At 58.9% G+C, this 56510-nt stretch carries 51 protein-coding genes and 1 tRNA gene (1 of these 52 running past the window's edge); 19 read left to right on the forward strand and 33 right to left on the reverse strand.

What is annotated here, in order from left to right:
* The first annotated feature begins 125 nt into the window (after nucleotides 1-125).
* Nucleotides 126-1112 carry a DMT family transporter gene (locus DET50_RS15865; RefSeq protein ID WP_113863729.1) on the forward strand — a complete coding sequence of 329 codons (987 nt, stop codon included), beginning with the start codon at nucleotides 126-128 and terminating at the stop codon, nucleotides 1110-1112.
* Here DET50_RS15865 and DET50_RS15870 read toward each other — a convergent pair.
* Complete coding sequence (locus DET50_RS15870) at nucleotides 1048-1647, reverse strand: class I SAM-dependent methyltransferase (protein ID WP_113863730.1); 600 nt, start codon at nucleotides 1645-1647, stop codon at nucleotides 1048-1050. The genes DET50_RS15865 and DET50_RS15870 overlap by 65 nt on opposite strands.
* A 223-nt stretch (nucleotides 1648-1870) precedes the next feature.
* Between DET50_RS15870 and DET50_RS15875 the strand changes: the two genes are divergently transcribed.
* From DET50_RS15875 to DET50_RS15895, 5 genes are all read left to right on the forward strand, one after another.
* Nucleotides 1871-2218 (forward strand): nucleotide pyrophosphohydrolase, encoded by a 348-nt coding sequence (locus tag DET50_RS15875; RefSeq protein ID WP_113863731.1) that lies wholly within the window; start codon nucleotides 1871-1873, stop codon nucleotides 2216-2218.
* A gap of 12 nt (nucleotides 2219-2230) precedes the next feature.
* Nucleotides 2231-4612 carry a DNA/RNA helicase domain-containing protein gene (locus tag DET50_RS15880; RefSeq protein ID WP_113863732.1) on the forward strand — a complete coding sequence of 794 codons (2382 nt, stop codon included), beginning with the start codon at nucleotides 2231-2233 and terminating at the stop codon, nucleotides 4610-4612.
* A gap of 33 nt (nucleotides 4613-4645) precedes the next feature.
* Nucleotides 4646-5215 carry a 3'-5' exonuclease gene (locus DET50_RS15885; protein WP_258546148.1) on the forward strand — a complete coding sequence of 190 codons (570 nt, stop codon included), beginning with the start codon at nucleotides 4646-4648 and terminating at the stop codon, nucleotides 5213-5215.
* A gap of 122 nt (nucleotides 5216-5337) precedes the next feature.
* Entirely contained in the window at nucleotides 5338-5781 is a 444-nt protein-coding gene (locus tag DET50_RS15890) for a PAS domain S-box protein (RefSeq protein WP_113863734.1), read from the forward strand.
* A gap of 101 nt (nucleotides 5782-5882) precedes the next feature.
* The gene (locus DET50_RS15895; protein ID WP_113863786.1) at nucleotides 5883-7214 is read left to right on the forward strand and encodes an NADH:flavin oxidoreductase/NADH oxidase family protein; all 1332 of its coding nucleotides are present in this window, start codon (nucleotides 5883-5885) and stop codon (nucleotides 7212-7214) included.
* Nucleotides 7215-7287: 73 nt separating this feature from the next.
* On the opposite strand, the gene hepT is transcribed toward DET50_RS15895, so the two are convergent.
* The 6 genes from hepT to DET50_RS15925 all read right to left on the reverse strand — a co-directional run bounded on the left by hepT (nucleotide 7288) and on the right by DET50_RS15925 (nucleotide 14890).
* A complete protein-coding gene (gene hepT, locus DET50_RS15900) occupies nucleotides 7288-7704 on the reverse strand; it encodes a type VII toxin-antitoxin system HepT family RNase toxin (protein ID WP_113863735.1) in 417 nt (138 codons plus the stop codon).
* Nucleotides 7686-8099: a type VII toxin-antitoxin system MntA family adenylyltransferase antitoxin gene (gene mntA, locus DET50_RS15905; RefSeq protein WP_113863736.1), complete on the reverse strand. Its 414-nt coding sequence runs from the start codon at nucleotides 8097-8099 to the stop codon at nucleotides 7686-7688. The genes hepT and mntA overlap by 19 nt, the downstream gene beginning before the upstream one ends.
* A gap of 89 nt (nucleotides 8100-8188) precedes the next feature.
* Nucleotides 8189-9340: a Wadjet anti-phage system protein JetD domain-containing protein gene (locus tag DET50_RS15910; protein ID WP_113863737.1), complete on the reverse strand. Its 1152-nt coding sequence runs from the start codon at nucleotides 9338-9340 to the stop codon at nucleotides 8189-8191.
* A complete protein-coding gene (locus DET50_RS15915; RefSeq protein WP_113863738.1) occupies nucleotides 9324-12647 on the reverse strand; it encodes an ATP-binding protein in 3324 nt (1107 codons plus the stop codon). Before DET50_RS15915 ends, DET50_RS15910 begins: the two co-directional genes overlap by 17 nt.
* Nucleotides 12644-13387 (reverse strand): DUF4194 domain-containing protein, encoded by a 744-nt coding sequence (locus DET50_RS15920; RefSeq protein WP_113863739.1) that lies wholly within the window; start codon nucleotides 13385-13387, stop codon nucleotides 12644-12646. The genes DET50_RS15915 and DET50_RS15920 overlap by 4 nt, the downstream gene beginning before the upstream one ends.
* A 6-nt stretch (nucleotides 13388-13393) precedes the next feature.
* Nucleotides 13394-14890 (reverse strand): DUF3375 domain-containing protein, encoded by a 1497-nt coding sequence (locus tag DET50_RS15925; protein WP_113863740.1) that lies wholly within the window; start codon nucleotides 14888-14890, stop codon nucleotides 13394-13396.
* Nucleotides 14891-15096: 206 nt separating this feature from the next.
* Here DET50_RS15925 and sstT point away from each other — a divergent pair, with 206 nt between their 5' ends.
* Both sstT and DET50_RS15935 read left to right on the forward strand, forming a co-directional pair.
* Nucleotides 15097-16320 (forward strand): serine/threonine transporter SstT, encoded by a 1224-nt coding sequence (gene sstT / locus DET50_RS15930; RefSeq protein ID WP_113863741.1) that lies wholly within the window; start codon nucleotides 15097-15099, stop codon nucleotides 16318-16320.
* A 7-nt stretch (nucleotides 16321-16327) separates the two neighbouring features.
* A complete protein-coding gene (locus DET50_RS15935; RefSeq protein ID WP_113863742.1) occupies nucleotides 16328-16825 on the forward strand; it encodes a shikimate kinase in 498 nt (165 codons plus the stop codon).
* Between the two features lie 11 nt (nucleotides 16826-16836).
* On the opposite strand, the gene DET50_RS15940 is transcribed toward DET50_RS15935, so the two are convergent.
* Both DET50_RS15940 and DET50_RS15945 read right to left on the reverse strand, forming a co-directional pair.
* Nucleotides 16837-17583 carry an SDR family oxidoreductase gene (locus DET50_RS15940; protein WP_113863743.1) on the reverse strand — a complete coding sequence of 249 codons (747 nt, stop codon included), beginning with the start codon at nucleotides 17581-17583 and terminating at the stop codon, nucleotides 16837-16839.
* A 26-nt stretch (nucleotides 17584-17609) separates the two neighbouring features.
* Nucleotides 17610-18350 carry an NYN domain-containing protein gene (locus DET50_RS15945; RefSeq protein WP_092004197.1) on the reverse strand — a complete coding sequence of 247 codons (741 nt, stop codon included), beginning with the start codon at nucleotides 18348-18350 and terminating at the stop codon, nucleotides 17610-17612.
* 337 nt (nucleotides 18351-18687) lie between these two features.
* On the opposite strand from DET50_RS15945, the gene DET50_RS15950 reads away from it, so the two are divergent.
* Nucleotides 18688-19650, forward strand: a complete 963-nt coding sequence (locus tag DET50_RS15950; protein WP_147252226.1) for a hypothetical protein — start codon at nucleotides 18688-18690, stop codon at nucleotides 19648-19650.
* 582 nt (nucleotides 19651-20232) lie between these two features.
* Nucleotides 20233-20622: a fibronectin type III domain-containing protein gene (locus tag DET50_RS19680; RefSeq protein WP_258546149.1), complete on the forward strand. Its 390-nt coding sequence runs from the start codon at nucleotides 20233-20235 to the stop codon at nucleotides 20620-20622.
* Between the two features lie 35 nt (nucleotides 20623-20657).
* Here DET50_RS19680 and DET50_RS15965 read toward each other — a convergent pair whose 3' ends face one another.
* From DET50_RS15965 to DET50_RS15980, 4 genes are all read right to left on the reverse strand, one after another.
* Nucleotides 20658-22538, reverse strand: coding sequence for an ATP-binding protein (locus tag DET50_RS15965; protein WP_258546150.1), 1881 nt, complete (start codon nucleotides 22536-22538; stop codon nucleotides 20658-20660).
* A 120-nt stretch (nucleotides 22539-22658) separates the two neighbouring features.
* Nucleotides 22659-23861, reverse strand: coding sequence for a FecR domain-containing protein (locus DET50_RS15970; RefSeq protein WP_113863746.1), 1203 nt, complete (start codon nucleotides 23859-23861; stop codon nucleotides 22659-22661).
* The gene (locus DET50_RS15975) at nucleotides 23854-24582 is read right to left on the reverse strand and encodes a response regulator transcription factor (protein ID WP_092004188.1); all 729 of its coding nucleotides are present in this window, start codon (nucleotides 24580-24582) and stop codon (nucleotides 23854-23856) included. The genes DET50_RS15970 and DET50_RS15975 overlap by 8 nt, the downstream gene beginning before the upstream one ends.
* A 62-nt stretch (nucleotides 24583-24644) precedes the next feature.
* Nucleotides 24645-26819 carry a DNA topoisomerase III gene (locus tag DET50_RS15980; RefSeq protein WP_113863747.1) on the reverse strand — a complete coding sequence of 725 codons (2175 nt, stop codon included), beginning with the start codon at nucleotides 26817-26819 and terminating at the stop codon, nucleotides 24645-24647.
* A 264-nt stretch (nucleotides 26820-27083) separates the two neighbouring features.
* Between DET50_RS15980 and DET50_RS15985 the strand changes: the two genes are divergently transcribed.
* Nucleotides 27084-27440 carry a BolA family protein gene (locus DET50_RS15985; RefSeq protein ID WP_113863748.1) on the forward strand — a complete coding sequence of 119 codons (357 nt, stop codon included), beginning with the start codon at nucleotides 27084-27086 and terminating at the stop codon, nucleotides 27438-27440.
* Nucleotides 27437-28060: an L-threonylcarbamoyladenylate synthase gene (locus DET50_RS15990; RefSeq protein WP_113863749.1), complete on the forward strand. Its 624-nt coding sequence runs from the start codon at nucleotides 27437-27439 to the stop codon at nucleotides 28058-28060. The genes DET50_RS15985 and DET50_RS15990 overlap by 4 nt, the downstream gene beginning before the upstream one ends.
* Before the next feature lie 34 nt (nucleotides 28061-28094).
* Here the strand turns inward: DET50_RS15990 and DET50_RS15995 are convergent, their stop codons facing one another.
* Together DET50_RS15995 and DET50_RS16000 are read right to left on the reverse strand one after the other, a co-directional pair.
* Complete coding sequence (locus DET50_RS15995; protein WP_113863750.1) at nucleotides 28095-28742, reverse strand: MBL fold metallo-hydrolase; 648 nt, start codon at nucleotides 28740-28742, stop codon at nucleotides 28095-28097.
* A 68-nt stretch (nucleotides 28743-28810) separates the two neighbouring features.
* Nucleotides 28811-30307, reverse strand: a complete 1497-nt coding sequence (locus DET50_RS16000) for a diguanylate cyclase domain-containing protein (protein ID WP_113863751.1) — start codon at nucleotides 30305-30307, stop codon at nucleotides 28811-28813.
* A 152-nt stretch (nucleotides 30308-30459) separates the two neighbouring features.
* Between DET50_RS16000 and DET50_RS16005 the strand changes: the two genes are divergently transcribed.
* The gene (locus tag DET50_RS16005; protein ID WP_113863752.1) at nucleotides 30460-31935 is read left to right on the forward strand and encodes a DUF3360 family protein; all 1476 of its coding nucleotides are present in this window, start codon (nucleotides 30460-30462) and stop codon (nucleotides 31933-31935) included.
* A gap of 50 nt (nucleotides 31936-31985) precedes the next feature.
* Complete coding sequence (locus DET50_RS16010) at nucleotides 31986-32648, forward strand: alpha/beta hydrolase (protein WP_113863753.1); 663 nt, start codon at nucleotides 31986-31988, stop codon at nucleotides 32646-32648.
* Between the two features lie 36 nt (nucleotides 32649-32684).
* Here DET50_RS16010 and DET50_RS16015 read toward each other — a convergent pair whose 3' ends face one another.
* The 5 genes from DET50_RS16015 to DET50_RS16035 form a co-directional block, all read right to left on the reverse strand.
* A complete protein-coding gene (locus DET50_RS16015; RefSeq protein WP_113863754.1) occupies nucleotides 32685-33245 on the reverse strand; it encodes a Tll0287-like domain-containing protein in 561 nt (186 codons plus the stop codon).
* Nucleotides 33246-33388: 143 nt separating this feature from the next.
* Nucleotides 33389-34108 (reverse strand): response regulator, encoded by a 720-nt coding sequence (locus tag DET50_RS16020; protein ID WP_113863755.1) that lies wholly within the window; start codon nucleotides 34106-34108, stop codon nucleotides 33389-33391.
* A complete protein-coding gene (locus DET50_RS16025) occupies nucleotides 34095-35627 on the reverse strand; it encodes a DUF4118 domain-containing protein (RefSeq protein WP_113863756.1) in 1533 nt (510 codons plus the stop codon). Before DET50_RS16025 ends, DET50_RS16020 begins: the two co-directional genes overlap by 14 nt.
* Nucleotides 35628-35634: 7 nt before the next feature.
* A complete protein-coding gene (locus DET50_RS16030; RefSeq protein ID WP_181800002.1) occupies nucleotides 35635-36996 on the reverse strand; it encodes a TrkH family potassium uptake protein in 1362 nt (453 codons plus the stop codon).
* Complete coding sequence (locus DET50_RS16035) at nucleotides 36993-37646, reverse strand: potassium channel family protein (RefSeq protein WP_113863757.1); 654 nt, start codon at nucleotides 37644-37646, stop codon at nucleotides 36993-36995. The genes DET50_RS16030 and DET50_RS16035 overlap by 4 nt, the downstream gene beginning before the upstream one ends.
* Before the next feature lie 276 nt (nucleotides 37647-37922).
* Between DET50_RS16035 and DET50_RS16040 the strand changes: the two genes are divergently transcribed.
* Nucleotides 37923-39377 (forward strand): TrkH family potassium uptake protein, encoded by a 1455-nt coding sequence (locus DET50_RS16040; protein WP_113863758.1) that lies wholly within the window; start codon nucleotides 37923-37925, stop codon nucleotides 39375-39377.
* A 51-nt stretch (nucleotides 39378-39428) separates the two neighbouring features.
* On the opposite strand, the gene DET50_RS16045 is transcribed toward DET50_RS16040, so the two are convergent.
* Nucleotides 39429-39505: transfer RNA gene (locus DET50_RS16045), tRNA-Arg, on the reverse strand.
* An 87-nt stretch (nucleotides 39506-39592) separates the two neighbouring features.
* On the opposite strand from DET50_RS16045, the gene DET50_RS16050 reads away from it, so the two are divergent.
* Both DET50_RS16050 and DET50_RS16055 read left to right on the forward strand, forming a co-directional pair.
* Nucleotides 39593-40300: a TIGR04283 family arsenosugar biosynthesis glycosyltransferase gene (locus DET50_RS16050; RefSeq protein WP_113863759.1), complete on the forward strand. Its 708-nt coding sequence runs from the start codon at nucleotides 39593-39595 to the stop codon at nucleotides 40298-40300.
* A complete protein-coding gene (locus DET50_RS16055; RefSeq protein ID WP_113863789.1) occupies nucleotides 40287-40919 on the forward strand; it encodes a TIGR04282 family arsenosugar biosynthesis glycosyltransferase in 633 nt (210 codons plus the stop codon). The genes DET50_RS16050 and DET50_RS16055 overlap by 14 nt, the downstream gene beginning before the upstream one ends.
* Nucleotides 40920-40924: 5 nt before the next feature.
* Here the strand turns inward: DET50_RS16055 and DET50_RS16060 are convergent, their stop codons facing one another.
* Both DET50_RS16060 and DET50_RS16065 read right to left on the reverse strand, forming a co-directional pair.
* Complete coding sequence (locus DET50_RS16060; protein ID WP_113863760.1) at nucleotides 40925-43762, reverse strand: insulinase family protein; 2838 nt, start codon at nucleotides 43760-43762, stop codon at nucleotides 40925-40927.
* Between the two features lie 31 nt (nucleotides 43763-43793).
* Nucleotides 43794-44093 (reverse strand): hypothetical protein, encoded by a 300-nt coding sequence (locus DET50_RS16065; RefSeq protein WP_092004079.1) that lies wholly within the window; start codon nucleotides 44091-44093, stop codon nucleotides 43794-43796.
* A gap of 382 nt (nucleotides 44094-44475) precedes the next feature.
* On the opposite strand from DET50_RS16065, the gene DET50_RS16070 reads away from it, so the two are divergent.
* Nucleotides 44476-46461, forward strand: a complete 1986-nt coding sequence (locus DET50_RS16070) for an SDR family oxidoreductase (protein ID WP_113863761.1) — start codon at nucleotides 44476-44478, stop codon at nucleotides 46459-46461.
* Between the two features lie 57 nt (nucleotides 46462-46518).
* On the opposite strand, the gene rnt is transcribed toward DET50_RS16070, so the two are convergent.
* The 3 genes from rnt to DET50_RS16085 all read right to left on the reverse strand — a co-directional run bounded on the left by rnt (nucleotide 46519) and on the right by DET50_RS16085 (nucleotide 49264).
* Nucleotides 46519-47175: a ribonuclease T gene (gene rnt / locus DET50_RS16075; protein ID WP_113863762.1), complete on the reverse strand. Its 657-nt coding sequence runs from the start codon at nucleotides 47173-47175 to the stop codon at nucleotides 46519-46521.
* 43 nt (nucleotides 47176-47218) lie between these two features.
* A complete protein-coding gene (gene pyrC, locus DET50_RS16080) occupies nucleotides 47219-48250 on the reverse strand; it encodes a dihydroorotase (RefSeq protein ID WP_113863763.1) in 1032 nt (343 codons plus the stop codon).
* A gap of 87 nt (nucleotides 48251-48337) precedes the next feature.
* Nucleotides 48338-49264, reverse strand: a complete 927-nt coding sequence (locus tag DET50_RS16085; protein WP_113863764.1) for a histone deacetylase family protein — start codon at nucleotides 49262-49264, stop codon at nucleotides 48338-48340.
* 210 nt (nucleotides 49265-49474) lie between these two features.
* Between DET50_RS16085 and DET50_RS16090 the strand changes: the two genes are divergently transcribed.
* Nucleotides 49475-52228 (forward strand): bifunctional acetate--CoA ligase family protein/GNAT family N-acetyltransferase, encoded by a 2754-nt coding sequence (locus DET50_RS16090; protein WP_113863765.1) that lies wholly within the window; start codon nucleotides 49475-49477, stop codon nucleotides 52226-52228.
* 151 nt (nucleotides 52229-52379) lie between these two features.
* Here DET50_RS16090 and rdgC read toward each other — a convergent pair whose 3' ends face one another.
* The 7 genes from rdgC to ubiG form a co-directional block, all read right to left on the reverse strand.
* Nucleotides 52380-53306 (reverse strand): recombination-associated protein RdgC, encoded by a 927-nt coding sequence (gene rdgC, locus DET50_RS16095; RefSeq protein WP_113863766.1) that lies wholly within the window; start codon nucleotides 53304-53306, stop codon nucleotides 52380-52382.
* Between the two features lie 101 nt (nucleotides 53307-53407).
* A complete protein-coding gene (locus DET50_RS16100) occupies nucleotides 53408-53608 on the reverse strand; it encodes a DUF2788 domain-containing protein (RefSeq protein ID WP_113863767.1) in 201 nt (66 codons plus the stop codon).
* 23 nt (nucleotides 53609-53631) lie between these two features.
* A complete protein-coding gene (gene yaaA / locus DET50_RS16105; protein ID WP_113863768.1) occupies nucleotides 53632-54402 on the reverse strand; it encodes a peroxide stress protein YaaA in 771 nt (256 codons plus the stop codon).
* Between the two features lie 12 nt (nucleotides 54403-54414).
* Nucleotides 54415-54648: a glutaredoxin family protein gene (locus DET50_RS16110; protein WP_113863769.1), complete on the reverse strand. Its 234-nt coding sequence runs from the start codon at nucleotides 54646-54648 to the stop codon at nucleotides 54415-54417.
* Nucleotides 54648-55400, reverse strand: a complete 753-nt coding sequence (locus tag DET50_RS16115) for a YciK family oxidoreductase (RefSeq protein WP_113863770.1) — start codon at nucleotides 55398-55400, stop codon at nucleotides 54648-54650. Before DET50_RS16115 ends, DET50_RS16110 begins: the two co-directional genes overlap by 1 nt.
* A 61-nt stretch (nucleotides 55401-55461) precedes the next feature.
* Entirely contained in the window at nucleotides 55462-56127 is a 666-nt protein-coding gene (locus DET50_RS16120) for an HAD family hydrolase (protein WP_258546151.1), read from the reverse strand.
* Nucleotides 56117-56510 carry the 3' portion of a bifunctional 2-polyprenyl-6-hydroxyphenol methylase/3-demethylubiquinol 3-O-methyltransferase UbiG gene (ubiG, locus tag DET50_RS16125; RefSeq protein ID WP_113863772.1) on the reverse strand. The gene runs 323 nt beyond the window's last position, so 394 of the gene's 717 nt are visible here — the last part of the coding sequence; its start codon lies off the right edge, out of view — the gene reads right to left on this strand; its stop codon occupies nucleotides 56117-56119. The genes DET50_RS16120 and ubiG overlap by 11 nt, the downstream gene beginning before the upstream one ends.

The raw sequence follows: 56510 nt of genomic DNA on the forward strand, positions 1-56510 counted from the left end.
AGTAGGCTGAAGAGGATCAATCAGATAATCCGCTGAGAAAGATTTTCTTCTTTACATCTTTGGCATTTTATCAACCAGAAATTCCGGATACCCGATAAAGACCCATTGGTTGGTTGAGAGATCAAATGAATTCAGTGTCGGGATCTGGCGTCTTCCTTTTGTCCGCAGCGCTTTCAGCCATCTTCATGGGCACCATCGGCGCCATTTCATTTTACGCAGGCGCGGGTGCCGAGACCGTAACCTTCTATCGCCTCTTCATCGGCGCTCTCCTGGTGGCGGTGTACCTGCTGGCAACCCGGCAACACAGCAAGGTCCTCATTTGGCCCGGCGCGAAGGTACTCGTGACCGGTGCATTCCTCGCCGGATTCGTGATGTTCTACATCCTGGCGATGGGCTACACCAGTATGGCCAACGCCGTGATGGTGATGTACCTGGCGCCGGTTACGGCCTCCGTGATTGCACATTTCTTCCTGGGTGAACGCCTCACCACAGCGAGCGTCGGCTTGATTGGTCTCGCCTTGCTGGGTTTCGCCATGATGATGGAGTTCAACTTCAACCTGAGTGGCCGAGCCGAGGAAGCGATTGGTCTGGCTTATGCGCTTTGCGCCATGCTGTGTTACGTGGCCTTTATGCTCACCAATCGTATGATCGACGACCGAATTCACGTGGTTACCCGAAGCGGGTATCAAATGCTTGCCGGAGCCCTGTGCATGTTGCCGCTTATGCTGCGCGAGGGTGAGGCAATAGCCGCGGCGCAATGGAGCTGGTTGATTGCCGCCGGCGTGATTCCCGGTTTCCTGGCCATCATGCTGGCCGTCATTGCCCTCAGATCCTTGCCGGCGGCCACCTTTGGTACCCTGGCTTATCTGGAGCCGATTACCGTTGTTGCACTTGCCTGGGTTCTGTTCGACCAGACCCTGAACGGTCTTCAACTGTCAGGGTGCGCGCTGATTATTCTTGCGGGTATCGCCCAGGCATTGTTGCTTAACAGGCGGCCTCTACCGGAAAGGGCTGTCCCAGTAACGTCTTTAGCAGGTTTCAGCGCAGCTATACCTTGCGCGCCACAAACTGCACCACCGCGCCAACACCGGTGTGAAACAGGCCCTCATTAATCTCCCTCTCAATCTCCCGGGCCAGGACAATCTCATCGCCGGCAAACACCTGCTCAAGCTCCGCCTGGCTGAACATCATCTCCGGATTACCGGGACCACCTGTGCCGCGGCCGATCTGATCCTCGGTATAGCCTTCCAGAATCAGATAGCCTCCAGGCTTCAGCGCTTGCCTTGCCATTTTCAAGGAGTGCTGCCGCACCTGGGGCGGAGTATGGGCAAAGATCATCACCACCGCTGCAAAGGTGTCCGGCTCGGGGGTATATGCTCCCAGATCCGCATGCACAGTCTGAATGTTCACACCGCGCCGCCCGGCCAGCTGTTCGGCCTTGTCCAGACCAACCCGTGACAGATCCACGCAGGTCACCTCATGCCCCAGATCGGCGAGGTGTACCGCATTGCGGCCTTCCCCCTCGGCCAGGCACAGAACGGGGCCGGATCGCTCGGCTAATTCGAGCTCCTGCCAGAGCTGAGCGAGAAAGGTGTTGGGTTCCTCGCCGTAGACATAGGCGTCCTGATTGAATCTTTCGTCCCACATGGTTTTTCCTGAGGTTTTCAGGTTGAGGTTGGCTTAAGGTTATAAAAGATTGACAATATCAAAATCAGTCGGTTATGGGCTTATTGATTAATGCTATAACCGCTTTAAACAGTTATGGTGGTGTTCCGAGATGCTGCGGAGGTAAGAATTCGCCAGTAGGCAGCTATCATTTTGAAAGTCACGATAGGCGTTCTGCTTTCGCTAAGGGGAGAGAATAAGAGTCATGGATTCACTCGAAGATTTGAGGAATGAACTCAAACAGTTCGCACAGGATCGGGACTGGCGTCAATTCCATTCCCCTAAAAATCTTGCCATGGCGCTCTGTGGCGAGATCGGGGAACTGGCAGAACAGTTCCAGTGGTTGCGTGAGGATGACTCAAGGAACCTGAGTGAAAAAAAGCTTGCCGCTGTTAAAGGAGAAATAGCTGATATTCAGTTGTATCTGATTCTGCTCGCTGACTCACTGGGAATCGATATAGTTCAAGTGTCGAATGAGAAAATTGCATTGAACGCCGAGAAGTATCCGGTAGAGAAGTCAAAGGGTCGGTCAGATAAATACAACGAGCTTTGAGGGGCCGGACCTGTGATAGTTTATTCTGCTTCCAAGGCTGAGTTTGTTGAGCACGTTAAATTTAACGCTATCGAGAAACTGATCGAAGAAGCCGTTTATAAGAAACTTAAGCGGCGAACGGGCAAGTCAGAAGTCCAGTCCTGGAAGAATTCACTCCAGTATATGTTCAATATACTAACTGATGAGAGCATTCCTGCGTCGGCCGGCGTTGCGGTTGAGTACAACATTCCTCTCACAAGCAGGCGAGTTGACTTCATACTCACGGGAAAAGATAGATCTCGGAATGACACGGCAATTATTGTTGAGTTGAAGCAGTGGAGCACAGCTCAGGTGACTGAGAAGGACGCCATCGTGAAGACTTATCTGAACGGTGGTATCCAAGAGACCAACCATCCCTCCTATCAAGCTTGGTCATATTCTGCATTGATTGAGGACTATAACGAGACGGTGCGGGATGAACACATTGGGTTGAGACCTTGTGCCTATCTGCACAACATGGAATGTGGGGCCGCCGTCAATGATTCCCGATATGCCGAGCACACCGACAGAGCCCCTGTTTTCATCAATAGTGATGCCAAAAAGCTCTCGGATTTTCTCAAGCGGTATATCAAGTACGGCGATACCGACGACATCATGTACAGGATTGAACATGGTGTTATCAAGCCATCCAAGACTCTTGCCGATAGCCTCGCATCCATGCTGCGAGGCAACCGGGAATTTATCCTGCTCGATGAGCAGAAGTTAGTTTATGAAACGGCTCTCGAGCTTTCCGAGAAAGGGCGTGAAAACCCAAAACAGACCCTGATTGTTAAAGGTGGTCCGGGTACTGGTAAATCAGTGGTAGCTGTAAACCTTCTAGTTGAGGCAACCAACAGAGAGATGCTGGCACAGTTCGTCAGTAAAAATGCGGCGCCGAGAGAGGTTTTTAAAACTCGCCTGACCGGAACCATGCGGAAAACTCATATCGATAACTTATTTCGTGGCTCCGGCGGATACACAGAGACCGAGAGCAATCGGTTTGACCTCTTGATTGTGGATGAGGCCCACCGACTGAACGAGAAATCCGGTCTTTACGGGAATTTGGGCGAGAACCAGATCAAGGAGTTAATAAAAAGTTCCAAGACCTCGATCTTTTTTATCGATGAAGATCAGCGAGTAACTCTTTCGGATATCGGAACGATAGGAGAGATTCGCGACTTCGCGCGCAAGCTGGGTTCGAAAGTGACTGTAATGGAGCTTTCCTCGCAGTTTCGTTGCAATGGCTCTGACGGCTACCTCGCATGGGTCGACCATGTGCTGCAAATCCGGCAAACGGCAAACGCAAATCTGGAAGGCATAGATTACGATTTCAGGGTATTTGATGATCCTAATCAGTTGAGGGAAGTAATAGAAAAGAAAAACAGGCGAGCCAACAAGGCGAGACTGGTTGCTGGATACTGTTGGGATTGGAATAGTAAAAAGAATCCCGAGGCATACGACATCGCTATTCCCGAGCATGGTTTCAAGGCGAGATGGAATCTCGATAAACATGGTAGTAAGTGGCTTATAGCGGAAGACTCCATCAGTGAAATCGGGTGTATTCATACCTGCCAGGGACTGGAACTGGAGTATGTCGGAGTCATACTGGGCGATGATTTCCTGATACGCGATGGGGTTGCTGTAACCAATGCTTCCAAGCGATCTAGATCCGACCGCTCTGTTCGTGGTTACAAAAAAATGCTCAAGGAGGATCGAGAGAGCGCCCTTGCTATTGCCGATATGATTATCAAAAACACGTATCGCACCCTTATGACTCGGGGTATGAAAGGGTGCTACATCTACTCGTCCGATCCGGAGACTCGGGAATATTTCCGTTCAGTCTCGAGATCATGGGTTGAGGAGAAAGACGACGAGATGTTGCTGCATGCCTTGCCTTACGACGTGGTGGATTATGAAGCAGCTAGGCCTTATGAGGGCTATGTGCCGCTTTACGATTTGCAGGCAGCAGCCGGCGATTTCAGCGAGTTCCAATATCCTGAAGAATCCCAATGGGTGCACCTCCCGGAGCATTTCCACACCAAAAAAGGTCAGTTCGTCGTTCAGGTTGTAGGTGAGTCGATGAACAAGCGAATTCCGAACGGCGCATGGTGTCTTTTTAGTGACAATCCAGGTGGAACTCGAAATGGCAAGATCGTTCTGGTTCAACATCGGGCCATCGAAGATCCCGATCATGGAGGGAGCTACACGGTTAAGCTCTACCGGAGTGAGAAGACCTTTGTGGATGGTGACTTGGTCAACCAGAGGGTCACTCTCTCGCCTGTAACAAGCTCCGTAGGCTATGCAGATCTTGTGTTTGATGCAGATGATTTGGACGATTTGCATGTAGTGGGGGAGTTTGTTGCGGTTTTGGCTTAAGGGGGCGATTTCCTGAATAACGCAATTTTGATTGTGGACCTTGAAGCTACCTGCTGGCAAAACAGCCTCACCCCCTCCGGTGAGCGCCAGAACATCCACAACATGGAAATCATCGAATTCGGCTGCGCCCTCGCAACGCGGGCCGGTGAACTTCTGGATGCTCGTTCTTTCCTGGTCCGGCCAGCTCGTAACCCGGTGCTGAGCGAGTTTTGCACTTCCTTGACCAGTATCTCCCAATCAATGGTCGATGAGGCCTCAATCTATCCGGATGTGGTAAGCGCACTAAATAACTGGCTAGGCACCCCAGAGGAATCGCTCATCTGGTGCAGTTGGGGAAACTACGATCGGCTGCATATCCTCGCCGAGAGTGAGAAACACGGCCTCCTGCCGTCCTTCATGGCGTACCCGCACCTGAACCTCAAACGAATCTGGCGGCTGAGTACGGGGCAGAAGAAAAAAAATGGTTTGTCGAATGCTCTGATTTACCACAACCTGGCATTCGAGGGGCGGCAGCATCGAGGCGTGGACGACGCCAGGAATATTGTTCGTTTATTGCCTGTCATGGACTGGTCGTTGGAGTCTGAACTGCTTACCCATCCCTAGACTTGAGCAGAGTCGGATCAGAAGCTTCATCGGGTCTCAGTGCGGTGCCGTATACGCTTTCGGTGAACTCGGTATAAGCACCTCTCGGCAATGAACGGAAAAATGTTTTGGAGATCCCCCGAATGGCATTCATGCGAAAAACAAAACAGGAGCTGGAAGCCGCTCTTGAGAAACTCGAGGCAGCGGAAGCCCGGATTCAGGAACTGGAAGCCAATGTCCGCGCTATCGAGCGCGTTGCCGGCGTGATGGTTCTGTCGCCGGATGGCCTCATCGAGAGCGTCAATGACATTGTCCTGGACGGGTTGGGGTATCAGCGTTATGACCTGATCGGTCAGCATCATCGGGTGCTGTGTGACGAGGAGTACACCAGAAGCGAAGACTACATACGATTCTGGCGCGAGCTTGTCACCGGCCATACCAGGCAGGGCCGCTTTGAGCGTGTCCATGCCAACGGCCACCGTATCTGGTTGGAAGCCTGTTACTCGCCAGTGATGAGTGACAAGGGGCTCTCCAGACGTGTCATTACCCTGGTGAGTGATATCAGTGAAGGATCACCAGGGTCCTGAGCCTCTTTGCCGCGGGTGCCGGCCTTCTCGGCCATTGTTTGCATACCTTTCTACGGACATGATCTGGATTCATGCGAACCATCAACAATCAGGATGATCCCATGCCCCCATCGCCCCTTGCCCAATCCCTGAAACTCCCCTGCGGCGCCGTTCTGCCCAATCGTCTCGCCAAGGCTGCCATGACCGAAGGCTTGTCCGACGACCACTTACACGCCACCCACCGGCACGAAACGCTCTATCGCCGCTGGTCCGATGGCGGAGCCGGCTTGCTGATCACGGGCAATGTGATGATCGATCACCGGGTACTGGAACGGCCGGGCAACGTGGCCATCGATCCGGCACCGGCGGAGGGTGAGCCTGAGGGTATGGCGGAGTTGCGCGCCTGGGCCAGGGCCGGCACCCGCAATGGTAATCACCTGTGGATGCAGATTTCTCACGCCGGTCGGCAGTCGCCGCGCTATGTGACTTCGCGGCCGATGGGGCCTTCAGCGGTCCAGCTGTCACTGATGGGCAACTATGCCCGACCGAAGGCGCTGAGCGAGCCGGAGATCCTCGATTTTATCCAGCGCTTTGCCAACGTCGCCCGGATTGCCAGGGAAGCGGGCTTCACCGGTGTTCAGGTGCATGGGGCCCATGGTTATCTGCTGTCGTCTTTCCTGTCTCCGGTCACCAACCAGCGGACGGATCGTTGGGGTGGGTCGCTGGAGAACCGGGCCCGTTTCCTGCTCGAGGTCGTTCGGGCGACTCGTGCGGCGGTGGGCCCGGAGTTCCCGGTGGCGGTCAAACTCAATTCCGACGATTTCCGGAAGGGTGGATTTACCCTTGATGAGTGTGTGAATGTGGTTCGCTGGCTCAATGAGGAGGGGATCGACTTGCTGGAGGTGTCGGGTGGCACCTACGAACAACCGCGATTGCTCGGATACAGCGGTGATGCGGAAACCGCGAGCGAAGGGCCGGCCATGCGGGAAAGCACCCGGAAGCGGGAGGCCTATTTCCTCGATTACGCCCAGAAAATTCGCGAAGTCTGTGATTGCCCGCTGATGGTCACCGGTGGGTTCCGGACCCGCGAGTTTATGGAAGAGGTGGTCGCCAATGGCGAGACGGATGTGATCGGCCTGGGTCGCCCGCTCTGTACGGACCCGGATACTCCCAAGGATCTGCTCGAAGGGCGCATCGAGAAGACGGTTTGCCATGAGGATCACATCAAGCTTGCACAGCGCGGTTTCTTCTCACCGGCCAGTCCGCTGATGCCGCTCAAAGTGATTAATGTGCTGGGTGGCCAGGCCTGGTACTACCAGCAGATTTTCCGGCTGGCAGACAATGAAGAGGCCGATCCGGAGCTGGGTATCCTCAAGGCTGTCGGCGCTTACCTGAAGGATGAACTCACCCGGGCCCGACGGGTGAAGAAAGCCCGCCGGCACCGGAGTCTCTGATTACCCTTATTACATCGCGATGGGTTCTAACTGCCTTGATAGAGGGGGCCTGCCAGTAACCTGATTGACGTTTCTAGGCCATTAAATCCGAGAACACCCTGGCAAACTCCCGAAAGTCGCCAAGATGGTTCCTGCAGATTGAATACACAATCTCCCAGTTCACATCGTCGTAATTGTGAACCATCACGTTTCGAAAACCGACTGACTTTCTCAATCGAACGGCAAGCTCGGGGTCGATAACGCCGGATTGGGCCAGGGCCTCGAAGGCTTGGCCCATCGTTTTCGGTGCCGTGGCTTCGGTGTGCTCTGCCAGCCAATGAGAAGCGATGTCCACACACATTTGCACCGCGCGCGTGAGGTTCAGAGAAATAATATCCTGGGCATCCAGGTCATCCAGCAGCGAATCCAGATTTTCGGGAAGTCGTGATTCCACACGTTGAATGCAGCGTCTGAGCGATTCCAGTTTCTGAGCTACGAGTTGTTCATCCATGCGCGCCGTCGTCCTTCGAGTATGCGTTTCTGGTAGGGCACAAAGTCTTCATTTTCCATGATATTGCGGTAGATCAGATCTCCCCACTGGTGGCGCGTGCCGATTACCTGGATTCCGTTATGGACTATCTGATCCAGCAACGGCTGACCTGCTGTACGCAAATCCACAAGATCCACCGCACGGTTGAAGGCCAATGCGATCGCTTCGGTGATGGCGATGCGTTCATCCGAGGTGAGTTCTTTATCGGCTTGCACTCCAACATCGATATCGCTGTCCGGGCGTGCTTTGCCGCTAGCCATGGAACCAAACAGGACAGCAAGCCGGATTTGCGGAAATTTGGTCAGTAATTCTCTGAGTTTGAGAATGGCCGGATTTTCAGACGATTTGGATGTCATTTTGTTTGCCCGGTGAAGAGTCAATCAAAGTTTATCAGAAAGCCTGGTAGTAAGGGTCAGGTTGGCGACGCTCGAGGCTATCGCAACTATCAGGGAGATCCGACAGTCCAGTTAAGCACCGCTCTATGAACCATTTTTACTGGAAGGAACTCCTGTTCCAGCCGGCCGCGGTCCGACTGACGCAGCAGGTGGTAGAGGCCGGCTTCGCTCCCGGTCAGCTCTGGCGGGACGACAGCCGGTGCTGCCTGAGGTTCCTCAACAGCACTTTCGGCGGCAAACCTCTCAAAGGTCGCCCTGTCCATTAATAATGGTGTGAGCTGCGGGAGATGCTCCCTGGCGCGGCCAAGCATGGTCAGACCCCAGGTATCCATGTCACCCCAGTAAGCCACGGCTCGACTGGATAACCAGCTTGCCTGCAACCAGGACAGGTTCAGTCCCGAGCCTAGCACCGCGATAGTATCGGGCGTGGAGGGCAACTGGTGAAGGCAGCGCTCGTTTTCTACCAGGATCAGGCGCTGGCCTGGCAATGGGGTTCTTTGCAGTTCATACGCCCGGACCCGCATTTGTGAGAAGGGCAACAGTGAGCCATCCAGATCTGCGATCAGTAGCCAGTGGTGGCCCTCGTCTTCGGCGCCCAGGAAGGTTTCCAGTCCGGTCTCGCTGGCCCGGCCATCGAACAGGATATCCAGCATCAGGGTAACCAGCTGGCGGTTGCGCTCGAAGAATTTGCTGTCGCTACCGGCGACAGAAAGCGCCCTGAGGGGCTTGCCATCGGCGCAGCCCGGCTGGAGCTGAAGGGCAACTTCACCGCTCAGAATGACATCGCGCTCTGATTTATCCATAACCAAGCTTCGCCGGCGTACGATCAGTGAGTGAAAGCGCGGGTCCAGGGCAGATGCGAGGCGATTGAGCATGCTATATTCCCGCTTGATGTCACTGCTGCCGGTGGCCTGTACCCACTGGCTGGGGGACTCCAGCATCCAGTGGGTTGGTATGTTGATGGCCTCGCTGGTGCTTTGAAAGCGGACAGGCTGCCACTGGACTTGCCCGATCGTAACCTCCCGCCATTGCTGGAGGTGTTCGCGAACCTCTCCGACCTGATCCCTTACCACGGTGCCAGTGGGCTTTCCGATAGTAAGGGTCAATGGCCAGCTCTCCGGCCGGAGCAGGCGTTGCTCGCGCAGGTCTGCATTTTGCCATTGCCGGGTCAGGCGACTTGCCAGTTCATCCGGAGATTTCATGGGCTTTCCGGGCTATTTTTTCTGCGTGGGCTTCCAGCTCTTCCCAGCTCAGTGAAGTAAGGGTGGCGCGCAGGTCTTTGCGGTGCACCAGGATGGCCGAGCGGGTATGAGCCCGCAGCAGCCGCATCTCTTTGTTGGGTGTGACGAATAGTGGGTGCAGGCCAAATTCGTTGAGGGCCGAGATGATGCGACCGGCCACCGCGTGGGAGCTTTTGGAGAACGCTTCGTCCAGCACGATAGTGCCGAACAGGGGCTGGGTGGCGCCGTCCGGGCACAGGGCATAGCTCAGGGAGGCCGTGAGGATATAGCTGGCTATGATTTCTTTTTCGCCACCACTGCCGCCCTGGGAGCCGGTGCGGGTTTCGATCACCGTGCCGGACTCCCGGTCAAGAACCGAGACTTCGAACTGCAGTCTGTAGCGTGGGTCCAGCAAGGCTCGGGCACCTACGGTGCGTTTGTTGTCTGCGGCATCCCGCAGCAAGGCCACCATGTTCTGCAGGGCCTTGAAATGGCTTTCGCCCTGGTCGTCTTTCAGGGCGTCAGCGCGGAGCTGTCTCTGGGCCCGCTCCAGGGTCCGGAGGGATTCGTGGGTAACCCTCCGTGGCTCCAGGCGCAGGTAACGGCCCGGCTGGAAGTCGACCCGCCGCAGGGTGGCGTTCAGGTCGGATATACGTTCCTCAATGATGGCTACCTGGTTCTGGATATGGGCTAGCAACTGGGTGACCCCCTGATCCGATGACTGGTTCAGGTAACTGAGGAAACGCTCAAGTTTCTGGGGGAGGGCCTCTTCTTCCAGCACCCGCAGGCGTTCGAGGTATTCGGGAATGTCCCGGATATCGCTGCCGGTTTCCGTGAGCGCCCCGGTATCGATGGTGCGGGCTTCTCCCATCAGTCGGGTCAGGTTGAGTTCGTAACCCTGAATCTGTTTGCCCAGTTTGCCGATGGCCCTATCCAGCTGTTCGCGCTGGTCCCGCTCCAGGGCTTCCAGACGTTCGTACTGGTCTGCTCCCGGGGTGCGGAAGTGCGCAGCGGCCAGGGTTTGCTGGTCGTCTGTCAGGCCTTCGTCAATCCGGTCCAACAGTTCCGTGCAGCGTCGGGTGGCCTGGGTACGCTTCTCTTCCAGGAGCGCCAGAGTGGTTTCCTGCTGCGAGAGCTTTTTCCGGCTTTGCTCCAGTTTCTGGTGAACCGATTCAAACTCCCGCCGGGCTCTTTCCACATCCGAGTCCGGAGCGGTGAGCGCCTCCAGTCGGCTTTGAAGGGCATCCAGTTCCCGCTGTGCGCTGGGCAGGTCGATGGTGCTGAACTCGGTTTCGCCAAGGAGCTCGTAGAGCTTTACCTGGTCCTGGGTGTCTTTCAGCTTTCTACGGGCTGTTCCGAGTTGCTGCTCCAGGGTGTCCGCTTCCTGGCGGGTTTCTGTCAGCTCTTTGTTAAGGGCAGCGAGGCGGTCACGGTTGTTGAACCCGGTCATCCACCCCTTGTCGAGCCGCTGATTGTCCCGTTTTTCGAAATAGCCCTTCTTGCCTGACATGAGGCCTTGTTGCGTCATCCCTTGGGGTGTCTGACGCAGGGTCTCCGGCGAGTCCACGCAGTGCCGGTCGATTCCGGCCAGCAGGTGTTTCAGGGCTTCCCGGTGAGGATGGTCCTTGAAATTCAGCTTTCGGGTGAAACCGTCATCCATGAACCGGGCCGGGGCCTGGGGGGGCTGGGCCTCCAGCAGACGAACGTGAAGCCGGTTGTCACGGCTGTTTACCCTGTCCAGCGCAGATTGCATGGCCGCCGGGGGCACCAGCAGGCGCAAGCGGTGCCCGCCAATGGCCCGTTCGATCGCGCCGCGCCAGTCGCTTTCTTCGGCTTTGACTTCCACCAGTTCTGCCACGAAGGGCAGGCTGCCCTCATCCAGGTTCAGCGCGCGGGCCAGTTCGCTGCGGAACTCCTGGTAGCGGCCGTCTATGTTGGACCCCGGGCGGGCCTTGATGCGGTCGATTTCTTCACTGAGTTCGGTCAGCGTTTCATTGAGCTTGCCGTGACGGATACGCAGGTCCAGCAGGGATTTGTCCTGCGTGTCTGCGAGTTCGGACAATTCACGCAGTTTTGTCTCGCCGAGCTGGCGGTTCCGAGCCAGAGCCTCGGGCGCCAGTGTACTGTCCAGATCAAGCTTGCCAGTCAGGGTTTGATAATCCCTGGCGTGCCGCTCCCGTTCTTCCACCCAGCGCTTCTGCTGGGAAATCTGCTCTTTGAGTTGCTCAATGCTGGCGCCGCCGGCCTGCAGGTAGATATCTTTCAGGGTGTCGGCTTTGCTGTTCAGTTCCCGGACCGTCTCATCCAATGAGACGAGGGCTTCCCGCCCCTCTTCCAGTTGCTTTTCAAGTTCCTGTTTCCGGCTGTTCCAGAGCTCGTAACCGGTTTGTGCGAACCACACTGGCAGGATCGCTTTCAGGGCCAGTTGCTGGTCCAGCTCGGCTACGACGGCCTGGTGTTTTTCGTGGGTTTCCGCAATGGGCAAGAGCGACTGGTGTTGTTTGCGAGCGGTTTCCAGTTCGCTGTGGATGGCGGCCAGGTCGTCGAACTCACTGGCAACTTCAGCGGCTCGGTCGAATGCCGAGTGGTCGTCCAGCACCAGTTCCCGGAAGATTTCGTCAATGCTGTTGAGTTGTTTCAGGCCCGCGGCGCGGTTGAGCAGTGTAAAGGCATTTTCACCCACTTCGAAAAAACGACGTATCTGGGCCAAATAGGCTTTTTTACTGTCGTTGGTTTGCAAGCCGGGGTTATCCCTTGCGTGCTGTTTGAGCTCCCGGGCCCCGCCCTCATGGTGGATGGCCAGCCAGGTATCCAGGCTCTGGTCATCCCGCTCAGAGAACAGCCACAGGCGCTTAAGGTCGCTGGCGGCAGAGCTGCTGCCGTCTATCCAGAACAGCGCGCCAATGCGAATGGCCTTGTCACCGTTGGAGAAGCGGGCGCTCACAGCGGTAACGGTTTTGCCGGGACGGGCAATGTGGCTGTTGTCACCGCTGTTGTTACCGGCACCGGATACGCCCCGGATGTAGGAGATCAGGTCACGGTCGCTTTCATGGCCCCCGGTGGAGGCCAGGTTGTACCGCGGCTGATGGGTGAGCAAGGTCATCAGCGCATCCACCAGAGTCGTTTTGCCGCTGCCGGTGGGGCCGATGATAGCGGTGCCTTTGGGGTCGATTTCGGCGCAGTGCCGACCGCCGAAGGGTCCCCAGTTGTAAAGGTCCAGGTGGGTCAGAATATAGGCCGTAGGCGGAATAATTTCAGCGGCAAAGAGGTCGGTCTGGGATTGGCTCATAGATCCTCTCCGTCAGCTTCTTCCGGGGCGGATTGGCCGGCCACGCGCCGAAAATGGTGCAACAGGTTCTGCAGGTTCTCAGGGTTTGCCAGATGGGTGATGATCGGGCGGATGATAACCTGATCGTTGGCGTCAATGTCCGAGACGATGCCATGGTTTTTCAGGTTGTCGAGCAGGCTGCGTAGGCGTTTCTGGTCCCGGGTGTCGCTGCCGGTGTCGCCCAGGTACAGCTGTAGTTGAGGCAGTAATTCATCCAGTTCTACTGTAGCCTCAGCGGCTCCGAGCCCGGCTTCCTGTTCGTGGGCGATGAAGTGCTGTCGCAGTATGGCGACCAGCAGGGACTGTTCCATGGTCAGACGCTGGCGACGCACCAGGGGGTGGGACCATTCGTCATCCTTTTCTTCACCCTCTGTGAATAGCTGTTCAGAGACCACCAGAAAGGCCAACCCGCGCACGTCGTCCACCTTCAGGCGCAGGTCGAACGGCTCCAGGACCTCGTTTATGGCGGCGGTCTGGGTAATGGCAACCTGGTAGAGTTTGGGCTTCCGGTCCGCTTCAAGCAATCCGTATTTAAGCAGCTCCTGGGTGGTGGCTTTCACACTGCCGGGCGTGTAGTGGCCAGCCTCTGTCGGCGGCCTTTGCTGAACTGCATCGTCCGGGGCCTCTGACGATTGTTGCGGTTCTTCCGTAGCTTGTTCCTTTTCGGCCTGGCGTGTCAGGCGGTCAAAATAGTCAGACATGCGGCTTTACAGCTCCCAGTCGATGGATTCTGCGTCTTGTCGGGTCAGCGTCAGTTGCGGCACGTAGAAGCGCAGCCGCTGGCCATTGCTGTCGGTAATGTCGACGGCTTCCCGGTCTTCAGTGATCTCCACTTCCGCCTCACGGGCCATCGCCAGCCAGAGGGCGATGGTTTCCAGGTCGTGGGTGGGCGGCAAATGAGTGGCCAGGTCGCCAATGGTCATGGGGCGGTCGGTGACTTTCAGTAACTCCACCGTTTCCTCATAGAGGGCTTCCCTGTCGAGACCATCAAAAGCACGCCAGAAGTCTTCACCGACTTCGTCCAGATTAACGCTCTGGTCAGCCAGCTCCAGGCTTTGTTCCTGTTCTTCGGTGGCCGATTTGAATCTCAGCCGTTCAGCCAGCGGCAGGCTGGAAACCGCCACGGCAACCGGTGGTAGGGGTGTCTCGCTTTTGCGGACCCTGTGGCTGGACCAGTCAACGTTGAGCGCAGTGTTCAGTATGCTGTTGAGCAGTTCGCCAACCCTGTGGTTCTCGGCCGCCAGCCCGGTTTTGAGGAAGCCTTTGACATCTTTTTCGCTGCGGGCCCGTGCCCGGATAACGGCAGCGGATTCCTGAATCAGACGGATGACCAGCCAGCGTAATTCATCCTGTTGTTGCCGGGACAGGGCGTGGCGGGTCGCCGGATTTTTCAGGATAGTCCGCAGCCGGTGTTTCATGTTGTCCAGCTCGGTGGACCGGCTGAGTTGCTCGTTGAAGTTGTGGAAGACCTTGCCTTCGGCGGTTTCCAGCAGGGTATCGTGCCCATCCAGCAAGCGGTCAACAATTTCGCCCCGGTGATGCTGTTCGCTGACGATGGACTGGCGCAACTGCCGGTCAGCCTCCCGGTAGGAGTCCTCCACCCGGCGGAAGTCGGCCCGCAGGCTGGTGGCAAGGTTGTAGACTTCGCGGATGCCTTCTGCCGCTTCGGCACCTGCCAGCACTTTGAAGCGACCGGCTTCCACTTCCGCCAGCTCGTGCTCCAGATCTTTTATCTTGCGGCGTATATGGTCGGCACGGCTTTGGGCATTCGGGTTCAGACGGGTTTCCAGGTTTTCAATCTCCCGCTGCACCGTAGCCAGGCGTGAGGCCGTGGACGTCATGATTTTTTCATCCAGGCCCTCAACAAAGGCGAGGGCCTTTTGCAGGGCATCTGTGGCCATCAGGCGGCCGTCCCGCTCAACAATCAGCCCTTTGCGAATCCAGGCGCGCAGCTCTTTTCTGGCATCAGCCGCCGGGTCGTCAGTGGATAGCTCCAGGTCATCGCTGTTGGCATGCTCCCGCAGGATATCTGTCAGCATTTGTTGGGCATCCTCGAACAGGATTTCTTCCCGGTTCTGCTCCATTAACGCCTGCAGGCAGCTGAGCACCAGGGGGCCTCTGGTGGCTGAGAGCAGCTTCCATGCCGGATGCTGGTGTCGGGCGACCAGGTAGGCGCGGGTTCTCAGGTGGGTTTGTTCGTCCATGGGCAATCGGAAGTACCATCTGAAAAGGTTGGGCGAGAATGATAACCCCTATAGTAATCGTGGGGCGGTTCCCGCTACAACGGAATAGTCACCAGTACGCCCGAGCGGAACTTTGCAGGCTCCGGTTTCGGATTCCCCGTGTCTCGTTAATCTGGCATTTGTGGTAAATTCCGCCGCCCGTTCAATCCTTTCAACCGGAGCCTATGATGTCCAGCGGGCAAACCACGTTCTTCCGTCCCCTTCTGCAGTTGGGTCTGATTCCCCAGATCATGCTCGGCATCATTGCAGGGGTAGCACTGGCACTGCTTTCACCTGAAACCGCCAAATCATTTTCGCTACTCGGTCAGTTGTTTATTTCAGCACTCAAGGCCGTCGCGCCTATCCTTGTGTTTGTGCTGGTGGCAGCCGCTATCGCGGCCCATGAAAAAGGTCAGCCAACGCATATCCGCGGCGTACTGGTGCTATACGTTGTTGGTACGCTCATCGCTGCACTGGTCGCGGTTGTTGCCAGCTTTCTATTCCCGACGGAGCTGACGCTGGACCTGCCGGAAGTCAGTGGTGAGCCACCCGGGAGCATCATCGAAATCCTGAGAGACCTGTTGCTCAGCATGGTGGCCAACCCGGTAACTGCGTTAATGGAAGGCAACTTCATTGCCATTCTGGCCTGGGCTGTGGGGCTCGGGTTCATGCTTCGCCAGGCCAGTGATGCCACCAGCAAGGTGTTGAAAGACCTGTCAGACGCGATTTCCGATATTGTCCATATCGTGATTCGCTTTGCGCCTCTCGGTATTCTGGGGCTGGTCGCCAACACATTGGCCGAGACCGGCGTTGGCGCCTTGCGGGAGTATGGTCAGCTTCTGGGCGTAATCGTGGGTTGTATGCTGTTCGTGGCGCTGGTGACCAACCCGCTGATTGTTTTCCTGAAAACCCGCCAGAATCCTTTCCCGCTGGTTTTTGCCTGCCTTCGGGGCAGCGCCGTCACCGCCTTTTTTACCCGCAGTTCTGCCGCCAATATTCCGGTTAACATGGAGTTGTGCAAGCAATTGGAACTGGACCCGGATACCTACTCCATTTCTATTCCGCTGGGTGCGACCATCAACATGGCTGGCGCGGCCATCACCATTTCTGTGATCACCCTGGCTGCGGCGAATACGCTCGGCATCCCCGTGGATTTCGCTACAGCCATGTTGCTGTGCGTGGTGTCAGCGGTTGCAGCTTGCGGGGTGTCAGGCGTTGCGGGCGGGTCGTTGCTGTTGATTCCGCTGGCCACCAGCCTGTTCGGTATTTCAACGGAAGTGGCCATGCAGGTGGTGGCCATTGGCTTTGTGATCAGCGTGGTTCAGGATTCCACGGAAACCGCCCTGAACTCATCCACCGATGTTTTGTTCACCGCAGCCGCCTGTCGCGCCGCCGAGCGAAAAGCGGGGTAACCAGTCGATGGCTCGAAACCTGGTCTTTATCGGTATGCCCGGCAGCGGCAAAAGTACTGTTGGAGTGCTGGTCGCCAAGCGACTGGGGCTGGGCTTCGTGGATACCGACCTGCTCATCCAGCAGGAAGCGGGGCGCACACTGCAGGAGATCGTGGACCAGGACGGCTACCAGGCTCTACGGAAGATCGAGGAGCAGGTGTTGCTGAACCTGACCGTCGAGAACCACGTTATCAGTACCGGCGGCAGCGCGGTCTACAGTGATGTAGCCATGCGCCACCTGAAAACCAATGGAACCGTGGTTTTTCTGGATATCCCGCTGGACGTGGTGATCGAACGTATTGGCGACTACAGCCTGCGGGGCATTTCGCGCCGACCGGATCAGTCGCTGGCCGAGTTGTTTGACGAGCGTTTTGCGCTGTATTCCCGTTATGCCGATGTAACGGTGAAGGGGGCTGGCCTCACTCACGATGAGGTGTGTGAGGCGGTGCTTTCGGCGGTAAGTTAAGAAATCAGGAGCTACATCGCGCGTGCAAACAGCTTGAACGGCAGCGCCTTGATCACGTAGCTGAGCGGCGTCCACGGCCACCAGGGCACGTAGGCGCGGCGTTTTTCCTTGTCGATGGCGCTGACCAGGGCGGCGACACCGGTGTCAAGGTCGACCCGGAAGGGTGCATTCTTGGTGCTGCGGTTGATGTCGGTGAGGATGTAGCCGGGCATGATGTTGGTGACCCGGATGGGTGTGCCTTCGGTATCCAGCTGCAGGCCCTCGGCCAGGGAGGCCACGGCGGCTTTGGTGGCGGCGTAGACGTTCATGGCGCCCCGGAAGCCGCGTACGCCGCTGACGGAGGACATCAGCACCAGATGGCCCGCGTTCTGGGCCCGGAAGATCTCCATGGCGGCTTCGCATTGGGCGATGGCTGCCACAAAGTTGGTCTCTGCCGCCTGGCGGTTGGATTCGAAGTGGCCCTGGCCGATGCCGTGGCTGCTGGCCATGCCGGCGTTGACCACGATGCGGTCGAGGCTGCCCAGCTCTTCTTTGAAGCTCTGAAATACCTCCGGTACCCGGTCGTAATCGCACACATCCAGAGCCTGGATGACCACGCGGATGTTCGGGTAGCTTGTGGTCAGCTCTTGCTGGAGCGCCTCCAGATTCTCCACGCGCCGGGCACAGAGGGCCAGGTTGCAACCTTTGGCCGCCCAGGCCCGGGCCATGCCCATGCCCAGACCACTGCTGGCCCCGGTAATCAGGATGTTACGTCGCATTCTCCACTCCTATTATTGGCGCCGGCTTAGCCGGGGCTCTTTATGTAAACCACATTTTTATCGCCAACCCGGATCTCGAACAGCTCGCTGGCCTTGATCAGGTCGCTCAGTTTCTTGTAACCGTAGTTTACCGGGGAGAATGAGCTGTTGTTGGAGATGTATTGGCCCACCTTGCCAAGGTGCGCCCAGCCATCGTCATCGGCGGTTTGCTCAACGGCGGTGCGCAGGGTTCTGACAAGCACCGAGTCGCCCCGGAGCTGATTGCGGCCCCATTTCTTCTGGGTTCTGGCGGCCGGCTCTGTGCCGTTGTCACCTTCCTCTTCGTCCGCCTCGTCCCGGAGGTTCTCGGTATAGATGAACTGGGAACAGGCGTTCACGAAGGGCAGGGGTGTCTTCCGCTCGCCAAATCCGAACACGGGCAAGCCCGCTTCCAGAATGCGCATCACCAGCGGCGTGAAGTCGCTGTCACTAGTCATCAGCGCGAAGGCGTCCACGTTGCCGCTGTATAGCAGGTCCATCGCGTCGATGATCATCGAGGCATCGGTGGCGTTCTTGCCGGTGGTGTAGGCGAACTGCTGGATGGGGCGGATGGCATTGGGGTGGAGTTTCTCAATCCAGCCGCCCAGTTGCGGGCCATTCCAGTTGCCGTGGGCGTGCCGTATGTTCACGGCACCGTACTTGGCCAGTTCCTGGAGCACTCCCTCAATAGCTTGGTGGCTGACGTTGTCACAGTCGATCAGCAGGGCAATTCGGTAGTTGGAGCTCATCTTCCTTGAGGTTTCCTTTTGGTTGGGATCGGAATAGGCAAGTAAATCAATTAACTGATGTTGCCAATTTTTACAAAGTTGGCCTTCAACTTTGCACCAGAGTTGATCATTATTCCATTCATAACAGATGTAACTTTCTCAAAGCGACAACGGATGTCTGCTCTCCTGAATAACATCCCTCCTCAAAAACCGTCGCTGAAGTATCCCGAAGCCGGGAAATGTGCCGTGCGTTTTGCGCGTCACTGACCAGGGCGCACCCGATTTGCGTCTGCAAGGAACAACCAAAAAAATGAAAAAGGAGCTAGTGATGAGGTTCAATTCAAGGATTCTTCCTGGGGTGGCTATTGTAGCAACAGGAGTTCTCGCGGGATGTGGAGGAGGCGGCGGAGATGACGGCGGTTCCAAAACCACTGCTCTGCAACTTGACCCGGCCAACTATGGCGAGCAGCCGGCAGCAATTCGCAATATGAGTGACCTGGATGCGGCAACATCGATGTACCAGGATGTGTCCGAAATTCAGGCCTTTGTTTCGGATGTTGGCTACGCGCTGGGCTCCACTACGGTTTCTGCGGCGGCTACAACCACGGCAGCATCCGAATTGTGTTCGGTTGAGAACGGCAACCTCAAGGTGACAGAAGAGCTCGGCGAGACTGGGGAATACTATGAGTACCGTTTCGATAACTGTGTGGTTCCAAACTACACGCCCACCCTGCTGTTGGATGGCTACGTGGTCATGGATATCCAGGTTTCAAGCGATGTCAGCAAGATGGTGATGGCCGAGTCGTACAATATCTCCGGTAAGCTGGGCGCAGAGCAGATGCCCATTGGTATCGTCGGCAAGCAGACCATGACCGCCGTGATGCGGAGCGAGACTGACATGACGATCGATATCTCGACTCCGGCTCTGGAGTATCTGTATGGGGACCAGTACACGGCGCTTCGGGACTCCCGGATCTCCATGGCGCTGAAAGGCGATACGGTAAGCCTGAGCATGAATAGCCAGTTGGTCGGTTCGGCCCTTAATGGCTATCTGACGGTCACTACACCCACTGCAATTGTCGGAAATCAGTACACTGATTGCCCAAGCAGCGGCCACATGAAAGTAGAGGGTGACGGTGTTGTTGAAGTTCGGTACGGCAGCAACACTGCTACCGGTACTGGCACCGAGGTGTTGCTGAATGGCAGCCAGGTTGAATATTACGACGGTTGTCCGGTGGATATGCCGCTGCCATCCGGCGGTGTCACCGTGTTGGATCTCAACGGCAGCGCCGATAAAACGGTTGCCTTGCCAGCCCAGTAATTTGATCTGCCCTCAGCCACACTCCGCCCGGAGTGTGGCTGGCACTTTTACAAGACATAGCGCGTATCTTTCAAGATACGGAGCGCTTTAAGCCCAGCGCCGCACTGCCCGCGGGACTCAGTTATTCCAACGCCAGCCAACGACTCCTCTATCTGATTCGGGAGGCCTTTCGGAGACAACTCTCCGGAGTGGCTCTCAAGGACCGGACGGAAGAGGTGGTGATTGATTCAAAGAGCGAAAGTAAAAACTTCCTTACCAGGAGTTGACGCCTGAGGGAGGCTAATGGCGTCAGATCCCCGAACAGATCGATTGCCGGTAGAACTCGTCTGAACCTTACGATTTGGCAAGAAACTGCCCGCTCAGCCTTTCCAAATTTCTCAAACTTTCCCACGTAACTTCCTGCCACCCCGCAACCTTGCGATTTTTACTTACCTGAACCTGTCTAAAAATTGACAATTTCGTAACTGGCCGAGCGACATTCTTAATCACCATAATGCCGGCGTTTTGTAAAATTCTGTCAAATCGTCGAAAAAGTGGTGTGAGAGATATATGAAAAGCGTCATCAAAACGTCAGGGTCAGTAATGGCCGCAGCTTTTTTGGGCGCGTTGCTCACGGGCTGTGGTGGGGGTTCTTCCTCTTCGGAAACGTCTTCCCAGGGAGCGATTGGAGACGGTGGCAGTAAAACGGTTGATGGTAGCAAGGCGCTGCTGAGCTGGACTGCGCCTTCCACCCGTGTAAACGGTGACGGCATCTCCATGGGTGAGCTGGACAGCTATGTTATTCGTTACGGCCAGGATGCCGACAATCTCACCGAGCGGGTGGTGATTGGTGATGCCGCCGAGGATGCCACCATGTCTTACACCGTCGGTGGTCTGGGCCAGGGTACCTGGTATTTCTCCATCCAGGTTCAGGACACCAGTGGCCTGATGAGTGCTCCTTCTGCGGTTGTCAGCAAGACCATCCAGTCCTGATCCATCCGCATCGCCCGTGCCTGAAGTGTGCAGTCTCAGGCCAGCGGGTCGGCCATCGGTAGCTTCAGGGTGAACGAGGTTCCCTCTCCGGGAGTCGAAGCGACCGAAATCTCTCCCCGATGTTTTTCCACCACTGTCTTCACGAATGACAGTCCCAGCCCCGCGCCGTGAATGCCGGCCAGCTCGCTGCTTTTCTGGCGCATGAAGCGGTCAAACAGATAGGGCAATTCCTGCTGATCAATACCGGTGCCTTCATCCGTTACCGTCAGGCAGGCCTGGTGACCGGCACGGAATACCTGCACGTTGACGGTGGAGCCGGGTGGGCTGTACTGCACAGCGTTGGTCATCAGGTTGATCACGGCCCGCTCCAGCAGCTCGGCGTTGCCCCGCAGCCAGAGATCCTCGGTGCCTTGCAGGGAGAACTCGATGTGTTTCTCGGCAGCCTGTTCGCTGACGCTGTCCCGTGCGTTCTCGGCAATGGCCAGGAATTCGCACTCGTAGAAACGGGTCTCGGTCAGCTGTTCGGCGCGAGCCAGCTGCACGAACTCCTCGGCCAGGTTGTAGCTGCGCCGGGCCAGCTTGCCCAGCTGTTCGAGTTGTGCAGGTTCAATGTTGGAAGGATCCCGCTTCAACTGCTCAATCAGGGCGAGCTGGGACACCAACGGCGAGCGCACATCGTGGGAGATGAAGTCGATGGCCTCCCGGTGCTGGCGCTGTTGTTCCCGCAACTCGGAGATGTCCGAGATGTTGGCGATAATGCCGTGCTGGTCTGTGTCCGGCAGGGCGAACGGCGCAAAGTGAATCAGGAAGTCCTTGTCATGGATGCGCAGGTCCACTGTGCGGCTCTGTTGCATGGTCAGGGTTTCCGAGATGGTTTCATGCCAGGGCGGAATATCCCGGGGGTCGTGACCCTGCAGGAGGCGGGCCAGGGGCATGCCGTCCAGACTCGGCATGGGGTCGCCGAACCATTCCTCGATGTGGCCGTTGGCAAAGCGGATGGCACCCAGCTCGTCCGTCACGATAATGCCATCGGGCATGTGCTCGAAGCTGCGGCGGATGAACTGTTGCATCCGGTTCATGCGCTCGGTTGCTGTCCGCAGCCGTTCTATGCGCGCTGAAATGTTTTCCCGAATCTCGGAATGTTCGGCAATGGGAGGCGCTTCTTCCAGCCGCAGGCGCCTGAGGTAGCGCTGAATCGCCTCCCGGCCGAGGTCGTTGGGCATGGTAAAGCCCAGGGTGTACCGGGTGTCGCCCCGGTCAAGCCGGATCCAGCTTACCCGGGGCTGATGCAGCCACTGCCCGGTGGTCAGGGAGTCGGGGATATCCGCCATGGTGAGATTGCGGGCGGAGAGAATGCCCTGCCCGTCGGTCAGTAACCAGCCCTCCGGCTGGAACAGTACACGGAAGTAGTTCAGCAACTGGGCCGGATGGTTCCGGGAAGGTGCCTGCAGGTTGACCCTTGGGCTGGTGACGAGCCTGTCCAGCTGCTGGTTGAGAAAGCGGTTCGCCGTGGCCAGGCGAAGGCCGCTGGAGACCGGGAAGGCGATCAGGGGAATCAGTATGGCGTTCGCCACCGGTATCCACACCCCGGCGCCGAACAGCACTACCATGCCTAACGCGGTGGCGGACCCTGCGATGGCAATGCAGGTGAACAAGGTGCGGCTCGGGCGAATCCGGGGTAGCAGTACCGAAACCAGGATCAGGACAATCAGGCTCAATACAGCGCCCGCCCAGGCGGGAGCCTGCCGGATAAACAGGGCCTTGCTTTGTTCCGGGAAGGCCAGCTGGCTGCTGGAGAGCGCGGTTTCCAGTAGCCCCTGATCAAGAATCTTGGGCAGGACTGACAGTTGGATCAGCAGCAGTATCGCGAGCAGAATCAGGCCCAGGTTCCAGGGAGTCGTTCGGATGATTGGCAAGTCCCGGCTCATGCGCCCTGCTGTTGGTGTTGGTCGTTCAAGGTATTGTTCCAGAAAGCACTCTCAGCCGGACAAAATACCGTTTTCAGGGACGAGTTCCAAGGTTTGGATCGTATTGTTCTAGCCGCGATTGTCGCGGTCGGGAAGCGAGGTAACCTGTTCGCCGGAAACATCGCCCGAATTGCCAGGATTGGCGATGCGGTTGGGATAGACGGTGAGAGCCCGGGCTTCGGTCGCCGCCACCGACTTTCCGCCGGCTTCGGTCACTACGCGCCAGTAATACAGGCCCGGTTCAAGGGGCCGTGAGGGCAGGGCCTGGGTCTCGGGCGCCCACTCGCTGGTGGCAATAACGTTCCGGAAATTCCTGTCACTGGCGACCTCCACTCTGGCGATTTCGTTCTCGCCATTGAGCTGCCAGCGGAATTCGGGCATGTCGTCGTGGGCGCTGGCACCCGGGGCCGGGTAAGACAGCGTGGCCACCTGCGCCTGCAGACGGACTTCCATCGGAACGGTGGCGGGCATGCCTGCCAGGCCGCTGGCGTCCAGAGCTGCGATTTGGATCTGGTAGCCGCCGTTGTCCAGCAGGCCGACATCAAACCGGTTGCCGCTAACTTCACGACTGCCGATCCATTCGCCGCTGGCGGTCTCGAAGATGTCGAGCCGGTAGCCGGAGGCATCCTCGCCTTGCCAGGTCACTTCGAGTGGCAGCGTTGAGACCACCTCTGGCAGGGGGGTGATGTCGGGAGCATCCGGCAGCTGCCGGATGGTAACCCCGGTGTGACCATCGGTGCCGACGCTGGCCCGGTACCCGGCCGGAATCCGCTGGGCTTTGCCCGGAGCTCCGAAATCCACCATGCCCTCGGTAACCCGGACCAAAGTTGACTCGGCAGAAGCCTGAACGGTGAAGGTCGAGTGCTGCGTCAAGGCTACGGCGGTTGCCGTCTCGATGTATACGGGAAGGGGATTCCAGTCGCCGGAGTGTGCCCGGGCATGAACCTTTCCTTCGATCAGCCGTACCCGGGGTGAGCTTTCGGTTGCCAGTTCGACAATCTGCAGGCGTGTGCGCGGGAACAGGCGCAGCTCGACGTCTTCGTTCAGCTGGATCGTGGCAGTGCCCGCGCCGGATACAATTTCGTCGCCGGCCCGGAGGGAGGTTCCCCCGTCCAGCGGTACCGAGCGTTCGGACTGGCTGGGCAGAAGCTGCACGCTTGCCGTGGTGTAGGACACCCGGGTCGTTTCCGCCGCGCTGTAAGTCGCTGCCGTTGCCAGCGAAGCTGTCAAGGCAAGCAGTGTCAGGGTGCGGCGGAGCAGGGCGTCACTCATTGGCTGCCAGGGGTCTGTCCAGTTCGTCGTTGTCCAGGGCTTTCATGGACTCAAGGCGGTAGCCCCGCTGGTAGATCGTCTTGATCCGGAAGCCGTTCTCCGGGTTCAGGCCCAGGCGGCGGCGCAGACGGCTCATGTGAGTATCCACCGTGCGGGTGTTGATGTCACGGGCCAGGCCCCAGACGCGCTCAAGCAGCATTTCCCGGGTCAGCAGGCGGCCCTGGTTCTGGAACAGGAACAGGGTCAGGTCGAAGTCCTTGTCCGTGAGCGTCAGTTCCTCACCGTGCAGGGAGATGGAGCGCTGCTGTGTGTTGATCTCGAACGGGCCGTAAACCAGGACTTCTTTCTCGTTGTCCGGGTTGGTGCGGCGGGCCAGCGCGTTGATCCGGGCAGACAGCTCGGCGGCACGGGGAGGTTTGGCCAGGTAATCGTCGGCTCCGGCATCCAGCGCCCGAACGATGTCGGATTCGCTGTCGCGCTGGGTCAGAAAGATGACCGGGATAGGCCAGTTCAGCTGCGCCCGAACACTCTCCAGCACATCGATGCCCGTCATGTCGGGGATCTGCCAGTCCAGGATCAGCAGGTCGTAACTGCGGTGCAATACGGCACTCAGAAAGCTCTGGCCGGTCGGAAAGCTGTCGCAGTGGTGCCCGCGTTCGGCCAGGATATTCTGGACGTTCTGCGCCTGTTCGTGTTCGTCTTCAAGCAGAGCAATGCGCATGGTGATCTTCTCCCTTCGATATCAACCGATTATGGCAAAAAGCAAGGGTCGGTTCAGTATCGTTATGTATTATTGCGTAAACCCAATGCGGGCTTGCCGTTGTCATCGTCGACTGTTTGCCGGCAGCCCGGGAAATTGCTGCAGCCCCAGAACCAGCCTTTCTTGCCTTTGCGCCGCACCAGGGGCGAAAAGCAGTGGGGGCAGGGGATGGGCTTCTGGCCGGTGCCATCGGCCGGGGCGTTGTCCTCGATCGGTCGGGTGCCCTTGCAGTCCGGGTAGCGGGTGCAGGCGTGGAATCGGCCGAACTTGCCTTCCCGCTCCACCATCGGAGCGCGGCATTTGGGGCAGTGGATTGCCGGGCCGGCTCCTTCGGATTCCGGCTCCGGGCGGGCCTTGCCCTGGGGGCGGTTGGTAAGCGCCCGGATTTCCTGCGTGAGGGTATCGAGGAATTTGCGCGGGTCATCCTCGCCCCGGCGAATGCCCTCCAGCGTCGCTTCCCAGACTGCCGTGCGATCCGGTTTGCTGACGGATTCGGGGAGCGCCTCGATCAGGGTCTTGCCCTTGGCAGTGGCCCGGATGTGCCGCCCTTCCCGGAACAGGTAGTCGCGCTTGAACAGGGTTTCGATGATGGCCGCACGGGTGGCCTCGGTGCCCAGGCCATCGGTTTCCCGCAGGGTCTTGCGCAGCTCGGCATCGCTGACAAACCTGGCGATGTTGGTCATCGCCGAGAGCAGGGTGGCGTCGGTGAAATACTGTGGTGGCTGGGTCTTGCGCTCGGTGACCGTTGCCGCGTCACAGTGCACCGGTTCGTTTTTCTCCAGCCTTGGCAGCGGCGCTTTCTGGGGCTCTTGGCGCTGTTCCCGCAGTTTCAGTTCCAGGTTCTTCCAGCCCGGCTCCAGGATGGCGGTTTCCGTAGCCCGGAACCGGTGGTCTGCGACCCGGACGGTCAGCCGGCCTTCCCGGTGGATGGCATCCGGGGCGAACTGCATCAGGTAGAAGCGGCTGATCAGGCCGTAGATATTCTCTTCGGTCTGGGTCAACTTGCCGTTGGGCGAGGGCCGGTTGGTGGGGATGATCGCGTGGTGCGCATCCACCTGTTTGTCGTTCCAGGCCGCGCTCTTGCGGTCAAAGTCGGCTTGCTCGCAGTGGCTGGCAAGCGCTGGTGCCACCCGGGAGATGGCCTGCACTACCTGCTGGCGCTGGCCGAAATGTTCCTCCGGCAGGTAGCGGCAATCGGACCGGGGGTAGGTGATCAGCTGGTGCCGTTCGTACAGGTTCTGGGCGGTGTCCAGAACGTCTTTCGCACCCATGCGGAACAGGCGGCCAGCCTCGATCTGCAGGGCGGAGAGGGAGAGCGGCAATGGCGGCGCTTCGGGCCGGTCACGGAAGCGGGATTCGACGATGGTGCCCGGCCGGTCCTGGACGCTGGCGGCGATCCGCTCGGCCACCTCCCGGTCCATCAGGCGGTTTTCTTCGTCCAGGTAGTCCTGGAATTGCTCGTCCGGAAGCCAGCGGGCGTTGAAGGGTTTTGGGTCAACGCCTTCTTCGTGGGCCCGGAATTGACCTTCGATGCGGAAGTAGGGCTTGGGCTCGAAGTTCTCAATGGTGTTGTCCCGCTCCACCACCAGGCCGAGCACCGGGGTCTGCACCCGCCCCACGGAATAGACGCCCTGTTCGCCCTGTTGCTGGTAGCTAAGGGTGTAGAAGCGGGTGAGGTTGATGCCATAGAGCCAGTCGGCTCGTTGCCTTGCCAGGGCGGAGTGGGACAGGCGACGGAATTCGCGGTTGTCCCGGGTGCTGCGGATGGCCTTGGCGACGGCCGAGGGTGTGAGGTCGTTGATCAGTAGCCGCTGGATTGGCGCCTGGGTGCCCACGTAGCGCAGCACTTCGTCCACCAGCAGCTGGCCCTCGCGGTCGGGGTCGCCGGCATGGACGATGGTGTCGGCCTGGCGAATGAGGGATTCGAGGACTTTCAGTTGCTGGCGGACGCTGTCCTTGGGGGTTACTTCCCAGCGTTCGGGGATCAGAGGCAGGTCTTCGGCCCGCCATTTTTTCCACACCGGGTTGTAGCGTGCGGGTTCTGCCGGTTCCAGTAAGTGGCCGATACACCAGCTCACCGTGGCCGCGTCTTCGCCTTTGCCACAGCGGATCCAGCCCTGGCCTTTCTGGTGTGGGCCGGGGAGGGCGGCGGCGATGGCGCGGGCGAGGCTGGGTTTTTCGGCTATATAGAGGTGCATGGCTTTTGGTGTTTGCTGATTGGCGAGGGAATGTGGCTGTTTGGGGCGTTGGTGTCAAGGCTCTCGATTCGTGTAGTAGACTGTCGGTATTGGCGGGAGGCGGCTGTGGAGGCAGCTTTCCCAAAAGACGCCGTGAACCCATCCCTGGGGGCTTGGTGTTGCCATCCCTGGCAACACACACTTTTGGGAAAGCTGCCTCCACATCCGCTTCGGGCACCTTGCCAGTCGCCGTCATCTAATCAACGAAGTAATTGGAGTGCTTTGATGAAAGTACAGCAAGCCATTGAGTCAAAACTGAACGATGCATTCCAGGCAAGCATTCTTCAGGTGGAAAATGAAAGCCACATGCATAGCGTGCCGCCGAATTCGGAGACCCACTTCAAGGTGACCCTGGTGTCGCCGGCTTTTGAGGGCCAGATGAAGGTGAAGCGGCACCAGACCATCTACAAGGTGCTGGCGGACGAGCTGGCGGGGCCGGTGCATGCGCTGGCGCTGCATCTGTATACGCCGGAGGAGTGGGAGGCCAGTGGCCACGCCACACCGGATTCACCGAATTGTATGGGCGGGTCGAAGGGCGATCCGGCCATGGCGATGAAAACCGGTCAGGGAGAAGGTTCATGAGTCAGTTTTTCCAGATTCATCCGGAAACGCCCCAGAAGCGTCTGATCAATCAGGCGGTGGAGATCCTTCGCCGGGGTGGGGTGATCGTCTACCCTACGGATTCGGCTTATGCCGTTGGCTGCCATCTTGGTGACAAGCAGGCGGCGGATCGGATCAAGCGTATTCGTAAGCTGGACGACAAGCATAATTTCACCCTGGTGTGCCGGGATCTTTCGGACATCGGCGTTTACGCCAAGGTGGACAATACCCAGTACCGGTTGCTGAAGACGTTCACGCCCGGGCCCTACACGTTTATCCTGGACGCGACCACGGAGGTGCCGCGCCGGTTAATGCACCCGAAACGTCGCTCGATCGGGGTCCGGGTGCCGGACAACGCGATTGTACAGGAGCTGCTGGGTGAGCTGGGCGAGCCGATCATGAGCAGTACTCTGATCCTGCCCGGTGAAACCGAGCCCATGACCGATCCGGAGGAGATCCGGGATGTGCTGGGCCATGAGGTGGATCTGATTATTGACGGCGGTTTCTGTGGCATGGAAGCCACCACGGTGGTGAATTTCACCGGGGAGGTGCCGGAGGTGACCCGGGTAGGCAAGGGCGATCCCGAGCCGTTCCAGGTCTGATCCGGCGTCTTTTAGACGGATCGCGGGGCTGGTTTTAGCCCCGGTGATCGGAGACGAACGGGTTGGTGGCGCGTTCCTGGCCGAAGGTGGACATGGGGCCGTGGCCCGGGATGAATGAGACCTGGTCTCCGAGTGGGAACAGCTTTTCCCGGATGGACCGGATCAGGGTGTTGTGATCGCCCTTGGGGAAGTCCGTGCGGCCGATGGAGCCCTGGAACAGCACGTCGCCCACCAGTGCCAGCCCGGATGCCCGGTGGAAGAACACCACGTGCCCCGGTGTGTGTCCCGGGCAGTGCAGCACTTCCAGGGTCTGGTTGCCGACCGTCACTTCTTCACCATCTTCCAGCCAGCGATCCGGCGTGAATACTTCCGGCGCCGGGAAGCCGAACATCTGCGCCTGCTGGGGCAGGCCCTGGATCCAGAAATTGTCTTCCTTGTGGGGGCCTTCAATTGGCAGCCCAAGTTCCTTAGCCAGCTCCGCCGTGCCGCCGGCATGGTCGATGTGGGCGTGGGTCAGCAGGATTTTCTCCACGGTCACGCCTTCGTCCCTGACTGCCGCCCGGATGCGGTCCAGATCGCCACCGGGATCTACCACGGCAGCCTTGCCGGTTTCCTCGCACCAGATCAATGAGCAGTTTTGCTGGAACGGCGTGACGGGAATGATTCTGTATTTCAGGGACATACCTTTTCTCGGATGGTGTCGGAAATTGATGAAGGCCTTATGGTACCAGTTTCCGGTGGCATCAGGATTCAGGCAAAGCTGACCCCACCGCGCCCGGACGCCTTGGCCCGGTACATGGCGGCATCAGAGGCTTGCAGGAGTTCGGTCACGGTGGTGCCGTTGTCCGGATAGATGGCCACGCCCACGGAGGCGCCCACCTGCACGGCGTCATCTTCGATCCGGAACGGCTGGGCGGCCACGGTGATGATTTTCTGGGCGATCACTTCGGCATCATCGGTGTTGGCCAGGGGCGAGGTGATCACCAGGAATTCATCACCGCCGTGACGGCCGACGATATCTTCCTCCCGAATACACCCACCCAGCCGCTTGGCGATGACTTTGAGCAATTCATCCCCGGCCTGGTGGCCGTATCGGTCGTTGACCGGTTTGAAATGGTCCAGGTCGACAAACATCAGGGCAAACCGGCTGTTATTCCCTCTGGCGCGCTCGATGGCCTGCCCCAGAGAGTTGAGCAGGGCCGCCCGGTTTGGCAGGCCGGTCAGCAGGTCATAGTCGGCCTGCCGACGGATCTTGCGCTGCGCAAGCTGGAGCTCTTCATTGAATTTGGCAAGTTCGGACGCCTGGTGGGCCATTCGCCGCAAGACCGGTCTCAGGGATCGCCACACCAGCAAGCCAGCCAGCAGCGAAAGCACGAGGGTGACCAGAACGCTGAACACAATGTCCCGGATAACCGTGCCGAAGATCTCGTTGGTTTCGGCCCACACATGCACTTCCCAGTCATAGCCGGGCAGGGGGCGCAGGAAAGACATCACCCGGGTACCATCCTCCAGTGTGGCCCGGAAGGACTCTCCCTCTTCGCTGGTTTGCACTTGCAGCTGATCCGCCAGGCAGGGATCTGCCGCAGTCATGACAAACTTACCTGTGGCCTGATCAAAGGTGATTCGTTTGGTTCGTTCACTGTCGAGCAGGCAGATCTGTGAATTATCCGGGCCCTCGAAAAGCCCCCGGAGCGAATCCAGGCCGAACAACAGCAGGTCAAAACCCACTACTTGGCCCTCCGAGGTGATTGGGCTGGCGACATGGAGCAGGGGCGGGCTGGTTACTCCGCTGTCCTGTGGGTACGTCAGTATGTCGAGTTGCTCCCGCAGGGGTATCCGGGCAGGTAACCGGTCCGCCATCGGACCAATGCGAATCAGCTCGGTGCCAGCGGCGTCATAGCGAAGGATAGCCTGCAGGTTGGTCAGGCCTGCGGCGGCGTCCTCAAGGCGTGGCCGGGTAAAGTCCGTTAGCTCGGTCCTTGTGATGTCACCATCGCGGTATTGGGCCAGTTTTCGGGCCAGCTCCGAGCGGCTGGCGGTTTGTGCGGCCAGATTGCGGTGCTGGTCGAAAGCGGCCTGGATGCTGGTGGCCTCTGCATCGGCAAAGTTGGCAGCGGAGAGTTCGGCCCGGGAGTGGATCTGGTTGATCAGCGGCGTGGCCACAATGGTGGCGACCAGAATACCGGTGAGTACAACAGCGGCGACGGCCGTGATGATGATATGGCGTTTGTGTTCAGTGATATCCATCGATAGCCGTGCCGGGAAAACTGTTGCAATAAGTGACATATTATAACCAATTTTTCTATCCGCAAGGATGGTTAGCCAAAGGCCCAATGGAGAGTTGGTCTGGCCGCCCCTAGTATCCCGCCCTCAAAAATTTCAAGAACGCGTGAATATTCATGACTGACAATAACGCCAACGATAGTTATCTCTCCCGACGCAAACCCAGCTCCGAATTCTCTTCCCGCAGTGACTACCTGAACCATGAATTGCAGGTTATGGCGCCCCGGCGCTGGAAGCCCAATCTGCCGTTCCGTGACTACCACTTCGAGTGGGAAGACATGGTGCCGGCCATGGCAGCCACCATCGGCAAAGTGGTTATGGTGGCCGCGATTGTCGCCGCATTTGCCGGCCCCCTGGGGTTGTCCCGGGAGTTCATTACCGAGAACGTCCGTTTTGAGCTGGTCATTGCGGCACTGCTGTTCGTTATCCTGATTTCCGGCTTCCTCAATCCCACCAGTAATCTGGCTGGTACGCACGGGCCGCTGATTCCGATGATTCCCCTGGTCGTAGCCTCGGGTGGGCACCCGATGGCGCTGGGCATCATGATTGGCGTACTCGGCTTCCTGCTCGGCATATCCCGGGGCGGGAGTCTTCTGGCCCGGCTCACCAGCAACGGTGTTTGCGGTGGTTTGCTGCTCTATCTCGGGTTTATTGGCATCACCGGCCAGATTGATCGCCTGTTCACCTGGGCGGACGGTTTCGGTAAAGGTTACATCGCTTTTGTGGTGGTTGTGATTACCATCGTGATGTATGCGTGGCTGGAGCATGTGAAGATGCGCTGGCTGGCGATACCGCTGGGTTCGGCCATTGCAGCCGCCGTCGCGTTTGCCCTGGGCGCGCCCTTCGAGTTTGTGACCGAACCGGGCATTCCCAACATGAACCCGGGTTACTGGTGGGGTGAGACCTCCGGCTGGCAGCTGGGGCTGCCGGATTTTCACAGTTTCCTGGCGGTAGCGCCGTTCGCGGTCCTGGCGGTGGCCATGTGGTCCCCGGATTTCCTCGGCCACCAGGTGTTCCAGAAACTCAATTACCCGCCAAAAACCGAGCGGGTGCTGATGAACATCGATGACACCATGGTGTCTGCTTCGGCCCGGCAGATGGTGGGAACCGCCCTGGGTGGCGGTAACATTGCCTCGTCCTGGGGTACCTACATCGTGCCAGCGGCCATTGCCAAGCGCCCCATTGCCGCCGGCGCCGTGCTCACTGGTATCCTGTGTGCGGTAACCGCGCTCTGGGGCTATCCGATGGACCTGGCCGTGTGGCCGCCGGTACTGAGCGTAGCGCTGATGGTCGGGGTTTTCCTGCCCCTGCTGGAGGCCGGGATGCAGATGACCCGCAAGGGCAAGACCACGGAATCCGCCGGTATTGTTATCTTCTCGTCCGCCCTGGTGAACCCCGTGTTTGGCTGGTCCCTCACCGTGCTGCTGGACAACCTGGGCCTGATTGGCTGCAAGGAGCGGGGTAAGGAACTGGGCCATGTCGGGCGCTGGATCATTCCCGGGCTGGTATTCGTGGTGCTGTGTGCGGTCATGCTCGCCATAGGTATGTTCCCGGGCCTGCCGCCCATGCTGGAAACTTTCCGTGTAGACTGAGCCCTTGTTTACCCTGAGTGGTATCAAAGCATTCACCCGATGGAGAGAACATGAAAGCATTGCAGACCCTGCAAATCGAAACCGGCGACGACCCCCGTGTGGCTGTTATCTGGCTGCACGGCCTGGGCGCCAGTGGCCATGATTTCGAGCCGGTGGTACCCGAACTCGCGTTTGCCAGGGAGCAGGCTGTCCGGTTCATTTTCCCCCACGCACCGGAGCTGCCGGTGACCGTGAATGGCGGCATGGTGATGCCCGCCTGGTATGACATCCTGGCCATGGATATCGACCGGAAAGTGGACACGCCCCAGCTCAAGGCCTCTGCCGATGCCGTTGCCCAACTGATCGAGCAGGAGCTGGAAAAGGGCATCGCCAGTGAGAACATCCTGATTGGCGGCTTCTCCCAGGGTGGAGCGGTGGCCTATGAGCTGGCACTGAGCTATCCGCAAAAACTGGGCGGGCTGTTCGTGCTCTCTACCTATTTCGCCACCGCCGACAGCATCCAGCTGGCGGAAGCGAACCGCAACATCCCGGTGTTTGTCGGCCACGGCAGTTACGATCCGGTGGTTCCTGAGTCACTGGGGCGGTCCGCCACGGGTAAGCTGGAAGAGCTCGGGTTCGAGCCCGAGTACCGCAGCTACCCCATGGAGCACAGCCTGTGCCTGGAGGAAGTCCGGGATCTGGATCGGTTCTTCAGTCGCTGCCTGGGCAGCTAACGGCGAGGCTGCCAGCCGGCAGCCCGCGCCTTGGCCTTACTTCGTGGCTGGCTGATAGGTCACCACGAAGGCACCTCGAAGGTCACCCTCGGAAAAGCCCGTCGCCTGGTCATTCGGGTAAAGCTCGGCCAGTTTGGCTTTTACGTCCGGATCAATGTTTTTGCCATGACAGCCCAGGCACAGCTTCTGGGTGGGAATGGCGCTCATATACCGGAACGCCGGTTGCCCGGATGCCTCGGAGACCTGCCAGACTTCCACCGGCTGCTTGTCCATTGCCAGCAGTTGCAGCTTCTGCCAGTCGGTCGGAGCGTTATCCGGATTACGGACCTTCAGGCTGGTCCGGCTGATGGTCCATTCCTCGCTGCTGTTATCGGCGGCAATTTCAGGGGCGACGGTGTTGCAGACGCCGATACCGTTGGTGAGTCCGCCCTCCTTGATCGCGGCCTGAAGAGCCTGTTTCAGAGAACCGCCAAAGGCTTGTACCTTCGCGCGGGCCTCGGTAACCAGTTCATCCGGCGATTGCGTATGAGTCTCGGCCAGGACGGGCACGGAAAGCATCGATAACAGCGCAGCCGCCGTGATAATTTGTTTGGCCATTGAAAATCCTCCCTGTTGATGTGGCATAAGTATATAACATGATTTTAGCCCACAACTTGAGCCAGAGCAGGGGTGCGACGATTTGTCGTCGTGCACTGAGTGAAAACAGGAGGGTGATGTAAATCCTTTTTCAGGTTGAAACTTCATTTCCCAACAAACCGGTAACCCACTCCCGGTTCGGTCTGGATATAGTGCTGTTCGGTCGGGTCGTCCCCCAGTTTTTGCCGCAAACGGCCAACAACCACCCGCAGATAGTGGGTGTCCTCGGTATGGGTAGGCCCCCAGATCTCCCTGAGGAGCTGGGATTGGGTAACCAGGTGGTCAGCGTTGAGCATCAGGGCCCTTAGCACCGCAAACTCTTTGGGGGTAAGCCGAAGGGACTCTCCGTTGCGGGAAAGTTTCCGAAGTGTCAGGTCGATATGCAGTGTGCCGTCGTCAAATACGGACCGGTTTTTCTCAAGCCCGGCGGAAAGGCTTCCATTGGCACGAAGCTGGCTTCTGACCCGGGCAAGAAGCTCCTCGATACCGAATGGTTTGGTGACATAGTCATTCGCGCCCAGGTCCAATGCCTTGACCTTCTCCTGTTCTCTATCCCTTACCGACAGAATAATCACGGGGATCGTTGACCACATTCGCAGAGCGGCCAGGACGTCCGCACCGTCCATATCGGGCAGGCCAAGGTCGAGGATGACAAGGTCCGGCTTTTCCGTTTCACAGAGAGCGAGTCCCTGTTTCCCGCTATCCGCCTCGAGCAGGTCGTAGCCTTCGGTTTTCAGGCTGATCCTCAGGAAATGCCGGATCTGGGGTTCGTCATCAATGATCAATAGCCGGGGCGACCTCGACTCCTGATTAAAGCTCGTCATTAACCTGGTTCCTGGAATTGTGCGGCATAGGCGTTTGGGGCAAGGGCAGGCTGATTTCGATGGTGGCTCCTTGATTACCGGGCCCGTTCAAGGCACGGAGGCTGCCGCCGTGGGCGGCCACCATTCCCTGACATATCGCCAGGCCCAAACCGCTGCCATGGGGGCCTCGGTCTCCCTGGCCACCTGTGAAAAACATGTCGAATACCTTGCCCCGCTGGCTTTCCGGTATGCCTGGGCCCTGGTCTGATATGGAAATCATCACCTCACTTTCGGTGGCCCGGGCTGCAATCAGAATGGTTGAGTGCTCGGGTGCGAATTTTGTGGCGTTTTCCAGCACATTCACCAAGGCCTGCTCAATCAGGGCAGGGTGAACGAAAAGCAGGGGCAGGTCGTCGTCAATACGGCGATCAACTTGAAAACCTTCCAGTAGGCCACGGGTCCTGCGGAGGGCAGAGGACAGGAGGTCGGTCAGGGCGATCCAGTCCCGTTCGATTTTCAGTGAGCCATGCCCGAGTTTGGTCATGTCCAGGAGATTGCGGATGTATCGATCGAGCCTTTGGCCCTCGCTTACGATCGAATCCAGCAAACTCTTCCGATCCTCCGGACTCAGTCGTTCCAGCATGGATTGCAGGGTGCTGGCAGAGCCAATCATTGAGGCGAGGGGCGTTCTCAGGTCATGGGAAATGGAGGACAGCAGAGCCGAACGGAGGCGCTCGGTTTCCTCGGCGATTCGTGCTGCTGACAATCGGGCTGCCAACTCTGTCCTTAGCCAGGCCAGGCCCAACTGGTGCGTGTACGCATCAATAAACAGCTCACGGTAATTTTCGGCGGAGAGGGTGCGGACCTCTATTCCCAGGGCGGCGTAAATTCCACCGTCAGATTCGATTGGCTCAAAGCGCCATGGGCGATCCGAATGGATGCTGGTGAATGCACCGCTGGCCTTGCCGGTTTTCAGTGTTTGCTCGGCAGCGTGGTAATCCTCCGGCGCCGGTTTCTCTGCGCTTCCGGACTCTGCCAACACCCGGAGGGTATCGCTCTCCGGGTCCTTTGCCACGATCAGTACAGGCAGAGTCAGGTGGGTACTCAGGGTGCTGACGGCTTCGGCCTGAACTGTTTCGATATCGGGCGCAGAGGCCAGGCGGCGCGTGAATTCCAGCAGTGCGGTGGTCCGGTTATTCGATGCCCGGAGTTTCTCGATCTGCTGGCGCAGCCTGGCTGCGAGATTCCCGACGATCACTGCGGTGATCAGGAAAAACACCACGGTAAGCAGTTCATCCGAGTCCGTCATGTGGAGCGTCAGCCGGGGCTCGGTGAAAACAAAGTTATAAGTGAGAAAGCTGATAAAGGCAGTAAACAGGGCTGGCCGTATACCCGTTCGAGCTGCCACCCACAGGACTGCGGTCAGGAACACCAGAGAGAGGTTGCCCAGTGGCAGGATGTTCTGGAGGGCAAGGGAAATGGCCGTCGCTGCGGCGACACTCAGGATTCCCCTTGCATAATCGTTGTTCAGGTTGGCCATATGCCGGTTATCCCACAGGGAACTCGGTCGTGGCGTATTGCACGTGTGACTTTCTCCGGATTGTCAGGGTGTAGCCCAGGGTCAGGGGACCAAGACGCCCGATCAACATCACCGCCATGATGATCCACTGGCCGACGGTGCCCAGCTCGCCGGTGGTACCCCTGGAAAGCCCCACGGTTCCGAATGCGGAGACGGCCTCGAAGGCGATGTCGAGGAACTCGTCATTAACGGTGGCCGAAAGGGAAAATACCGCCAGGAAGATGATCGCCATGCCGAGGGTTGCTGTGGCCAGTGCCTTGAGGACGGTCTCCTGGCTGAGTGAACGCCGGAAAAACGATACCTTGAGATTACCCCGAAGGAAGGAGCGGGTAGCGGCCAGCAGGATGACGAACGTGGATATCTTGATGCCGCTGGATGTCGAGTTGGGGGCGCCGCCAATGAACATCAGTAACAGCATCAAGACACTTGTGCCTGCCGTCAGGGCGCCGATATCGAGGGTGTTGAAGCCGGCAGTTCTGGGCGTGGTGCCCTGAAACCAGGCTGCCAGGAGTTTGTCGGTAAAGCTGTCCAGTGCTCCGAGTGTCTCCGGGTTGGCAAACTCCAGCACCAGCACCGCCAGCGTTGCGATGATGTTCAGAACCAGCGTAGCCCCTAAAATGATCTTTACGTAGACCGAAAGCTTGCGCCAGGAGCGGTGCTCGACCAGCTCCATCATCACGATGTAGCCCAGACCGCCGGCGATGAACAGGGCGGTCACCGAAAGCGTGATCCCTGGATGGGTGACATACTCGGAGAGGCTGTCCGGTGACAGCGCGAACCCGGCATTATTGAAGGCTGAAATGGTGTAGAAAATCCCATGATATATACCTTCAGACCAGCCCAGTTCCGGCACAAAGAAGCTGCTCAGGATCACAATGCCAATCAGTTCCGCGGTTAGCGCGAACCCGGCGATCGACGCACCGGCTCTGCGAGCGGTATGCAGGGAAATCTCGTTAAAGGCCTCCTGGGCCACCAGCTGATGTTGTAGCTTGAGCTTGAAACCCAGGGCGAGGGCTGTCAGAACTGCAAAGGTCATCAGACCCAGACCGCCTAGCTGGATCAATGTGAGTATCACCAGTTGACCGAACAGCGTGAACTGGCTGCCGGTATCCACGACCACGAGGCCGGTCACTGTGACCGCCGAGGTGGCTGTAAAAGCTGCTTCCATCCAGGTAATCGGGCTCGTCGTCGCGACCGGCAGCTTGAGTAGTGCCGCGCCGAGACCGATCAGCACCAGAAAACTCTGCAGCAACAGTCTCGGCGGGTTGATCCGCCGCTGCTTGGCGGGCCCCGGCTTCTTGCCGACCAGGTCAAACAGACGAGCGGTCATAGGTTATTGACGAGTTTTCTGAGGTCCTCCAGCTGGCCACTGAGAACCAGTTTGTCACCGGCCAGGATAGTCCAGGTGTGGTCCGGGTTTGTATGTGCCTGCTTGTGCCGTTTGGCGACCAGGGGTTTGACGTCCAGCTCGCCAACCAGATCGCCGATGGTTTTATCGACGAGATCGTCCGTCGCGCGGAATTCCACCACAAAATAATCGTCATCCAGACTCAGGTAGTCGTGAACCATGGGGTAATTCAGTTCCTGGGAAATGCGAACGCCCATTTCGTATTCAGGGGCAATGATACGTGTCGCTCCGAGGCGCTCCAGAATCCGGTGGTGCTGATTGGTTAATGCCTTGGCCCAAACCTTTTCCACGCCAAGTTCCCGTAGCTGAAGGGTGGCCAGCATGGTGGCCTCGACGTTTCGGCCGATGGCAACCACGGCCACATCGTAACTGCCGGCATTCAGCTCGACCAGGCTGGATTCATCCGTTACGTCGGCAATGACGGCATGGGTTATCTCGTCTGCCATCCGGTCGACCCGCTGGGCATCCGTATCGATTCCGAGTACATCGTGCCCTAGCCGTGTAAGTTCGCGGGCGATGGTGGCTCCGAACACGCCAAGACCGATCACAATGAACTGCTGTTGTTCAACCATGACTTGAAAAAGTCTCCGAGAGTCTGAATGAAAAAACGGCAGCCTGCCGAATCGATGCTCTTGATAGCGTACGTGGGTCAAAATGGTCGCATAAAGCCGACAATCCGGTTCCGTTATACCCGTAAAAATAGCGTAAAAATTTGCAATGGCGTGTGCTAAAGTCTTTTTGTTTATGCTTTCCTTTAGCTCCTGATCAAATCCGGCGTGACCGGAGCATTGGTAGCCACCCCATGTGACTGCCAAACGACTTTCCCTAAGGGCCGTGCGCTACTGACTATGCCGTTGTTACATCTCTTGCCGGTTATTCAGATTCTCGGTTTTCTCCTGATTCTGCTGAGCTTCTTGATGACACTCCCGGTCAATCTGCTGATGTTCGGTAACACTCCTGACTGGATGGCATTCGTAAAGTCGGCGAGCATCTGTTTTCTGGTCGGGCTTGCCTGCTTTCTGAGTGCCGGGCGTAAACGTCATGCGCTCAAGCAGCGCCAGATGTTCATTCTGACGGTGTCGGCGTGGGTTTTCATTCCGCTGTTTTCCAGTCTGCCGCTGCTGATGAGTGACCTGAATCTTTCTGTCACGGATGCATTTTTTGAGAGCATTTCCGGGGTTACGACCACCGGTTCGACAGTCATGTCAGGGCTTGATCACCTGCCGGGCGATATCCTGCTCTGGCGCTCCATCATGCAGTGGATGGGTGGTATCGGCATTATCGGAATGGCAGTGGCGATCCTGCCGTTCCTGCGCATCGGTGGTATGCGCCTGTTCGCCACTGAATCCTCGGAATGGACAGAGAAAGCCGTGCCCCGCACCAATCGCCTGGCCCGTGGCCTGGTGTTCAGTTACCTGGCCCTCACGTTTGGTTGCATTACCGTTTACTGGCTCCTCGGGATGGACCTGTTCAATGCCGTCAATCACGCGTTAACCACGGTGTCCACCGGCGGTTATTCAACCTCGGACAGTTCCATGGGGCAGTATGACGAGCTCTCGATCCTGCTTGCCTCTTCTTTGTTCATGATGCTGGGTGGTGTGCCGTTCTTCCTGTTTGTCCGTTTGTTGAACGGACACGCGCAGCCTTTGCTGAGAGATCGACAGGTTCACTTCTTCCTCCAGTTTCTTTTGATTACCGCTAGCCTGATTGCGGTCTACCGGGTTGTGAAGGATGGGACTTTCCCGCTCGATGCCTTTGTCCATGCGCTTTTCAACGTGACATCGGTGGTCACCACCACCGGATATGCCTCACAAGATTATTCCCTTTGGGGGCCTTTCGTTATTGTTCTCTTTTTCTTTCTGACCTTTGTGGGCGGGTGTTCCGGTTCTACCAGCGGCGGCATGAAGATTTTCCGGTTTCAGCTCTCGATGTTGCTGCTCAGGGAGCAGGTTTTACGCTTGCTTCATCCCAATGCCGTGTTGGCGCGTCACTATAACGGCCGGATCATCAGTGACGAGATCGTCGCATCCAGCGTGGCCTTTTCCTTCATCTTCCTGGCGACGCTGGCGGTTGTTGCGGCAATCCTTGCTGCCCTTGGGCTGGACCTGGTGACCAGTCTGACCGGTGCTGCGACAGCCCTGGCTAACGTAGGCCCCGGGCTTGGCACTGTGATTGGTCCGGCAGGAAACTTCCAGTCGCTGCCCGACGCCGCCAAGTGGGTCCTGATGGGGGCAATGTTACTGGGCCGACTGGAGCTGCTGAGTGTGTTTGTGATGTTCTCGCCGCATTTCTGGCGGAGCTGAGTTTCGGGCGAAAAAAGGAAGCGGGATATCACAATCGCAGAAATGGCGGGGTGGTACCCCCGGCAGGACTCGAACCTGCTACCTTCCCCTTAGGAGGGGGACGCTCTATCCAGATGAGCTACGGGGGCAAATCTGCGAGAAGGCCGGTATGATAGCGGGCGAAAGCTTGTGGCTCAAGGTATAGCCGTGCTGGCTGGTCTTTCAGGAGAGTTATTTTGTCCGAGCCGTTCTCGTTAACCGTGATCGTTCCGGTGTGGCAAGAGGCCGGCGCCATCGTCGAAACCCTGCAGGCACTTGGGCCGTTGCGCAAGGCTGGCCACGAGGTGATCGTGGTGGACGCGGGCAGTCCGGACGGGACCGCTGAGCTTGCTCGCCCCTGGTGTGACCGGGTGGTGGTATCCGGCAAGGGCCGGGCGGTGCAGATGAATGCTGGGGCTGCCGTGGCTGCGGGCAATGTGTTGCTGTTCCTCCACGCTGACACCCGGTTGCCAAGATCGGCCCTTGTCGAGCTTGAGAAATTCTCCAGGACCCGGTGTGGCTGGGGCCGCTTCGATGTGGCCCTGAGTGCCCGTCGCCGGATCTTCCGGGTTATCGCCTGGTTCATGAATCGTCGGTCCCGCCTGACTGGAATCTGCACCGGCGATCAGGCCATGTTTGTTCGGCGGGATGTGTTCGAGGCCCTGGGCGGGTTCCGCGAGATCCCTCTGATGGAAGATGTGGAGTTCTCCCGGCGGTTGCGCCTGGTGTCCCGCCCCTGGTGCATCGCAGATCCGGTGGTCACGGACAGCCGGCGCTGGGAACAGAACGGCCCCTGGCGTACTATTTTGCTGATGTGGCGATTGCGTTGGCGTTACTGGCGTGGCGAGTCGCCGGAATCCCTGGCGAAGGCCTATCGATCGGATGTCCGAAATGCCTCTGAGTAATCCTCCCTCCGCTGTTTTTCTCCAGTTTGCCAAGTGGCCCGAGGCTGGCAAGGTCAAGACCCGGCTGATGCCGGAGTTGGGCCCTGTCGGAGCGCTCGAGGCCCATATCCGTCTGACCCTGAACGTGCTCGATAACCTCTGTGCCACCGGTTATCCGGTCGAGTTCTGGTGGGATCGGGAGGTGGACGAACCGACCGGCGAGGTCTTGCCCATTCTCGAAGAGTTGGAAGGCGCGGCACTAGTTCAGATGGTGCAGCAGGGCAGCAGTCTCGGTGAACGAATGGAGGCTGCCTTGGGCCAATCCTTACAGGAATATGACCGGGCCCTGGTCGTTGGTAGCGATTGCCCGTCAGTGGATCCCGATTATGCCCGGCATGCGGTGGCGTGCCTGGCGGATCATGACGTGGTGCTCGGTCCCTCCGACGATGGCGGCTATGTGTTGATTGGCGCTTCCCGGGTAGTCGACGGAATGCTGGAGGATATCGAGTGGGGAACCCCGCAAGTGCTGAAGCAGACGTGCGAGCGACTCGAAAAAGCGGGGCTCAGCTACTTCCTGCTGGAGCCCCGCTGGGATGTGGACGAGCCCGAGGACTGGGCCCGTTTTCTGGGTAGCTGTTGAGTCCGTCAGCTGGCCGGCACCGGCGGCAACTCAGTGAGTTTGCCCAGCGCGCGATCGGCCTCCAGGCCATTGCCCCCGGTGACTACACGCAGTGCCTGATCCCTCGCCAGTACGGATTCACGATAGGTTGAAAGCAATTGCTCTTTCTTGACGTTCTTCACGGCTTCGGCAAGCTGCTCCCTTGAGTTGAAGCTTGCCATGCCACGGTCGATTTCCCGCCAGTAGCGACTGGAGATGTCCCCCAACTGCCGATCCTGTTCCAGCAACTTGCTGATCACGGCCTGTTTCTCCTGATCCAGGCGTTCTTCGGTCAGGCTGGTCAGTACACTCTCAAAGCCTTCCGAGAACTCCCGCACCGCGCGATCAATCTCGCTTTGAGAGGCTGAGGGAGACTGCACCACAAAGCCCAGGGCCGGGGTTTCCAGCATTTCGAACGGGGTCGCGTAAACGATATAGCCGAGCTGACGGCTGGTGCGGATTTCCTCGTAGAACGGGCTGCTGATGATCTGGCCCAGCAGGCGATAGCGGGCCCGCTCTTCGAAGCTGGTGTTGTCCCCCTGCATGTAGAGGGTATAGCCGGTATCGGGGTGATCTACGGCCAGAGATACTTCGGTCTCTTTCTCCGGCAGCTGGCGTACCTGGCTGCGGGGCACTTCGGCAAGACGGCTGTCATCCAGCACAATGGCTTCCACCTGATTGGCGAGATTCAGAGCGTAGGCTTCGGTGACATTGCCGTGGGCCAGCATGACCGGGTCAACCTCGGTCAGCAGGTTGCGGGCGAAGGAGCGCAGCTCCTCGAGGGTAATCTCCCGAGCAGCGGCCAGTTTCTCATCGGTGCTCCAGGCGCCTTCGATCAGGGCGGTCTGGATAAACTCGGAGGTCTGCTCCACCGGGCGGTCCTTGGCCTGGTTCTGCAGGTTGTCGATCAGGTTCTGGCGGGCAATCCGGAATCGCTGTTCGGTCAGCAGCGGATCACCCATCTGGAGCAGAATCCGGTTCAGGAGGCTATGGAGTTTGTCGTTGTAGCCGCCCACGCGGATGGTGATGCCTCGCAGGTGCGAATAGACGCTGTAATCCAGGCCTGCAAGGCTGGCGGCATAGGAGGAGGCATTGAGGTTACTGTTAACCGCATCCACCAGAACCTTGGTGAGCACGGCACTACGGGCACTGGCCCGGGCGGCTGGCGTGCGCAGGCTGACGAAAACGTTGGCCTTGGGTGTGCCAAACCGCGTATCCCGGGCAAACCAGATTTCCATCCCGTCCTGACTCCCCAGTTGCACCGGATTCGCCATGGTGTCGCCGGAAACCAGTCCAAGGTTCTCCGGAACAAAGGGGTTGGGCTGAGGCAGTGCCAGTTGGGCTACCAGCTGTTGCGGCGCGCCGGTGTTGATATCTGTAGGCGAAAGCTCGGTCATTTGCCAGGCGGCGTCGTACCACTTGGTGGTATTGGGCTCTTCCAGTTGCGGCTCCGGGGCCAGCACGAAGACCATCACGTTGTCCGGAGTCAGCCGGTCCAGAATGTCGCGGTATTGCTCAGGTGCATAGCGTTCCATCAGCCAGGGCGCACTCAGGATGTCTTCGGCGGGATAGTGCTGGAGCTGGCCGGCCAGGCGCATGGCCTCGTGCAGAGGCTCTCCCTGCTCCCGGAAGCGGAAATCGATGGTGGCAAGCTGCTGCATTTCCCGGAAGCGGTCCTCGCTGATGCCGGACTGGCGAATCCGCTCGATGTAGTCGAACACCAGCGGCAGGATCTCGTCCTGGCGCTCCAGGCCCTCCGGGGTCAGCGCCATGCTGATTTCCAGCGTCGCGTTATCGCCGGTGTCCATGCCCAGCCCGGCGGAGAGGCTGTCGGCCAGTCCGGCGCGCTTGAGTACATCGAACAGGCTGCCGGGGCCTTCATGACCCAGCAGGTTGGCAATATAGCTTGCAGGCTTGGTCCGGTAGTTGTCCTGCTGGGACGGAATCGGGAAGCTCAGGGTAAGGCTACGGACATCCTTGATGGCATCGGCCGTAACTTTGGACGGCAGGTCGGAGGCGCGGAACATTGGCTCCGGGTGCGCTTTCTGCTCAAGGTTTCGGTTCTCGATGGCACCGAACTTCGGACGAACCATGGATTCAAGCGCGTCCAGGGACTGGGGCCCATAAACCGAGAGCGTCATAAGGTCGGCGGAGTAGTGATCTTCCCAGAACTCGACCAGATCCGGGCGCAGCGGATTCTGTTCGGTATTTTCCAGGGTGCTGAGGTTGCCCACGGCAAACTGACTGAACGCATGATCCGGATTGGCCACGGCTTTTTTCACGGAGTAAAAACGTCGGCCATCATCTTTCTGCTTGGCGCTGAATTCAGAGTGCACGGCATTGCGCTCGCGGTCCACCAGTTCCGGGGTGAACAGCGGAGCGGAGAACTGCTGGGCGAATCGGTCCAGGGCGGGTTCCAGGAACTGCGCCTGCACATCGAAGAAGTAGTTGGTGTCCTGGAAGGCGGTGAACGCATTGTGACTGCCGCCATGGCTCTTGATGAACTGCTGGTATTCGCCGGGTTCCGGGTACTTCTCGGTGCCCAGGAACAGCATGTGCTCGAGGAAGTGGGAGAGGCCCTCGCGCCCCTTCGGGTCGTCTCCGCTACCCACGGCGACGTTCAGCGATGCGGCCGCTTTGTCCGCTTCCGGGTCGGAAACCAGGATTGCCCTGAGGCCGTTGTCCAGTTCCAGATACCGGTACCGGTTATCGTCGTTCGGGCTCTTGCGGATGTCTCCGGCGGCCAGTGCCAGGCTGCCCAGAAGCAGCAATGCCAGGCATGACAGTACTTGAGCAAATTGGCGGATCGGCTTTCCGTGGGTCATAGGGCCTCTGCGGTCTGTGGATTCGGTGGCTTCAGTGCATCAGCGCGTTGCGGGTGGCCTCGGGCTGCTGGTCCAGGGTTTTACGTGCCAGATCGGCTGCTTTCTCACTGTCCAGTTGGCCCGATGCAATCCGCTCAAGCACGGTGGCCATGATGGCGACGGACTGTCGGTACTCGGAGAATTCAGCCTGGAAGGCCTGATCGATGGCCTCGTACACGGCCTGGATTTTTTCCTCCCGGGAGCCGGAGTTGGCGGCGGTGTCGTTGATAGCCTTCAGGCATGCCCGGGCGATGGCGATGTAGCGTTCAGTGTTCGGATTGTCTTTTTGCATGGATGTGGTTTTCAGGGAACCTTGTTGACTGTGACATGAAATGACGCCGGAAAGCGCAATAAGTTCCTGATTATGGCATTGCCGGCCAAGGGTTTCATGGCTTTCTGTGACGGGATTTTCAAGGCCGGCAATACGGCCACCGTGTGCTAGTCTCAGAGACAATGTGTCGGAAAACTCGCCAGGCCCGTTGTGGGGCCTGTCCGGTAATTAGAGTAATGGCTCTATATAAAACAATAGCTTAAAGAGTAAATGCTCTAAAAAAGTTCGATACATGAACGTTGCAATTAAGTACAATGCCGGCGTTTTCGGGTGGCTACGACTTTAGTCGAATGGCGTCCGGCATGGATAGACAAAAACAGAGCAACAGGCAGGGTGGAATTTAATGAACTACTTCCTTACTGGTGGTACCGGATTTATTGGCCGTTTTCTCGTTGAGAAGCTTCTGGCGCGGGGCGGCACTGTTCACGTACTGGTGCGCGAACAAAGCCAGGACAAGCTCCAGAAACTCCGGGAGCGCTGGGGTGCGGATGAATCTCAGGTCAAGGCGGTGATCGGTGACCTGACCAGCCCGAATCTGGGGATCGACGCCAGTGCCATGGCTGGCCTCAAGGGCAAGATTGACCATTTCTTCCACCTTGCCGCCGTCTACGACATGGGCGCGGATGAGCAGAGCCAGCAGGCAGCCAACATCGACGGTACCCGTGCCGCCGTCCAGGCCGCCGAAGCCATGGGTGCGAAGCACTTCCATCACGTTTCCTCCATTGCGGCGGCAGGGCTGTTCAAGGGCACCTTCCGGGAAGATATGTTCGAGGAAGCGGAAAAACTCGATCACCCCTACCTGCTCACCAAGCACGAGTCCGAAAAGGTGGTGCGGGAAGAGTGCAAGGTTCCGTTCCGCATTTACCGTCCGGGCATGGTCATCGGCCACTCCAAAACCGGTGAAATGGACAAGGTGGATGGCCCTTACTACTTCTTCAAGATGATCCAGAAGATCCGCCAGGCGCTGCCCCAGTGGGTGCCGACCATCGGCATCGAGGGCGGTCGCCTGAACATCGTGCCGGTGGATTTCGTGGCCGAGGCGTTGGATCACATTGCCCACCTCGAGGGCGAGGACGGTAACTGCTTCCACCTGGTGGATTCCGATCCCTACAAGGTTGGCGAGATCCTCAATATTTTCAGCGAGGCCGGCCACGCTCCGAAGATGGGCATGCGTATCGATTCCCGGATGTTCGGCTTTATCCCGCCGTTTATCCGCCAGAGCGTCAAGAACCTGCCGCCGGTGAAGCGCATTACCAGCGCGGTGCTGGATGACATGGGTATCCCGCCGTCGGTGATGTCGTTCATCAACTATCCCACCCGCTTTGACGCCCGCGAGACCGAGCGGGTGCTGAAGGGTACCGGTATCGAGGTACCGCGCCTGCCGGACTACGCTCCGGTGATCTGGGATTACTGGGAGCGGAACCTGGATCCGGACCTGTTCAAGGATCGCACCCTCAAGGGTACTGTGGAGGGCCGGGTGTGCGTGGTCACCGGTGCAACTTCCGGAATCGGTCTGGCGACCGCCCAGAAGCTGGCGGATGCCGGTGCCATTCTGGTCATCGGGGCGCGCAAGCCCGAGCGGCTGAAGGAAGTAGCGGCGGAACTGGAATCCCGTGGTGCCAGCGTGCACGCCTACCAGTGCGATTTCTCGGACATGGACGCCTGTGACGAGTTCATCAAGACCGTACTGGACAACCACGGCCATGTGGATGTGCTGGTGAACAACGCCGGCCGTTCTATTCGCCGGTCCCTGGATCTGTCCTTTGACCGCTTCCACGATTTCGAGCGCACCATGCAGCTGAACTACTTCGGTTCCGTGCGGCTGATCATGGGCTTTGCCCCGAGCATGCTGGAGCGCCGTCGCGGTCACGTGGTGAACATTTCCTCCATCGGGGTGCTCACCAACGCTCCGAGGTTCTCGGCCTATGTGGCGTCCAAGTCCGCCCTGGATGCGTTCAGCCGCTGTGCGGCGGCGGAGTGGTCGGATCGTAACGTTACCTTCACCACCATCAACATGCCGCTGGTGAAAACGCCGATGATTGCGCCGACCAAGATCTACGATCAGGTGCCGACGCTGACCCCGGACGAGGCGGCGGACATGGTGGCCGAGGCGATCGTCTACCGGCCCAAGCGCATTGCCACCCGCCTGGGCATCTTCGCCCAGGTGCTGCATGCACTGGCGCCGAAGATGGGCGAGATCATCATGAACACCGGTTACCGGATGTTCCCGGATTCGCCGGCTGCCGCCGGCAGCAAGTCCGGCGAGAAGCCGAAAGTGTCCACGGAGCAAGTGGCCTTTGCGGCGATCATGCGGGGTATCTACTGGTAACGGTGGTCACGCAGGCATTAAAAAACCCGCTTCGGCGGGTTTTTTAATGGGTAACCGTTATTGCTCGGGGATCTCCACCGGAGGCGGCGGGAAACCGCCCAGCTCCTTCCAGCGATTGACGATGCCGCAGAACAGGTCGGCGGTTTTTTCCGCATCGTAGGCCGCCGAATGGGCTTCCTTGTTGCTGAACGGGATACCGGCCAGCTTGCAGGCCTGGGCCAGCACGGTATGGCCGTAGGCGAGGCCTGCGAGGGTGGCGGTATCGAACGTGGAGAACGGGTGGAAGGGATTGCGCTTGATGTCTGCGCGCATGGCGGCGGCGAACACGAAATTGTGGTCGAAGGTGGCGTTGTGGCCCACCAGTACCGCCCGCTTGCAGTCATGGGCCTTCACCGCCTTGCGGATCGGGCTGAAAATTTCGCTCAGGCCCTCGCGCTCGGGCACAGCCTCGCGGCTGGGATCCCAGGGATCGATGCCGGTAAAGTCCAGGGCAGACTGTTCCAGGTTGGCGCCTTCGAACGGGTCGATCTGCTGTACGTAGGTCTCGCCCCGGCGCAACCAGCCGTCGTCATCCAGGGTCAGCAGTACTGCTGCCACTTCCAGCAAGGCATCCCGCTCGGGGTTGAAGCCGGCGGTTTCCACATCGACCACCACGGGCAGGAAGCCACGGAAGCGTTTGGACATGGGATGCGGTTCTTTGTTTTCGTCTGTCACTCGAACTCCGGTTGTCGACAGTGTGTGTACTCGGCGTAACAGATTACGCCATTTGCCAGTTAACGGTTTCACCGGCTTTCAGAGGCACAATGGAGCCACCTGCCAGGGGCAGTTGCTCGGGCATGGTCCAGGGCTTGCGCACCAGGGTGATGGAGTCCTGGTTGCGGGGCAGGCCGTAGAAGTCGGCGCCGTTATGGCTGGCGAAGGCCTCGAACTTGTCCAGGATGCCCAGTTCCTCGAAGATTTCCGCGTACAGGCCAATGGCGCCGAAGGCAGAGTAGCAACCAGCACAGCCGCAGGCGGCTTCTTTCTTGTCCCGGGCGTGGGGGGCGGAATCGGTGCCCAGGAAGAAACGCTTGTCGCCGCTGGCTACTGCATCCCGAAGCGCCTGCTGGTGCAGGTTGCGCTTCAGGATCGGCAGACAGTACAGGTGAGGGCGGATGCCGCCAACCAACATGTGGTTGCGGTTGTACATCAGGTGTTGCGGCGTCAGCGTCGCGCCGAGATTGCCACCCTTGTAGTCACGGACAAAATTTGCGGAGTCGGCGGTGGTGATGTGTTCGAGAACCATCTTCAGGCCCGGGAACGCCTCGAGTGTTGGTGCCAGCACCTGCTCCAGGAAGACTTTTTCCCGGTCGAAGATATCAATGTCGGCATCGGTGACCTCGCCGTGCACCAGCAACAGCATGCCGCAATCCGCCATGGCTTCGAGCACCGGGTAGATATTGCGGATGTCCTTCACGCCGGAGGCGGAATTGGTGGTTGCCCCGGCCGGGTAGAGTTTGGCGGCGATAACGCCGGCGGCCCTGGCTTCCCGGATTGTCTCAGGCGTGGTGGCTTCGGTCAGGTAAAGGGTCATCAGCGGTTCGAAGTCAGTGCCGCTGGCTGCTGCCAGGATGCGTTCGCGGTAGGCGCTCGCGTCGGCTGCGGTGACCACCGGCGGCACCAGGTTGGGCATGATGATGGCACGGCCGAAACAGGCGGCGGTGGCCGGAACCACGTCCTTGAGGATATCCCCGTCGCGGACGTGCAGGTGCCAGTCGTCCGGGCGGGTGATGGTCAGCTGTTCTGTCATGGATGTTTTCCGGGAGGCCTGAAAATTTGCAGAATTATATCAGAAGGTGAACAACGTTGTTGCTCACCCTCCCGGAGAACCCGTGGATCAGTAGACGGAGTCCAGAACTTCCAGGTGTGCGGCCACGCTCTCGGCCAGGGCCCTGAGGTGGTAGCCCCCCTCCAGGGTAGAGATGATGCGGTCGTTGGAATAGTCGTTGGCGACGCTGGTAATCATTTCGGTGAGCCAGCGGAAGTCTTCGGTCTCCAGGTTGAGCTCAGCCATCGGGTCCAGCTTGTGGGCGTCGAAACCGGCGGAGATCAGGATGACCTGGGGCTTGAAGTCCTGCAGTTTCTTCAGCCACGCCGCCTCTACGGTTTTCCGGTACTCCGCTGATGAGCAGCCTGCCTCGATCGGGGCGTTGACGATATTCGGCGCCTGGCGGTGCACATGGGAGTGGGGATAGAACGGGTGCTGGAAACTGGAACACATGAGAATGCGCTCGTCACCACCGACGATGTCCGCGGTGCCGTTGCCCTGGTGCACATCGAAATCGACGATCGCCACCCGGTCCAGGTGGTGGAAGTTCAATGCCCGCATCGCGGCCAGTGCGATGTTGTTGTAGAAGCAGAAACCCATGGATTTGGCCCGCTCGGCATGGTGGCCGGGTGGACGGGCGCAGACAAAGGCGTTGGTGACCTGGCTGCTCATCACCATGTCCACCGCCTGGACATTGGCGCCGGCGGCCAGGCGGGCGGCCCGCAGGGTATCGGGCATCATCGCGGTGTCCGGGTCGGTAAAGACGCGGCCGCGGGTCGGCTCCATCAGTTCCAGCTGCTGCAGGTACTTTTCCGGGTGCACGGCCAGCAGTTGATCGCGGGTGACCTCTTCGGGACGAACCCAGTCCAGGTCCTGCTCCAGGTGGGTGTCTGCCAGGTAGGCGAGGATCGTGGAAATGCGTTCCGGGCATTCCGGATGATCCGGCCCCATGTTGTGTTTCATGCAGTCGTCGTGGGAAAAGAATGCCGTGGTCATACGTCTCTCAGCGTCCCGGATATGCTTGTATTTTCATCAATGTTATCAGGGAAAACCGCAGTCCGTCGTATTTCTTTGGTCTTATAGGGCTGATAGCCGTTTTACATCAATACCGGAAGGCCTAAGATAAGGTGTACACAGATAAGTAACCTGTTTTATTGACGTTATCACCTGAACCGGCCCGGCGGGGGCTGGTCTGAGGAGACCGCCTTGAGCACCCGTTACCTGGAAAGTCTTTTCAACCCCAGCTCCATCGTCGTGATCGGTGCCTCCGAGCGCGCCGACAACCTCGGGGGTATGGTCCTGCGGAACCTTCTCGGTGGCGGCTACCCCACGGAAAAACTGCTGGTGATCAACCAGAGTGGCTACGAGAACGTCCACGGCGTGCCGTGTGTGCCCAAGGTGGCGAAGATGGACTTCTCCCCGGACCTGGCCATTATCTGTACCCCGCCCGATACCGTCGCAAAAACCATCAAGCGCCTGGGCGAGGCCGGAGTGCGTACTGCCATCGTGATGACCGGTGGCATGTCCCGGACCCACAGCAAGACCGGGCAGCCGCTGATGTATTCCGTGCGAGAGGCTGCCAAGGAGACCGGCATCCGCGTACTGGGGCCGAACACCATCGGCCTGATGGTGCCAGCTCGTAGTCTGAACGCCACCTATGCCCACATGGGTGCCATTCCGGGGAGGGTGGCCTTTGTGGGGCAGAGCGGCACCATCGCGAGCTCGGTGCTGGACTGGGCGTTTGCCCGGGGTGTGGGGTTTTCCTACTTCCTGACCCTGGGTGATGGCATGGACATCGATCACGATGACCTGATCGATTACCTGGCCCAGGACACCCAGACCCGCGCCATCCTGCTGCACATCGAGAACGTGCCCAACCCCCGGCGTTTCATGTCGGCGGTGAGGGTGGCGTCGCGCACCAAGCCGGTGATTGCGGTGAAGTCCGGGCGGGTGCCAGAGTCGGAATGGTTCCATCATGAATTGCCTGCCGGCCTGAAACGCAGTGACCCGATCTACGATGCCATGCTGCAGCGGGCCGGTGTGTTGCGGGTGGATGGCCTGGGGCAGATGTTCGATGCCCTGGAAACCCTGACCCGCATGCGGCCGTTACGCCGCGAGTCCCTGGCGATCATGGCCAACGGCGTTGGCCCCGGGGTGCTGGCGGTGGACCGGCTGGCAGACCTGGGCGGCGAGCTGGCGGAGTTGTCGGAACAGAGCATTGAATCCCTGGCCGAATTGCTGCCACCGTACTGGACCCGCAAGAACCCCATCGACCTGAACTACGACGCCTCTCCTGAACTCTACGCCCAGGCTATCAAGATCCTGGCCAAGGATCCTGAGGTGGCCAATGTGCTGGTCATGTATGCGCCCAGTCTGACCGAGGACAGCCTGCAGATCGCCGATGCGGTGGTGCAGGCCTCCAAGGGGACGCGTCTGAACGTTTTCACCTGCTGGCTGGGCCAGAGCACGGTGATGGAAGCGCGGGAGGAATTCTACCGGGCAGGGCTTCCATCCTTCTTCAACCCGGAGAAGGCGGTGATGGCGTTCATGCAGCATGTCCGGCACCAGCGCGTGCAGCGCCTGCTGACAGAGACGCCTGAGTCCTTTACCGACCATTTTGCCGACCGGAACCGGCCCCGTCGGCTGGTGGCCAACGCCCTGCGTTCAGGGCGGATGCATCTCTCCAACCGGGAAGCCCGGGACGTAATCCGGGATTACGGCATCAATACTATCGACACCATCTACTGCGACGACATCGAGGAGGTGCTGGAAGCCTTCGCGGTGGAGCGTCGGCCGGTGGATATCACCATTGTGCACGAGCAGGCCTGCCACCCGTTTCTCGACCTGAGCCCGACCCAGCGCCGTTACAAGGGCACGGTGAAGAAGCTCAACAGCGAGGCGGCGATCATGGACTCCTGCCGCTTCCTGATGGAGGAATACCAGGAGCATTTCCCGAACAGTGGATTCCTGGGGTTTGCGGTCCAGCGATCCTACCAGCATGTGGGCGGCGTGGAATTCAGCGTAGGCATTACCCGGGATTCCGAGTTCGGGCCGCTGGTGGTGTGCGGGGCCTCGGGCGCCCAGATCAATGTGATGACCGACCGGCAAATTGCACTGCCGCCGCTTAACATGGTGCTGGCCCGGGAGCTGCTGCGGCGCACCTACATGTACAAGCTCCTGAAGGAGCATAGCCTCAAGCCGGAGGAGGACATCCGGGCGGTGTCCGAAACCCTGGTGACCCTGTCTCAGATCGTGATCGATATTCCCGAGATCAAGGGGCTGGAGATCTCGCCGCTGTTGTTCAACGAGAGCGGGGCAGTGGCGGTCAACATTGCCATAAACCTGGATGACGCGCCGACCAGGCCGATTATCCAGCCCTATCCCCGTGAGCTGGAGGAGTGGATTGTACTGCCCAAGTCCGGCCGCCGGGTGATCATCCGGCCGGTGCTGGCGGAAGACGAGCCGGCACACCGGGAGTTTCACGAGCACCAGTCACCGGAATCCATCCGCTACCGGTTCTTCCAGTACCGCAAGCACTTCTCCCGGGAAGACGTGGCCCAGATGGTGCAGATCGACTACGACCGGGAAATGGTGTTCATCGCCAACGCGCCCCGGGAGGACGGCGAAGGCGAGGAAACCCTCGGCACCGTGCGCACCTGGACCGACGCCGACAACCTGCGCTGCGAGTTTGCGGTGATGGTGGATGACAAGATGAAAGGCGAAGGCCTGGGCGTGGCCCTGATGCAGAAGATGATCGATTACTGCCGCGCCCGGGGCACCGTGGAAATGATCGGCAACGTGCTGCCGGATAACAGGCCGATGTTGCAGCTGGCGGAGCATCTCGGTTTTGAGATCAAGTACAACACCGAGGAAGAGGTGATGGATCTGCGGCTGGTGCTGAATGAGCCGGAGAAGGATTGGCAGAAGGAGAGGCTGAAGAAGCGCGGGGCGCATCTCTGACCGGCCGCGGGTGGGGCCGCCAGGATGGGGTCAGAAGAACGAGTTCTTCAGACCCCTGTGCCGAAGTCAGCGCCCAGCACAGGGGTCTGATGAAAGCTTTCATCTGACCCCATTTTCAAGTCTGGCCCCATTTTTAAGTCTCACCCCATTTTCACTCTTCGACAATCGCCGAGCGATCCTCGCCCCCGAGGGCTTCCAGCAGCCCCGGAATCATCCGGGACAACTCCAGCGTCATCAGGCTGAAGGCGGCGTCAAACTTGGCCACGGCATCATCGGCGTCAACGTCATCCAGCTGCTCCTGCAGGGTCTCGCCGAATTTCAGGCGGCGGATGCCCAGTTCCTCGTCCAGCACGAAAGAGACGTTCTCATCCCAGGTCACGGCCAGCTTGGTGACCTGCATGCCGGCTTCCAGGTGGTTGCGGATTTCGTCGGCTTTCAGGTCCAGGCCCTTGCAGCGCACCACGCCGCCGTCCTCGGAGGGATCCTTCAGTTCACACTCGCTACCCAGGGCAATGCTGGCGGGCAGGTCGATGGTTTCGTTCAGCCAGCCGGTAAAGGTGAAGGCGGGCGACTGCTCCACGGCGGGCGGCCGGACCGGGAGGGAACCCAGACTCTTGCGCAGGGTCGAAGCCAGATCTTCCGCCTGTTTGGCAGAACCGGCATCCACCACCAGAACGCCGTCCTGGGGTGCCAGGTAGGCGTAGCAGCGCCGGTTCTTGGAAAAGGCCTGGGGCAGCATTTCCAGCATCACCTGTTCCTTTATTTCGTCCTTTTCCTTGCGACGCACCTTGCGGCCCTGTTCAATTTCTATGGCCTCGGCCCGTTCCTCTACGGCTTCCTTCACCACTGGCCCGGGCAGGATTTTCTCTTCCTTTCGCAGGGAAATCAGGTGGTAGCCGTTGGCGCTGTGCACCAGTTGCTCGCCATGCTTGCCCAGCGGCGCCACCCAACCCTGCCGGCTGGTTTCCTGGGGGCCGCAGGGTTTGAAGGCATCGGCCTCCAGCTTCTCTTCCAGCTCCTCAGGGGAGATATCGAACGGCTTGGTAAAACGGAATACGCGGGCGTTACGAAACCACATCAGGTTCGGTCCTTGCTCTTGGTTTGAATCGGTGATGGTTCGAAAAGGGGGGAAGGATGATACGGCCACCGGGCGGTGGCCGTAAAGTGACGGGTATCACGCTATATCTGCATGATCTCGACCAGCACCGTCTTGACGATAAAGCCGACCACGCCGGCTCCCAGGACGGTAAACAGGGCAATGGTACCAAACTTGCCGGCCTGGGATTTCTTGGCGAGATCCCAGACGATGAAACCCATCCAGATAATCAGGCCGGTCAGAAACACCAGCATGGCGATCTGGGAAAAGACTGCTTCGTTCATTGATTACTCCGATAACAACTGAATTACTGTTCGTCGCGCAGGAAAACCCAGTTGTTCTTGTCGGACTGGTCTTCGCTGAAATAGTAGCCTTCGAGGTTGAAACCCTTGAGGTCGTCGGCCTGGGTGATGCGGTTCTGGATCGCATAGCGGCACATCAGGCCCCGGGCTTTCTTGGCGTAGAAACTGATCATCTTGTACTGGCCGTTTTTCCAGTCCTTGAACTGGGGCGTAACCAGCCGGCCATCGAGATCTTTCTTCTTCACGCTCTTGAAGTACTCGTTGGAGGCCAGGTTCACCAGTACGCCGTCATCCTCGGCCAGCAGGCGGTTGATCTCGTCGGTGATCTTGTTGCCCCAGAAGGCATAGAGATCCTTGCCACGTTTGTTTTCGAACCTGGTGCCCATCTCCAGCCGGTAGGGCTGCATCAGGTCCAGCGGCCGGAGGATGCCATACAGGCCGGAGAGCATGCGCAGGTGTTCCTGGGCAAAGGCAAAGTCTTCCTCGCTGAAGCTCTCGGCGTCCAGGCCGGTATACACGTCACCCTTGAACGCCAGCACCGCCTGGCGGGCATTCTCCGGTGTGAACGGCGTGTGCCAGGCCCGGAAGCGCTCGGCGTTGAGCTGGCCCAGCTTGTCGCTGATGCTCATCAGGTTACTGATCTGGTGCGGCTCCAGTTCCTTGAGCTGGTCAATCAGTTCGCAGGCATCGTCCAGAAAGTCCGGCTGGGTGTAGCTTTCCGTTGCCAGCGGGCTCTCGTAGTCCAGCGTCTTGGCAGGGGAGATAACCATCAACATGTCAGGAAATCCTCATTGCAGAAAGGTCAGTAACTGGTCCCTGGTAAACGGCCAGTCCAGCTCCGCACCGGTGTCGTTACGGCGCAGCACCGGGATGCGGGTGCCGTAACGCTCAACCAGCTCTTCAGACTGGGCAATGTCCACCACGTCCACCGGAATCGGTTCCGGCATGGGCGTGTTCACCAGCAGGGCTTCTGCCAGTTCGCACAGGTGGCACTGGGATGTGGTGTAAAAGTACAGTTCCATTATTTCTTGGGCTGCGCGTCCAGTTGTTGGCCGTTGACGCCCTGGCTGTCCTTGCCCATCAGGTACAGGTAGATGGGCATCAGGTCTTCCGGCGCCGGGTTCTGCTGCGGGTTTTCCGCAGGATAGGCTTTGGCGCGCATATTGGTCCGGGTGGCGCCCGGATTCAGGCTGTTGACGCGGATGTTGTGCCGCTCGTCGTCCAGTTCATCGGCCAGCAACTGACTCAGTCCCTCAACGGCGAACTTGGAAACCGCATAGGCACCCCAATAGGCCTTGGCCTTCCGACCCACGCCGGAGGAGGTGAAAATCACCGAAGCGCTATCGGACTGGCGCAGGAGAGGAATCATGGCACGGCTGAGCAGGAACGGTGCGGTGGCATTCACATGCATCACCTTGTTCCACATCTCGGGATCATACAACTCGACCGGGCTGCGGTTACCGAGGATGGCAGCGTTATGCAGCAGGCCATCCAGCCGGCCGAAGTTGTCTTCGATGGTCATCGCCAGCTCTTCGTAATCCTTCACTGCCGCGCCCTCGAAATTCATCGGGACGATAGCCGGCTTGGGATGTCCGGCGGCCTCGATCTCGTCGTAGACTTTCTCAAGCTTCGATACGGTACGACCCACCAGGATCACTGTGGCGCCATGGGCGGCATAGGCCTTGGCGGCGGCACGTCCGATTCCGCTGCCGGCACCTGTCACCATCACGATGCGGTCCTGCAGAAGATCGGCTGGTGCTTGGTAATCTTGCATAACCTGTCTCCGTTTCAGGTTGTTGCCGGTCTGGATGCCGGATACGGATTCATTTGAGGCGCTATTGTAACAGCTTTACCAGATCGCTGACGGTATCGGCTATGAGGTCGGCTTGCCATAAATCAACCGTCTCCGGCTCCTCGATGTAACCATAGCGTACCGCAATGGTCCGCATACCGGCGTTACGACCTGCCTCGATATCCCGCTCATGGTCGCCCACGTAAATAGCGGTCTCCGGCTGTGCCCCGATTTGAGTGCAGGCCAGGAACAGGGCTTCCGGATGGGGTTTGCGCTGGGCGACATGGTCCGGGCACACCACCGCGGCACAGCGCTGGGCCAGACCAAGGGCCTCCACCAGGGGAGCGGCAAAGCGTACCGGCTTGTTGGTGACAATGCCCCAGGGAATGTCCCGCTCTTCGAGGCCCCGCAGGAGTTCATCCATCCCCTCGAACAGGGCGGTCTCGACGGCGACGCCGGCCTTATAGAGGTCGAGGAAGGCGGTGTGCTTTTCCGTGTAATCCGGGTGTTCCGGTTCCAGGCCGAATCCCACCCGGATCATGGCCCGGGCGCCATTGGAAACGGAGCGCCGGATCTGTTCCGGTGGCAGCGGCGCCAGGCCATGCTGTTCCCGCAACTGGTTCAGGCAACGGATGAAATCCGGCGCGGTATCGATCAGGGTGCCGTCCAGATCGAACAGCACCACGGAAGGTTTCGGATCAGTCGTCACGGGCATCCCTGGCATGCATGAGGTAATTCACGTCCACGTCCCGGCCAAGTTTGTAGGCCTTGGTGATCGGGTTGTAGGTCATGCCGGTCAGTTCCTGCACTTCCAGGCCGGCGTGGCGCAGGTGATCGGACATTTCCGACGGGCGTATGAATTTCTTCCACTCGTGGGTGCCCTTGGGCAGCATGTTCAGCACATACTCGGCACCGACGATGGCGAACAGGAAAGACTTAGGGTTCCGGTTGATGGTGGATACGAACAGATGCCCGCCGGGTTTGAGCATGGCAGCGCAGGCCCGTATCACCGAGGCCGGGTCGGGCACGTGTTCGAGCATCTCCAGGCAGGTGACCACGTCGTACTGGCCGGCCTGGTCCGCGTCACGTGCC

The sequence above is a fragment of the Marinobacter pelagius genome, assembly GCF_003315345.1.
Taxonomy (GTDB): domain Bacteria; phylum Pseudomonadota; class Gammaproteobacteria; order Pseudomonadales; family Oleiphilaceae; genus Marinobacter; species Marinobacter pelagius_A.

What these genes read in the sequence shown, in the direction of transcription:
- DET50_RS16085 (WP_113863764.1), bottom strand. Translation starts at nt 49,264, where the DNA reads ATGACCACGGCATTCTTTTCCCACGACGACTGCATGAAACACAACATG.
- DET50_RS19680 (WP_258546149.1), top strand. Translation starts at nt 20,233, where the DNA reads ATGGCCGCAGCTTTTTTGGGCGCGTTGCTCACGGGCTGTGGTGGGGGT.
- DET50_RS16060 (WP_113863760.1), bottom strand. Translation starts at nt 43,762, where the DNA reads ATGACCCACGGAAAGCCGATCCGCCAATTTGCTCAAGTACTGTCATGC.
- DET50_RS15935 (WP_113863742.1), top strand. Translation starts at nt 16,328, where the DNA reads ATGGCTCGAAACCTGGTCTTTATCGGTATGCCCGGCAGCGGCAAAAGT.
- DET50_RS15940 (WP_113863743.1), bottom strand. Translation starts at nt 17,583, where the DNA reads ATGCGACGTAACATCCTGATTACCGGGGCCAGCAGTGGTCTGGGCATG.
- mntA (WP_113863736.1), bottom strand. Translation starts at nt 8,099, where the DNA reads ATGACATCCAAATCGTCTGAAAATCCGGCCATTCTCAAACTCAGAGAA.
- DET50_RS16010 (WP_113863753.1), top strand. Translation starts at nt 31,986, where the DNA reads ATGAAAGCATTGCAGACCCTGCAAATCGAAACCGGCGACGACCCCCGT.
- DET50_RS16005 (WP_113863752.1), top strand. Translation starts at nt 30,460, where the DNA reads ATGACTGACAATAACGCCAACGATAGTTATCTCTCCCGACGCAAACCC.
- DET50_RS16100 (WP_113863767.1), bottom strand. Translation starts at nt 53,608, where the DNA reads ATGAACGAAGCAGTCTTTTCCCAGATCGCCATGCTGGTGTTTCTGACC.
- DET50_RS15995 (WP_113863750.1), bottom strand. Translation starts at nt 28,742, where the DNA reads ATGTCCCTGAAATACAGAATCATTCCCGTCACGCCGTTCCAGCAAAAC.
- DET50_RS15915 (WP_113863738.1), bottom strand. Translation starts at nt 12,647, where the DNA reads ATGAGCCAATCCCAGACCGACCTCTTTGCCGCTGAAATTATTCCGCCT.
- sstT (WP_113863741.1), top strand. Translation starts at nt 15,097, where the DNA reads ATGTCCAGCGGGCAAACCACGTTCTTCCGTCCCCTTCTGCAGTTGGGT.
- DET50_RS15980 (WP_113863747.1), bottom strand. Translation starts at nt 26,819, where the DNA reads ATGCACCTCTATATAGCCGAAAAACCCAGCCTCGCCCGCGCCATCGCC.
- DET50_RS15865 (WP_113863729.1), top strand. Translation starts at nt 126, where the DNA reads ATGAATTCAGTGTCGGGATCTGGCGTCTTCCTTTTGTCCGCAGCGCTT.
- DET50_RS15975 (WP_092004188.1), bottom strand. Translation starts at nt 24,582, where the DNA reads ATGCGCATTGCTCTGCTTGAAGACGAACACGAACAGGCGCAGAACGTC.
- DET50_RS16040 (WP_113863758.1), top strand. Translation starts at nt 37,923, where the DNA reads ATGCCGTTGTTACATCTCTTGCCGGTTATTCAGATTCTCGGTTTTCTC.
- DET50_RS16035 (WP_113863757.1), bottom strand. Translation starts at nt 37,646, where the DNA reads ATGGTTGAACAACAGCAGTTCATTGTGATCGGTCTTGGCGTGTTCGGA.
- DET50_RS16020 (WP_113863755.1), bottom strand. Translation starts at nt 34,108, where the DNA reads ATGACGAGCTTTAATCAGGAGTCGAGGTCGCCCCGGCTATTGATCATT.
- DET50_RS16015 (WP_113863754.1), bottom strand. Translation starts at nt 33,245, where the DNA reads ATGGCCAAACAAATTATCACGGCGGCTGCGCTGTTATCGATGCTTTCC.
- DET50_RS15875 (WP_113863731.1), top strand. Translation starts at nt 1,871, where the DNA reads ATGGATTCACTCGAAGATTTGAGGAATGAACTCAAACAGTTCGCACAG.
- DET50_RS16070 (WP_113863761.1), top strand. Translation starts at nt 44,476, where the DNA reads ATGAACTACTTCCTTACTGGTGGTACCGGATTTATTGGCCGTTTTCTC.
- rdgC (WP_113863766.1), bottom strand. Translation starts at nt 53,306, where the DNA reads ATGTGGTTTCGTAACGCCCGCGTATTCCGTTTTACCAAGCCGTTCGAT.
- hepT (WP_113863735.1), bottom strand. Translation starts at nt 7,704, where the DNA reads ATGGATGAACAACTCGTAGCTCAGAAACTGGAATCGCTCAGACGCTGC.
- DET50_RS15890 (WP_113863734.1), top strand. Translation starts at nt 5,338, where the DNA reads ATGGCATTCATGCGAAAAACAAAACAGGAGCTGGAAGCCGCTCTTGAG.
- DET50_RS15910 (WP_113863737.1), bottom strand. Translation starts at nt 9,340, where the DNA reads ATGAAATCTCCGGATGAACTGGCAAGTCGCCTGACCCGGCAATGGCAA.
- DET50_RS16115 (WP_113863770.1), bottom strand. Translation starts at nt 55,400, where the DNA reads ATGCAAGATTACCAAGCACCAGCCGATCTTCTGCAGGACCGCATCGTG.
- DET50_RS15945 (WP_092004197.1), bottom strand. Translation starts at nt 18,350, where the DNA reads ATGAGCTCCAACTACCGAATTGCCCTGCTGATCGACTGTGACAACGTC.
- DET50_RS15870 (WP_113863730.1), bottom strand. Translation starts at nt 1,647, where the DNA reads ATGTGGGACGAAAGATTCAATCAGGACGCCTATGTCTACGGCGAGGAA.
- DET50_RS15990 (WP_113863749.1), top strand. Translation starts at nt 27,437, where the DNA reads ATGAGTCAGTTTTTCCAGATTCATCCGGAAACGCCCCAGAAGCGTCTG.
- DET50_RS16065 (WP_092004079.1), bottom strand. Translation starts at nt 44,093, where the DNA reads ATGCAAAAAGACAATCCGAACACTGAACGCTACATCGCCATCGCCCGG.
- DET50_RS15895 (WP_113863786.1), top strand. Translation starts at nt 5,883, where the DNA reads ATGCCCCCATCGCCCCTTGCCCAATCCCTGAAACTCCCCTGCGGCGCC.
- DET50_RS15920 (WP_113863739.1), bottom strand. Translation starts at nt 13,387, where the DNA reads ATGTCTGACTATTTTGACCGCCTGACACGCCAGGCCGAAAAGGAACAA.
- pyrC (WP_113863763.1), bottom strand. Translation starts at nt 48,250, where the DNA reads ATGACAGAACAGCTGACCATCACCCGCCCGGACGACTGGCACCTGCAC.
- yaaA (WP_113863768.1), bottom strand. Translation starts at nt 54,402, where the DNA reads ATGTTGATGGTTATCTCCCCTGCCAAGACGCTGGACTACGAGAGCCCG.
- DET50_RS16030 (WP_181800002.1), bottom strand. Translation starts at nt 36,996, where the DNA reads ATGACCGCTCGTCTGTTTGACCTGGTCGGCAAGAAGCCGGGGCCCGCC.
- DET50_RS16110 (WP_113863769.1), bottom strand. Translation starts at nt 54,648, where the DNA reads ATGGAACTGTACTTTTACACCACATCCCAGTGCCACCTGTGCGAACTG.
- DET50_RS16025 (WP_113863756.1), bottom strand. Translation starts at nt 35,627, where the DNA reads ATGGCCAACCTGAACAACGATTATGCAAGGGGAATCCTGAGTGTCGCC.
- DET50_RS16055 (WP_113863789.1), top strand. Translation starts at nt 40,287, where the DNA reads ATGCCTCTGAGTAATCCTCCCTCCGCTGTTTTTCTCCAGTTTGCCAAG.
- DET50_RS15925 (WP_113863740.1), bottom strand. Translation starts at nt 14,890, where the DNA reads ATGGACGAACAAACCCACCTGAGAACCCGCGCCTACCTGGTCGCCCGA.
- DET50_RS15985 (WP_113863748.1), top strand. Translation starts at nt 27,084, where the DNA reads ATGAAAGTACAGCAAGCCATTGAGTCAAAACTGAACGATGCATTCCAG.
- DET50_RS16000 (WP_113863751.1), bottom strand. Translation starts at nt 30,307, where the DNA reads ATGGATATCACTGAACACAAACGCCATATCATCATCACGGCCGTCGCC.
- DET50_RS15970 (WP_113863746.1), bottom strand. Translation starts at nt 23,861, where the DNA reads ATGAGTGACGCCCTGCTCCGCCGCACCCTGACACTGCTTGCCTTGACA.